Annotated in this window: 38 protein-coding genes and 1 tRNA gene (2 of these 39 cut by a window edge); 14 read left to right on the top strand and 25 right to left on the bottom strand. The window is 38.4% G+C overall.

Features of this window, described 5'->3' with window-relative positions; translation table 11 throughout:
* From RCC89_13050 to RCC89_13035, 4 genes are all read right to left on the bottom strand, one after another.
* Positions 1 to 1,032, bottom strand: the 5' portion of a protein-coding gene (locus RCC89_13050) for a M3 family metallopeptidase (GenBank protein WMJ74084.1). Its footprint begins 1,002 nt before the window's first position; only the first 1,032 of its 2,034 coding nucleotides appear in the window; its start codon is at positions 1,030 to 1,032; the stop codon falls past the left edge of the window.
* Positions 1,033 to 1,199: 167 nt separating this feature from the next.
* The gene (locus RCC89_13045) at positions 1,200 to 1,787 is read right to left on the bottom strand and encodes a porin family protein (GenBank protein WMJ74083.1); all 588 of its coding nucleotides are present in this window, start codon (positions 1,785 to 1,787) and stop codon (positions 1,200 to 1,202) included.
* Between the two features lie 553 nt (positions 1,788 to 2,340).
* Entirely contained in the window at positions 2,341 to 2,802 is a 462-nt protein-coding gene (tnpA, locus tag RCC89_13040; protein ID WMJ74082.1) for an IS200/IS605 family transposase, read from the bottom strand.
* Positions 2,803 to 5,926: 3,124 nt separating this feature from the next.
* On the bottom strand, positions 5,927 to 6,310 hold the full coding sequence (locus RCC89_13035) for a hypothetical protein (protein WMJ74081.1): 384 nt from the start codon (positions 6,308 to 6,310) through the stop codon (positions 5,927 to 5,929).
* A 54-nt stretch (positions 6,311 to 6,364) separates the two neighbouring features.
* Here RCC89_13035 and RCC89_13030 point away from each other — a divergent pair, with 54 nt between their 5' ends.
* Positions 6,365 to 7,651: an aminotransferase class I/II-fold pyridoxal phosphate-dependent enzyme gene (locus RCC89_13030; protein ID WMJ74080.1), complete on the top strand. Its 1,287-nt coding sequence runs from the start codon at positions 6,365 to 6,367 to the stop codon at positions 7,649 to 7,651.
* Positions 7,652 to 7,997: 346 nt separating this feature from the next.
* Here the strand turns inward: RCC89_13030 and RCC89_13025 are convergent, their stop codons facing one another.
* Positions 7,998 to 8,639, bottom strand: coding sequence for a hypothetical protein (locus RCC89_13025; protein ID WMJ74079.1), 642 nt, complete (start codon positions 8,637 to 8,639; stop codon positions 7,998 to 8,000).
* A gap of 469 nt (positions 8,640 to 9,108) precedes the next feature.
* On the opposite strand from RCC89_13025, the gene RCC89_13020 reads away from it, so the two are divergent.
* Positions 9,109 to 9,555 carry a VOC family protein gene (locus RCC89_13020; protein WMJ74078.1) on the top strand — a complete coding sequence of 149 codons (447 nt, stop codon included), beginning with the start codon at positions 9,109 to 9,111 and terminating at the stop codon, positions 9,553 to 9,555.
* A gap of 71 nt (positions 9,556 to 9,626) precedes the next feature.
* Here RCC89_13020 and RCC89_13015 read toward each other — a convergent pair whose 3' ends face one another.
* From RCC89_13015 to RCC89_12990, 6 genes are all read right to left on the bottom strand, one after another.
* Entirely contained in the window at positions 9,627 to 9,911 is a 285-nt protein-coding gene (locus RCC89_13015) for a hypothetical protein (GenBank protein WMJ74077.1), read from the bottom strand.
* 105 nt (positions 9,912 to 10,016) lie between these two features.
* Positions 10,017 to 11,180, bottom strand: a complete 1,164-nt coding sequence (locus RCC89_13010; protein WMJ74076.1) for a hypothetical protein — start codon at positions 11,178 to 11,180, stop codon at positions 10,017 to 10,019.
* Positions 11,181 to 11,202: 22 nt separating this feature from the next.
* Positions 11,203 to 11,667: a pentapeptide repeat-containing protein gene (locus RCC89_13005; protein ID WMJ74075.1), complete on the bottom strand. Its 465-nt coding sequence runs from the start codon at positions 11,665 to 11,667 to the stop codon at positions 11,203 to 11,205.
* Positions 11,668 to 11,954: 287 nt separating this feature from the next.
* Entirely contained in the window at positions 11,955 to 12,554 is a 600-nt protein-coding gene (locus RCC89_13000; protein WMJ74074.1) for a TetR/AcrR family transcriptional regulator, read from the bottom strand.
* Positions 12,555 to 12,940: 386 nt separating this feature from the next.
* Positions 12,941 to 15,688: a cellulase family glycosylhydrolase gene (locus tag RCC89_12995; GenBank protein ID WMJ74073.1), complete on the bottom strand. Its 2,748-nt coding sequence runs from the start codon at positions 15,686 to 15,688 to the stop codon at positions 12,941 to 12,943.
* 476 nt (positions 15,689 to 16,164) lie between these two features.
* Positions 16,165 to 17,301, bottom strand: coding sequence for a DUF917 domain-containing protein (locus RCC89_12990; GenBank protein ID WMJ74072.1), 1,137 nt, complete (start codon positions 17,299 to 17,301; stop codon positions 16,165 to 16,167).
* A 404-nt stretch (positions 17,302 to 17,705) separates the two neighbouring features.
* Between RCC89_12990 and RCC89_12985 the strand changes: the two genes are divergently transcribed.
* From RCC89_12985 to RCC89_12965, 5 genes are all read left to right on the top strand, one after another.
* Positions 17,706 to 18,365, top strand: coding sequence for a hypothetical protein (locus RCC89_12985; protein WMJ74071.1), 660 nt, complete (start codon positions 17,706 to 17,708; stop codon positions 18,363 to 18,365).
* Between the two features lie 69 nt (positions 18,366 to 18,434).
* Positions 18,435 to 21,119, top strand: a complete 2,685-nt coding sequence (locus RCC89_12980; protein ID WMJ74070.1) for a response regulator — start codon at positions 18,435 to 18,437, stop codon at positions 21,117 to 21,119.
* A gap of 316 nt (positions 21,120 to 21,435) precedes the next feature.
* On the top strand, positions 21,436 to 21,912 hold the full coding sequence (locus tag RCC89_12975) for a very short patch repair endonuclease (protein ID WMJ74069.1): 477 nt from the start codon (positions 21,436 to 21,438) through the stop codon (positions 21,910 to 21,912).
* 233 nt (positions 21,913 to 22,145) lie between these two features.
* The gene (locus tag RCC89_12970; protein WMJ74068.1) at positions 22,146 to 22,694 is read left to right on the top strand and encodes a hypothetical protein; all 549 of its coding nucleotides are present in this window, start codon (positions 22,146 to 22,148) and stop codon (positions 22,692 to 22,694) included.
* Positions 22,695 to 22,927: 233 nt separating this feature from the next.
* Positions 22,928 to 24,007: an ATP-binding protein gene (locus RCC89_12965; GenBank protein WMJ74067.1), complete on the top strand. Its 1,080-nt coding sequence runs from the start codon at positions 22,928 to 22,930 to the stop codon at positions 24,005 to 24,007.
* Between the two features lie 55 nt (positions 24,008 to 24,062).
* On the opposite strand, the gene RCC89_12960 is transcribed toward RCC89_12965, so the two are convergent.
* Positions 24,063 to 27,602: a PAS domain S-box protein gene (locus tag RCC89_12960; protein WMJ74066.1), complete on the bottom strand. Its 3,540-nt coding sequence runs from the start codon at positions 27,600 to 27,602 to the stop codon at positions 24,063 to 24,065.
* A gap of 292 nt (positions 27,603 to 27,894) precedes the next feature.
* The gene (locus tag RCC89_12955; protein ID WMJ74065.1) at positions 27,895 to 28,293 is read right to left on the bottom strand and encodes a hypothetical protein; all 399 of its coding nucleotides are present in this window, start codon (positions 28,291 to 28,293) and stop codon (positions 27,895 to 27,897) included.
* Between the two features lie 507 nt (positions 28,294 to 28,800).
* Between RCC89_12955 and RCC89_12950 the strand changes: the two genes are divergently transcribed.
* Positions 28,801 to 31,014, top strand: coding sequence for a glycoside hydrolase family 9 protein (locus RCC89_12950; protein WMJ74064.1), 2,214 nt, complete (start codon positions 28,801 to 28,803; stop codon positions 31,012 to 31,014).
* Between the two features lie 292 nt (positions 31,015 to 31,306).
* Positions 31,307 to 34,030 carry a gliding motility-associated C-terminal domain-containing protein gene (locus tag RCC89_12945; GenBank protein WMJ74063.1) on the top strand — a complete coding sequence of 908 codons (2,724 nt, stop codon included), beginning with the start codon at positions 31,307 to 31,309 and terminating at the stop codon, positions 34,028 to 34,030.
* Between the two features lie 124 nt (positions 34,031 to 34,154).
* Here the strand turns inward: RCC89_12945 and RCC89_12940 are convergent, their stop codons facing one another.
* The 8 genes from RCC89_12940 to RCC89_12905 form a co-directional block, all read right to left on the bottom strand.
* The gene (locus RCC89_12940) at positions 34,155 to 35,216 is read right to left on the bottom strand and encodes a nucleotidyltransferase domain-containing protein (GenBank protein ID WMJ74062.1); all 1,062 of its coding nucleotides are present in this window, start codon (positions 35,214 to 35,216) and stop codon (positions 34,155 to 34,157) included.
* Between the two features lie 573 nt (positions 35,217 to 35,789).
* The gene (locus tag RCC89_12935) at positions 35,790 to 35,966 is read right to left on the bottom strand and encodes a hypothetical protein (protein ID WMJ74061.1); all 177 of its coding nucleotides are present in this window, start codon (positions 35,964 to 35,966) and stop codon (positions 35,790 to 35,792) included.
* A 134-nt stretch (positions 35,967 to 36,100) separates the two neighbouring features.
* Positions 36,101 to 36,862 carry a nucleotidyltransferase domain-containing protein gene (locus tag RCC89_12930; GenBank protein ID WMJ74060.1) on the bottom strand — a complete coding sequence of 254 codons (762 nt, stop codon included), beginning with the start codon at positions 36,860 to 36,862 and terminating at the stop codon, positions 36,101 to 36,103.
* A gap of 81 nt (positions 36,863 to 36,943) precedes the next feature.
* Positions 36,944 to 38,353 (bottom strand): RtcB family protein, encoded by a 1,410-nt coding sequence (locus RCC89_12925; protein WMJ74059.1) that lies wholly within the window; start codon positions 38,351 to 38,353, stop codon positions 36,944 to 36,946.
* Positions 38,354 to 38,426: 73 nt separating this feature from the next.
* Positions 38,427 to 38,558 carry a hypothetical protein gene (locus RCC89_12920; GenBank protein ID WMJ74058.1) on the bottom strand — a complete coding sequence of 44 codons (132 nt, stop codon included), beginning with the start codon at positions 38,556 to 38,558 and terminating at the stop codon, positions 38,427 to 38,429.
* Positions 38,543 to 39,532 (bottom strand): slipin family protein, encoded by a 990-nt coding sequence (locus RCC89_12915; GenBank protein ID WMJ74057.1) that lies wholly within the window; start codon positions 39,530 to 39,532, stop codon positions 38,543 to 38,545. Before RCC89_12915 ends, RCC89_12920 begins: the two co-directional genes overlap by 16 nt.
* A 589-nt stretch (positions 39,533 to 40,121) precedes the next feature.
* A tRNA-Gln gene (locus tag RCC89_12910) sits at positions 40,122 to 40,192 on the bottom strand.
* Between the two features lie 562 nt (positions 40,193 to 40,754).
* Complete coding sequence (locus tag RCC89_12905; protein WMJ74056.1) at positions 40,755 to 42,986, bottom strand: PAS domain-containing sensor histidine kinase; 2,232 nt, start codon at positions 42,984 to 42,986, stop codon at positions 40,755 to 40,757.
* Positions 42,987 to 43,312: 326 nt separating this feature from the next.
* Here RCC89_12905 and RCC89_12900 point away from each other — a divergent pair, with 326 nt between their 5' ends.
* Entirely contained in the window at positions 43,313 to 45,043 is a 1,731-nt protein-coding gene (locus tag RCC89_12900; protein ID WMJ74055.1) for a WYL domain-containing protein, read from the top strand.
* A 475-nt stretch (positions 45,044 to 45,518) separates the two neighbouring features.
* Here the strand turns inward: RCC89_12900 and RCC89_12895 are convergent, their stop codons facing one another.
* Positions 45,519 to 46,484: a bile acid:sodium symporter family protein gene (locus tag RCC89_12895; protein WMJ74054.1), complete on the bottom strand. Its 966-nt coding sequence runs from the start codon at positions 46,482 to 46,484 to the stop codon at positions 45,519 to 45,521.
* A 222-nt stretch (positions 46,485 to 46,706) separates the two neighbouring features.
* On the opposite strand from RCC89_12895, the gene RCC89_12890 reads away from it, so the two are divergent.
* From RCC89_12890 to RCC89_12880, 3 genes are all read left to right on the top strand, one after another.
* On the top strand, positions 46,707 to 48,323 hold the full coding sequence (locus tag RCC89_12890; protein ID WMJ74053.1) for a T9SS type A sorting domain-containing protein: 1,617 nt from the start codon (positions 46,707 to 46,709) through the stop codon (positions 48,321 to 48,323).
* A 168-nt stretch (positions 48,324 to 48,491) separates the two neighbouring features.
* Positions 48,492 to 49,907 (top strand): alpha-glucan family phosphorylase, encoded by a 1,416-nt coding sequence (gene glgP, locus RCC89_12885; protein ID WMJ74052.1) that lies wholly within the window; start codon positions 48,492 to 48,494, stop codon positions 49,905 to 49,907.
* 77 nt (positions 49,908 to 49,984) lie between these two features.
* Entirely contained in the window at positions 49,985 to 50,143 is a 159-nt protein-coding gene (locus tag RCC89_12880; GenBank protein WMJ74051.1) for a hypothetical protein, read from the top strand.
* Positions 50,144 to 50,200: 57 nt separating this feature from the next.
* Here the strand turns inward: RCC89_12880 and RCC89_12875 are convergent, their stop codons facing one another.
* The 3 genes from RCC89_12875 to RCC89_12865 all read right to left on the bottom strand — a co-directional run bounded on the left by RCC89_12875 (position 50,201) and on the right by RCC89_12865 (position 56,610).
* Positions 50,201 to 51,694: a ferredoxin reductase family protein gene (locus RCC89_12875; GenBank protein ID WMJ74050.1), complete on the bottom strand. Its 1,494-nt coding sequence runs from the start codon at positions 51,692 to 51,694 to the stop codon at positions 50,201 to 50,203.
* A gap of 95 nt (positions 51,695 to 51,789) precedes the next feature.
* Entirely contained in the window at positions 51,790 to 52,608 is an 819-nt protein-coding gene (locus RCC89_12870; protein WMJ74049.1) for a protein-glutamate O-methyltransferase CheR, read from the bottom strand.
* 6 nt (positions 52,609 to 52,614) lie between these two features.
* Positions 52,615 to 56,610: a response regulator gene (locus RCC89_12865; GenBank protein WMJ74048.1), complete on the bottom strand. Its 3,996-nt coding sequence runs from the start codon at positions 56,608 to 56,610 to the stop codon at positions 52,615 to 52,617.
* Positions 56,611 to 56,921: 311 nt separating this feature from the next.
* Here RCC89_12865 and RCC89_12860 point away from each other — a divergent pair, with 311 nt between their 5' ends.
* A protein-coding gene (locus RCC89_12860; GenBank protein ID WMJ74047.1) for a hypothetical protein crosses the window boundary here: on the top strand, positions 56,922 to 57,671 show its 5' portion. The gene runs 285 nt beyond the window's last position; the window shows 750 of its 1,035 coding nt (coding positions 1-750); it begins with the start codon at positions 56,922 to 56,924; its stop codon lies off the right edge, out of view.

The following is a 57,671-nucleotide window of genomic DNA, read 5'->3' as shown; positions in this document are numbered from 1 at the left end:
TTCCTTCTTCAGTTTTTCGGAATAGTAGGCCACATCCCACCTTTGCAGTTTTTCTGGTCCATTAAGTGATTGAGCATACACTTCAAGTTCCCTTACCTCTTGTTCCGCTACCGGTTTGGCATATTTTAAGAGGTTGTCCAGAAATTGAAATACTTTTGCTGGCGACTTTGCCATACGTTCCTCAAGTACAAAGTCGGCATGTGAGCTATAGCCTAGTAGGTTGGCTCGTTCATGTCGCAGGCGTATGATTTTAAGAATGATCTCCTGGTTATCGTTTTCGTCTCCTTTAAAAGCTTTTGAACCATAAGCCCTGAACATTTTTTCTCGCAGTTCCCGGTTGTCTGCATAAGTGATAAAAGGTATATAGCTTGGAAACTGTAAAGAGAAAACCCAACTTTCTTCTTTGCCCATTTCCTTGGCTGTTTCCGCTGCCGCCTCTATGACAAAACCAGGAAGGCCAGACAAATCTTTTTCTTCTTTTACTTCTAGCGTAAAATTGTTGGTTTCTTTTAGCACATGCTCTCCAAACATTAGAGAAAGCTGTGAGAGCTCTTTATCTATTTCCCTTAGTCGCTTTTTTTTGTCTTCAGAAAGATTTGCCCCATTACGTACAAAGCTTTTGTATGTTTTTTCTAGTAGGGTTTTCTCTTCTGGAGAAAGCGGTAAAGTGTCTTTTTTGTCATGTACGCTCTTGATTTTTGCAAAAAGCTCCTTGTTGAGCATGATGTCATTAGAATATTCTGAAAGCAGCGGTGAAATTTCCCGGGCTAATGCCTGAATTTCATCATTAGTTTCAGCAGAATTGAGGTTGAAGAAAATAGAAGCAACCCTTCCGGTCAACTCGCCACTTTTTTCTAAAGCTTCAATTGTGTTTTGGAAGTTTGGGCTTTCAGTGTTTGAAACAATGGCTTGAACTTCTTCTTTCCCTTTTTTTATGCCTTCTTTTATGGCAGGCATAAAGTGTTTGTTACTAATTTCCTCAAACGGTGGTGTCCCAAATGGGGTATTAAACTTTTGCAAAAGTGGATTCATGTAAAAAAATGTTTTAAAGAATACGCTCGAAATTATTTTATCCTATACTAAATACCTAACCTATGAGGAAGAAAAATGATTAGCTATCCTCCGAATTTGGGAATAATTTTGTAGAAATAGTATGTGGATTGTCGCAACGGGTGCTGCGACTAGAGATGGTTAGGGCTTTATTTCAGTGCATACCCAATAGAAAGCATGAGCAAGTTGCTTCTAGCACCGTCTCCTCCAATAGCAGATAAGCCTAAATCAAAACGCGCGCCTACATTTAAGCCACTTTCCATTTCGTAAATAACTCCTAGCGGAAAGCTAATTACCTGGTTGTGTATATCATCGATAAAGTTTCTTTCACGGCCATCTCTTCCTTCTCTATGACGTGCGTATACAGGTGCCGAAAAAGCAAAGCCCGCTATACCTTTGAAACCAGGAGCAAAAGAATAAGAAACCATTGCAGGAATTTTTAGGTAGTTAATCCTAACATAATGGTGCGGCCTCGCTCCTCTTGTAATCGTGCCTTCTTGAGAAAAAAGCATTTCCACGATAACACCTAGGTCATCACTAAGTGGGATTTCACCATATGCTCCCAAATGAAAGCCAGGCCTAAATGTATTATCGCCACTTGCGCCGCCACCTTGTAGGTTGGATATATTTAAGCCGCCACGGATACCTGCCTTGATATCAAGATCTTGAGCATCGAGTTTTGTGGTTACAAATGTCAAAAACAGCAATGTGGAAACAAATGCCTTAGTACATTTCATGATGTTTGTAGTTGTTTTCGGTAAATATATGATTTCCTTTAATTACCAGCCCCCAAGATAGGGGTAAGTTTAAAGGGGTTTAAAAAAATTTAATAAATGTATCTATAAAAAATATCATCTGCAATAGTTCCGCTCCTACGGAGCTATTTTCAAAAAATGCCATAAGTTACCGATCTTTCGTCCCTGGCGGGACTTTCGTGGGGTTCCAATCAGAAGGGAAATCCTGCTAAGGGCGAAATGTCGGTAGGGAATTCGACCCAAACACCAAATAGCCCCGTTAGGGACTTAACCAAAGTGCTTCACAAGGAATAAAAGCTGGAATGGTTATCTCTAGGCAATGGACCTAAATTTATTTGAAATATGGTATATATAAATTCCATAGTTCCGCCCCTAACGGGGCTAATACCTATAGGTAATCCATCTCTACCGACCTTTCGTCCCTCACGGGACTTAATAATATATAGACTTAGTGTATGAAAAAGCCATGCTAAAAGTGAAACGCAAGCATGGAATAATATTTTATTCAGTTTTTTGCAGATCCTATAACAAATAATTACAAAATTTTTTGAAAGGTATATTTGGGGTCGTATTGGATATTAAATTTTAAAAGAAAATCGTGGTACTCCTCTATAAAAGATTTTTTCTGATGATGAATTTCTTGGTTTTCAATGTATGAAATAACATTGGGAACCTGTGATTTTGAGTATGAAAAAGCGCCATATCCTGATTGCCATTCAAATTTGCCTCGAACCATACTACTACAATTAACCCACCTCGCAGAACAAGCTTTTACATCTTGTATTAAAGAAGACAATGACTGTGAAGGCCTCATTCCGAAAAATATATGAATGTGGTCAGGCATCCCATTTATAGCTAAAACTTTATGGTTGTTATTCTGAATAATTCCAGAAATATATTGATACAAGTCGCATTTCCAGCTTTTTTGAATTAAACTTGTCCTATTCTTTACAGCAAATATTGTCTGAATATGGATTTGAGTGAAAGTATTAGCCATTATAAGTAAATTTAAAAAAAATATAAATACTTGACTTAAAGCAAAATAAGAAAAAAATATATTCCAAACATTTAAATGGTAAAAATATGCACCTGAAAAACCTTATTCAACCAGTCCCGTCAAATCCCGATTCAGACATCTTATTTGTCGAATTAGGGAACGGGTTCGGAAAGGTTTTTTTTATGTAGGTCGCAAAGAACTACTATGGACTTCCTCGATATGTTGCGCCCCGAGTGGGGCTAATTAGTGCAAGGGCAAGATTTCTACCGATGTTTCGTCCTTATCAGGGCTTATTCCCATTCAAGTCCCCCTAGGGACGAGATATTTGTAGACTAGGGTTAACATAATACCTAAAGCCCCGTAAGGTGCGAGACTAAGTTTAGTGCTTAATTAGCAATAAAAGCTGGAATGGTTATCTAGGCAATGGACCTAAATTTATTGAAATATGGTATATAAAAAATCCAGAATTCCACTCCTACGGAGCTATTTTCAAAAAATGCCATAAGTTACCGATCTTTCGTCCCTGGCGGGAGTTTTGTGGGGTTCCAATCAGAAGGGAAATCCTGCTAAGGGCGAAATGTCGGTAGGGAATTCGATCCAACGCTAAATAGCCCCGTTAGGGGCGGAACCAAAGTGCTTCACAAGGAATAAAAGCTGGAATTGTTATCTAGGCAATGGACCTAAATTTATTGAAATATGGTATATAAAAAATCCAGAATTCCGCTCCTACGGAGCTATTTTCAAAAAATGCCATAAGTTACCGATCTTTCGGCCTTGGCGGGACTTTCGTGGGGGCCAATCAGAAGGAAAGCCCTGTTAAGGGCGAAATATCGGTAGGGAATTTGATCCAACACCAAATAGCCCCGTTAGGGGCGGAACCTTCACAAGGAATAAAAGCTGGAATGGTTATCTAGGCAATGGACCTAAATTTATTTGAAATATGGTATATAAAAAATCCAGAATTCCGCTCCTACGGAGCTATTTTCAAAAAATGCCATAAGTTACCGATCTTTCGGCCTTGGCGGGACTTTCGTGGGGTTCCAATCAGAAGGGAAATCCTGCTAAGGGCGAAATATCGGTAGGGAATTCGATCCAACGCTAAATAGCCCCGTTAGGGGCGGAACCAAAGTGCTTCACAAGGAATAAAAGCTGGAATGGTTATCTAGGCAATGGACCTAAATTTATTGAAATATGGTATATAAAAAATCCAGAATTCCGCTCCTACGGAGCTATTTTCAAAAAATGCCATAAGTTACCGATCTTTCGGCCTTGGCGGGACTTTCGTGGGGTTCCAATCAGAAGGAAAGCCCTGTTAAGGGCGAAATATCGGTAGGGAATTTGATCCAACACCAAATAGCCCCGTTAGGGGCGGAACCTTCACAAGGAATAAAAGCTGGAATGGTTATCTAGGCAATGGACCTAAATTTATTTGAAATATGGTATATAAAAAATCCAGAATTCCGCTCCTACGGAGCTATTTTCAAAAAATGCCATAAGTTACCGATCTTTCGGCCTTGGCGGGACTTTCGTGGGGTTCCAATCAGAAGGAAAGCCCTGTTAAGGGCGAAATATCGGTAGGGAATTTGATCCAACACCAAATAGCCCCGTTAGGGGCGGAACCTTCACAAGGAATAAAAGCTGGAATGGTTATCTAGGCAATGGACCTAAATTTATTTGAAATATGGTATATAAAAAATCCAGAATTCCGCTCCTACGGAGCTATTTTCAAAAAATGCCATAAGTTACCGATCTTTCGGCCTTGGCGGGACTTTCGTGGGGTTCCAATCAGAAGGAAAGCCCTGCTAAGGGCGAAATGTCGGTAGGGAATTCGACCCAAACACCAAATAGCCCCGTTAGGGACTTAACCAAAGTGCTTCACAAGGAATAAAAGCTGGAATGGTTATCTCTAGGCAATGGACCTAAATTTATTTGAAATATGGTATATATAAATTCCATAGTTCCGCCCCTAACGGGGCTAATACCTATAGGTAATCCATCTCTACCGACCTTTCGTCCCTCACGGGACTTAATAATATATAGACTTAGTGTATGAAAAAGCCATGCTAAAAGTGAAACGCAAGCATGGAATAATATTTTATTCAGTTTTTTGCAGATCCTATAACAAATAATTACAAAATTTTTTGAAAGGTATATTTGGGGGCGTATTGGATATTAAATTTTAAAAGAAAATCGTGGTACTCCTCTATAAAAGATTTTTTCTGATGATGAATTTCTTGGTTTTCAATGTATGAAATAACATTGGGAACCTGTGATTTTGAGTATGAAAAAGCATGACAGGTTAATACCAGAGCCCAGAAGGGGCGATATGATTAGAGAATCAAAATTACACTATTATTTAAGCCCCGAAGGTGGCGATATAATTAAAAAACACTCTTCTGCCATCTCTTAACAGATGCCGGAACAGGTCCGGCAAGAGCGATACTTTTTATTTTTCTGAGAAAATCATCAGGAAGTTTTGCACCAGGTAAAATAAAGCAGAAAAGAGAAACTTTTTAGCTCTCTCCCCGCACCTGTTGCGGGGTCTGTTGGTAAGTAGCAGTGTCCGTAGAAAACGTATATTTAAAAACCACTTTTCTGCGAACTCTTCACAGATGCCGGAACGGTCCGGCACGGGCTGTTGTTTTTATTTTTCAGGGAAAGTTACCAAGTTATTTTGCAATCTGTTTGCGGTACGCTGTGGAATTTGCTCTCATCAAAACGTAATCTTGGAGCCAGCGTCTGACAGACCCCTCGTCCTTTTTGTCAGAATCGGGATTCGCCCGATTAAAGGATTTAAGGATAACCTTTCAGTGTCGCAAAAGAGGCAATGTCTAACAGATCCTTCGATCCTCAGGGTGACAGGTTAATACCAGAGCCCAGAAAGGGCGATATGATTATAGAGTCAAAATTACATTTTTATTTAAGCCCCGAAGGTGGCGATATAATTAAAAAACCACTTTTCTGCGAACTCTTCACAGATGCCGGAACGGGTCTGGCAAGGGGCTGTTATTTTTGTTTTTCAGGTAAAGTCACCAAAATAGTTTTGTATACGGTGAAATAACGCCTAAAAATTAACCATTTAGCACTCTCCCCGCACCCGTTGCGGGGTCTTGTTGGTAATAGGTTACTCATTATGTTTATAGCTCAACAACCACTCTTTGGCCTGCTGTCTTGTTCTGAAAAGCTCAGTTGTAATTCCTGGTTTATTAAAGGCCATAAAAAGTTTAGCAGCAAGAAACGCCAAATAATTGCTCATAACTAGACCGGAGTAGGAAACATCGTCCTTTCCTTCTTCCGTAGCCCAATAATCTCTTGCTTCTTTGTCAATGGAACTTGCATACGAAAAATCGACTAAAAGCGGGTATTTCTTACCTTTGGTTAATTTTTTTCTTTCCCTAACAACGGCCTTAGCGACCTCTAAAGTAACTTTATCGACCTCAGGTTTAAAAATTTGTAATAAAATCCCATCCTCAAACCAAAAATCTACGTATGTACTATTATTAGTCATTTTTAAACTTTTTACAAACTTTTATTACATGTTAAACTTTTAAATTCTACTGCTATGAAAACAACCGTCCTAAACCAAATTAATGAAATTGTCACAACCGCACGCCAGCATGGACTTGGTCAAATTGTTACTGAAGACAAATATTACGATGGTAAAAACATTACTGTTGATAATAAGAACTTGCTCAATTTTGGATCTTGCAGTTATTTGGGTCTAGAAACAGACCAGCGGCTAAAGGTTTCAGCCATTGATGCCATAATGAAATATGGTATACAGTTTTCTTCTTCTCGTCACTTTGTTTCATGTTCTCTTTATGATGAATATGAAATATTGTTACAACAGATTTTTGGTGCTCATATAGCTTATACAACCTCTGTTTCCTTAGGGCATCATGGTGTAATTCCCATCATTGTAAGAGAGAATGATGCCATTATTTTGGATCAACAGGTTCATGCAAGCGTACAAGACGCAGCCTTCAAAATGAAAGCTTATGGCATAAAGATAGTGGTAATTCCCCATAATGACATGGCCTTTCTGAAAAAAACCATTGAAGAGTTAGAGGGTAGCTGTAACAATATTTGGTATATGATTGACGGTGTTTACTCTATGTATGGAGACTATCCTCCTGTAGACACCATCAAAGAATACCTTGACTCGTATGACAGCTTTCATCTTTATGCTGATGATGCCCATGGAATGGGCTGGGCAGGTAAGCACGGAAGGGGCTTTTTGTTGAGCCAAATGGATTTGCACCCTAAAATGGTCATGGCTACTTCGCTCAACAAGGCATTTGGAGCTGGTGGTGGTTTGTTTATTTTTCCTGACAAAGAAACCAAAGACATGGTAAGGAATTGCGGAGGTCCTTTTATGTTCTCCGGCCCTCACCAAATTCCGGTTATCGCAGCAGGAATTGCTTCTGCCAAAATCCATCTTTCTTCGGAAATTTATGACAGACAAGAGGAGTTGAAATCTAAAATTGCACATTGCCAAAGCATGTTGGAGAAGTATAACTTACCAATTGTATCAAACCCTACTTCTCCTATATTTTTTATAGGTGCTGGTAAAATGGAGGTAGGATATAAGCTAGTGAAGAAGATTATTGATGCTGGATTCTATGTAAATATCAGTGTCTTCCCTACGGTTCCTAAGCAATGTACGGGATTAAGGTTTACAATTACTACTCATCATTCGTATGAAGATATTGAAAACCTGGCTAAAGTAATTGCTCAAAGCCTGCCAGAAGCCCTTTCGGAAGAAGGCTCAAGTCTTGCTGAAGTTTGTCAGGCTTTTGATAAGGTCCCTACCTTTATAATAAATAAAGAAAAAATGCTGATTGGCTAATCAGTATGACCTGGACAAATAAAAAAAGTCGGCCATTAGGTCGACTTTTTTATTTTTTATAAGAAAGGGTATTGTAAATCCTTTGTTTTTACTAGTGTAGGGCCTGCTGAAAAAGTCACAAGTGTGCAAGATACGCATGGCCTTACATGAAGACGTATTGGAATACTTCGAATTAAGGCCATAAAGTAGATTGGGCGCTTGTGGCTAGCCCAAAGAAGTATTGGGTTAAAGCTTCTCAGTTTATTGTGCACAAAAAAATATGAAACAACCGAAAACGATTGCACCTATACCTTTATAATCTTTATACAAATATAAACAGATCAATATGGGCGTTTTTCAGCGCGCCCTAGTGTACAAAATTGATAACATATACAAATCCCTCTACCTTTTGTCCGTTAATGGCAGTTTCCATATCTACAGTAACAAAATAATGCTTGCCTTTATGGTCAATGAAGCTTTCATGGTTACGTACAAGCGCTCCTTTATCAAAGCTTTCCTTTAGATTGTTGTAGTTAGCTAAAAGCTCACTGATATGCTTCCCTATATAGGAGCGGGAAATTGCTTCTGATAGGTGTGGAATATAGTTATTTAAAAACTTTATCTTGCCTTCATCATCTGTTATAACTATAACAGCATTAGGGACTTTAAGTATTCTAAGTAAAGTGTTTATTACACAAGGGTGTATAATAGTATGTTTCAGCTCCTCATTGACCATATTTAAACCGGTCACAATAAAGTTTTGAAAGTTGTCTCCATTGTTTAGGTATTGAAGCTTTGAAGAAAAGTCAAACTGACCCATAGCTACAAAAAGCTCTATGAACTGGTTGTAGTCCTCATCATGTTTGTGCAGCAAAAAGTCCGCTTGTTCAAGTAATCTTGAAAGATGCTCTTTCTCTTGGTTAAGGTCTCCTTCTTTTTTCAATATACTCTTCATTTCAGAAACTATTTCTGAAACCGGCGTACTTTCATTAGAAAATGAGTTTTCCATAAAAAAAATATTTACCCAGACAATAGATGTATAAATATATAACTAATAACGCTTCTTAACAATTAATTTATATTAAGATTTCATTAAAAAAAATGATCAAACCCCGAAAACTATAAGTAAATGTAATTTTTTTGAGGTTAAAATGCCATACAAATGCTCTGTTTTTTATAACAAACTTATCCACAAGCTCTTTAAATCTCTGTAGGCAATGATTTGTATACATTATTGAAGCGTGCTATGTAAGGTTATTTTGTGGGTTGAAAAATATCTTACAATTTGTTAATGCACTGCCGAGACAGATTAATCTTTTTCAAACAATTTAGTGATGAGCATATTATACAAAGTAAAAAGCAACAAGAAGTATATAGCAGAACCTAGGTATACCTATTTGGGTTATAAAACATTTTTTTTGCTCTGTCCGAGACGGCGATTTCTTAGACATAAAGGTTAACTAAAAAAGATATTTAATATGAAAAATGTAAAACCAGTTCCTGAAGGTTACCATAATATTACCCCTTATTTGGTTGTGGAAAATGCCTTAGCGTATATTAGTTTTCTCAAGGATGCTTTCAATGCACAGGAAAAAATGAAGACTTTGTACCCTGATGGCAAAGTAATGCATGCAGAAGTTCGGATTGGAGATTCAAACATTATGCTCTCTGAGGCCAATCCTGATTTTCCTCCTACGCAAGTGATTATTCACTTTTATACTGAAAATGTGGATGATGTTTACCAAAAGTCGCTTAAAGCCGGAGGTGTTTCCACAATGGAGCCTGCCTTGCAATTCTATGGAGATAGAAGTGCTGGAGTAAAAGACCCTTTTGGGAATACTTGGTGGATATCTACGCATGTTGAAGACGTTAGCCCAGAAGAAATGCAGAGAAGACAAGAAAATTTCGTAAATCAAGAGCAATAGCTTAGGTGTGCTAATTAAAAATAAAGCGGGAACCTATAGTGACTCCCGCTTTTGTTTATTTATTCAGGACATTATCCGTTCTTATTTTGCTTTTCTTGCTTCACCATTTTGTTATAGATACCGAAAAGCAAGAAAGGTGCAGCCCATTGTCCAACGAACAATGATAGAGAGTTTTTCTTTAGCAGTTTAAATGATAGAGAAACAGCCATAGAACTTATAGAAGCCCAAAGATATACATCTGAAGGCAACTTGGCGGTTTGCTTTTCAATCATTCTTGCTACTTTTCCTTCCTCTGGCTTTTCGTGTCCTGTTACTTGTGTTACCCCTTTATCTACTTTTTCCAGAATATCCTCCATAATCATTCTTTTTTTCTACTTCTATTTAGTTAACAAAAAAAATGTGTCGAATGTTAACTTGGGGGGTAACTGTATTACTTATAGTGTATTGGGGTGTTTACAGTATTAAAAAGCCTCTCCTATGAAAAGGTAAAAACCAGATCCTTCATTGGTAAATGCCACATCAAACCGTGTGTATATGTCTCTTTTGGGAAATAGCAGAAATCTTAAACCTCCACCACCGGCAAAGACAAACTTGCTAACTGAAAAATTTTCAAATTCATCAAAAACAGAGGCTGTAGAAGCAAAAAGGGCCGCTCCTATCCTATTGGTAAAATTTAACGGTAAGGGCAAGAACCGGAATTCTACTTGTGTGGCTATTTGGTTATTATCCCTAAACCTTCCCAAATAGTAACCACGCATCAGGTTTTCGCCTCCCATTAAAGAAAGCATGTTGAAAGGTGTGTTACCAAAGTTAAACTGCCCCATGACTTGTGCGGCAAGTACATTGTTTTTGCCCACGGGGCGGTATATGCGGTTGTCTGAAATTAAAGTGCTAAAGTTGTAATTGCTTGCCAAGCCTGGATATCTTAGAAAAGCCAGCTCTGAAAACAATCCGTCTCTTACATTCAGTACATTATGTCTGGTGTCGTAAACTACATTTAGCCCAAGGCCAATGTTCAGCGAACCCTCCCCGCCTAACGGAAACTCAAACTCTTCTTGGTCTATTGAAGTGAACCTCGCAAACCTTAACTGTTGCCAGTCTCCCTGAAGGCCAACAAATAAATCTTTGTACACTTTTCGTAATACCCTTTCCCTTATGTTTACTTGAGTAGCTTCTATTACTGCGGTATGACTTGGCGTGGTATAGGGGCCAATTCCATAATACCGTAAAGGGAAATCCTGCAGCCGGATGCGACCAAGAAAAAACCATTTGTTTTCATGGGTGTAGAGTGCATGGTCGAACCAAAAGCCATATTGGTTTTCTAGCGTAATAAAAGAAAAACCATTGATTTCACTTAGCCTATTGGTAGTGTCTCTATTGGCAAAATATACATAGAGCCCGCTGAACCCAAACTCCCAACTTGTTTCTGGCGCATAGGCTAAAGTGGGATAAGCAATAAATTTAGGTTTGGAAATGTCGGTGGTATCGTTAATTAGACTATTAATATACCGTTTAGCAAAGCTGTCTCTGTTTTGAGCTTTTGCTCCAAAAGGAAGTGCTAGTGAGACGAAAAAAAGCAATAGACCAATGCTTACGGACTTTGAATAACCTAAGCACTTGGTCATGTAATTTGAAAATGAAAAGTATTTATTCAAAACAACATTCCTCCAAATTGCTGCCAAGGAAGCTAACTTCCTTTATAAGTACCCCCTTAAAGTTTGAGAATTTAAGATCTGCATATTGAAACCATGAATGCGTAATTTCAGCAGGGCTTTCTTTATAAGATACATATTTCGGAAACTTTTTAGCATCTACAAATAAGTTTTTTATTCCATTAAACCCACAGTTGTGCATATTGACAAAATCAAAGCAGCAATTGCTTATCCGAGCTCCCCGAAAGATTGATTCGTGCATTTTACAATAAGAGAAGTCTGTATTTTCAAATATAACGCCTGTGAAGTCCATTTCACTCAAATCAAGCTTAGTTAAATCCAAGTTTTCAATAACTATATCTTGGTCTAGGTGTTCTTCTCTCCATTTGTTAAATGTTATCGCACCTGCCAAGGTCACCTCTTTCATTGACACACCTTCCGCTGTTTCCTGTTGTTCCATTTGTCTTGGATTCTAGTTTTATTGATTTTACCTTCCTGCTGTACGGTTATAATTTTTGCTTTTATGCATTTTTTGAAAAGTAACCTTTTCTATTAAAAAAAATAGTAATTATGGGGACGGGCAAGTAAATAAAAAGTAAACTGTACTACAGACAACAAAAAGCCCCGCCCCCAATATGTTAAAGTTATGTGTCCCTTCATTTAATTAGAAGTCTCCGACCTGCAAGCGTGTATTTAGTATTAAACTACATTGTTTAACAAAATTGTTAATATTAATATAAAAAATTTTTACTTCTTTCCCAAAACAAATTTTGTAATTACCTCTTTCCTTTCTGCTATAAATTGTTCGTAAAGGTTGTCATCATATTGAAGCATTTCTTTGAATATGCTCTTTGCAATGAAAGGATAAGTACACATGGAAACAATGTTTACCACAAAATGCTCCGGCTTGATTACTGGAAGTTTGTGTTCTATAATATAATTTTCAATTTCTTTTTTAAAGTTATTTTTATGCTCTTCGTTATCATCATGTGGTTTTAGCATTGTGAGATTATCGGGGTTTTTATTAAACTCACTGATAATAAAAGTGTCCATGTATGGATATTTTGCTAGACGATCCATCATGTGAGAAATCATTTCTTTAATTTTCTCTTCAAAGTCAAGGTTGGACTGGATAATACTCATTGTTTCTTGATAACTATCAGCCAGCGCTTCTTTCAGAACAGAGTTAAAGAGGTTTTCTCGATTGCGGAAGTAGTAATGTATAAGGGCTCTGTTTACCCCGGCTTCATCTGCAATTTCTTGAGTTTTTGCATGCAAACGCCCTTCTGCAAAAAATATCTTTTTTGCGGTTTCTTTAATATGATCTTCTGTAGGCTGCTCTTGCATATACTTTAAAAGAAATTATTACCTAAATAGTTTAACAAAACTGTTAAAAAAATATATTATGCAAAAGCTTTTAACAGATTTTTTCTCGGGAGGTGGTAATAAAATTTAAACTACGAATTTAGATAAACATTATATGTAAGTCAATAGGTTATTGCATATGTTCACCTAAATTACAAAGTCTTCTTAGGTGGCAAAACAATATGATATTAGTCAATTGCTTAATCTTTCATAAGGTACTACGCCTCTGCTAACATAAACTGCTATATCTTAATCCTTTATAAGATTAACTCTGTGTAAATAAAGAGACTCTATATTTATCTAATACTATAAAAAAAGCCGGTCTTGTTAAAACAAAACCGGCTTTTTTCATGCTATGTCTGTAAAGGTTATTTAACTATAAATCTTTGTGTCCCCTCTTCAGAAATGATGATATATATACCAGGCGAAAGATTGCTGGTATTTAGTTCATCCATAGCTTCTGAGGTATCTATTAAAGATCCAAGAGCATCATAAACCTGAGCATTGTGGATTGTTTTACTGAATTTTAAAGTTTGTCCAGCAACCACAGGGTTAGGATAAATGGTTAAAGCGCTTTCTTCCTTAGGCCTTACTGATAGCGGATCTTCTACTTCTACCACAATTTTATCACTTTCAATTTGTTCATCACCACTGATAACTACCACATGATATTCCCCAGCATCCTCTAGTGATACATTGTTTAGATTAAGAGTACTTTCTGTAGCACCTTCTATAGGCTCACCATTGAAGTACCATTGGAATGAAAGTGTTCCATCACCTGAGGCATTGACAGATAGCACGGCATCCTCTCCTACCTCTACTGTCTGATCTTCTGTTTGATGATCGATAGAAAGTTCTGGGGTTTGTACTATAAGTGTCGCTGTTTCACTTTCAACAGATGATGTTCCCATTGTTACAACCACATGGTAATTACCAGTATTCGCAGAAGAAGCTTCTGCAATAGTATAAGACTCTTCCGTAGCATCTTCTATTTCCTCACCGTTGAAATACCATTGGTAAGACAATTCTTCGCTTCCTGAAGCTTGTACGGACAAAACAGCTTCTTCACCTTCATCAACCGTAAGGTCTTGAGGTTGTTGATCTATCGTAGGACCAAAACTGCCGTTTTCTTCACATTCAACTCCAAACCTTATTTCGGTAATGGCAATCTCTGCATTATCAAGAGGTAATGGTAGGTAGTGAGGGTCTCCTGTATTGGCTGCATTGGTAACAGTAATTAAAAACCCTGTTACTTGACTAAAGTCAAATTCCTGAGCAGTACAACCTTCTGCATTATTGCAATGAGGGTTTTCATATACATGGTAACCATCTTCGAAAGTCCCACTTAGTTCAATTGTTCCATTGGAAGCACCAGCCCCAATTACCCCTTCGCTTCTTGCAGGAACTGTAATTTGTATTGAATACTGCCATGGGTTTTGCACTACATTATCATCGATACCTTCTTCTGCCTGGGCGTCCGCATCTATTTGATTGCCGTTTATGTCCTGTGGAGAAAGCGCAAAGACCAAGTCATAATCAGAGTCATTACGAACATGTACTTCATAAGTAAAATCTTCAGAGAAGTCGACGGTATAGGCGTTGCCTGTTTCATCGCCAGCGTCATCACCAAATGAGAAACCAATCGGCTGGTATTGGCCTTCTTCTCTGGTTAAAGAAACACTTATTTCCCCTGCACTGGTGTTTCGTACCATAGGAGCATTATCGTCCGTCCACCAGTACATGCCTCGTGCCGGTTCTCCATCCGTTGATTCAGAATATTCTCGACCAGTAAAATCGTCAAAAATGCCTTTAGCGTCATTTTCCGAACATATACTTCCTGATTGATCAGCGTCCGGATCATCTAAAATAAGGTATGCGATGGCACTTCTCCTTTCTTTTCCTTCTGAGGTTGCAACCACATGATAAGCGCCCGCATCTTCTTGCGATATGCTCGAAATCGTGTAACTAGATTCTGTTGCACCCTCTATAGGCTCATCGTTTAAATACCACTGATAAGTAACAGCTCCTTCGCCAGAAGCTTCAGCCGAAAACGTAACAGACTCTCCTATTTCTCCCGTAGTAGTTTGCGGCTGTGTTGAAAATACAGGAGCCGGAATTCCATCATAATCTGGACAGTTATCTATTAGGTAATTTCTGACAAAAGTCCCAGAGGCAGTCAAGTCGTCATCATATGTCCAGTTTCCTTGGGTTGAGGCGTTACGTTGTAAAGCAGAGGCTCCTTCTTCTTTATCATGCAGGCTCCAGTTGCAGTGGCTGATCATGTTGGCTTCCATCCAGTCATACCACTGGTTTGAAGAAGCTATACTTACTCCCCCATCACCATCAGCATCTACTAAGCCATACTCTGTAACCATTATTGCTATGCCCCTGTTCATAGCTATGTTGGCTTTGTCCCTTAACCACTGTTCATGGGTGCCTGCGTAATAGTGCAAGGTATATGCAATGTTGTCATAACCTTCAATTGGGTCATTAGAAGCATCATCTACATCCTGAGACCAATTAGGAGTTCCGCACACAATAATATTATTGCTGTCATGCTCTCTAATTGCTTCTATTACAGCTTCGCTATATGGTTTGATGGTATGGCTCCAAGAGACATTTAATGGCTCATTGTAAATTTCATAGATGATATTGGGGTAGTCTCCGTAGGTTTGAGCCATTTCTGTAAAAAAATCAATAGCTTCTTGTTGGTGATCTTCAGCATGGTGCGAATGCCAGTCAATGATAACGTACATGTCTAGGTCAATAGCAGCTTCAATAATGTCTATCACCTTTTGCTTCTGTCCATTAGGGTCTTGTAGGTAGCCTCCTGGGTCTTCTACTCCCATGGCTGCACGAACTATGTTCGCACACCATTCGTCGCGAATTTCCTGAACAGCACCTCGGGTCCAGTAATTACCGCCATCACCCGCAGGACTCCAGTTGCTCCAAAAAAGCGACATTCCTTGTAACTGTACAGGGTTATTGTTTTGGTCTACGACATGTCTTCCATCAATTGCTAGCTGACCATAAGTTCCTACAGCAGTTTGAGCAAAACTCAAATAACTTGAGGTCAAAAGAAGCAATAAAACGGCTATCTTTTTTCTTGTACTCATAAGTAAGTTTTTTTTCATTTATTCTTGTTTTTGGTATGAAATTGTATAATTTACAATAAGTATATTGTTAAATTTAATCTATAATTTATGCTATACCAAATAATAAATGAAATTTTCTTAGATAATCAATCAGTTTTAGGATGATTATATCCTGTGCGATATTAAAAATATGCAATTAGCTGATCGGTTATATATGTCTGTATTATATGTGATTGAGAAATGTTATTTGGTGCGTTTTTTATTTTTTATGCAAATTTCAATAGCTCTTTAATTATTTTTCTTCGCCATAAATTCTAGTGCTTTTCCTCGGTAAAATCGAAATCATTGAAGGAACCGATTATAAAACTTTTGACACCAGTGACTCCAACACAGCCCCAGCTTTAGTATCTTTGGGCAGAAAGATTGGAATGGCCTTAAACTTTCGGAGTAGCCATTATTGTTGCCTATGGAGGGAAAATCCATTGAAACTTGGCCCTCTATTTGGCAATACCTTTAAGTAAACTTCCTAATGGCAAATAGTTTTTATCACTGCTTTCGGACATGGTACTGCCAACTAATGTTTTTATAAGTCCGTCAAAACCCTTAACGATTTGGGGTGTTGTCAGTTTTGGATTTGACGCTACTCCTATTAGGTGGATATTATCGTTGAGTTTTATTTCAGAATTTGTCAGAGGATGCAAGCTTTGGGTTAAATAGCAAATGGATTCAGGTGCTTGACATATTATTTGCTTCTCAGAGGAGTCTATAAGAACGAGGTTTTCGTTTTGTGTATATACTTTGAATAACTGGTTGTCGCTTGTTTTTAAGGTTATAAGTTCAAAATCAAAGGCGTTCTTTTGTTGGTGCTGGATATCTGTGACCTTGCCACTTACTAACTTCCTTGCTTGTAATTTATTTACTTCAGGCAATGCTTCTTTCTCCAGCGACTGATCTTTGTTGCGCAATGCTTCTAATAAGTAGCCGGTCATTATGGCATTTTTTAATGTACCTGTAGCTGCGTTGTTAAAGTGCTGTTGTAATGAAGCGCCCCATAAAGCCATGCTGGCAGAAGAATGAAATGCTGGACTTTCTGTTACCGGTCTCAGCATATTGTCAAGAGAAGATGCATCTGTGGTGTTTACTAGCATCCAGTCTGTTTGGTCATTGGCAATACTGGCTGTTACGGAGTTTTCAAACAAGGCAAAAGTACATAAAGACAGTTCTGGGACTGCCCTTCCTGCCCCATCAGCATTCAATACAGGTATATTTTTCTTGGAGGCTAGCACAAAAGGTGCAAGTGAGTTCTCTGGGCCGGTTTCTATAGGTAAGACACTGGAAAATTTTTTTTCTTTATTTTTAAAGTACCATTTTTCAAATACATTATATGCATTAATAATGGCTTGTGACTGGTTTTCTTCAATAGCCGAAATTGCACCAATATCGCATATAACACATGCATGGTCATGAGCGTTAAATATATCTTCGGCTGATAGTAGTTCTACTCCTTCTCCTTTGGTATTTTTTATAACCGTCTTTACAAAATCAAGCCCTGTGGAGATAGCTCCACCACCCCCACTTCCTAAAAATGCTGCACCATATACTAAGTTTTTCAGGTCTTTTTCTTTTAAACGCATATTAAAAATATTTTATATTCTAAATCTAAATCATAAATATACATTATATCAACTATTTAATTCATTCTAGGAAGGAAAAGATAAATTAGTTTAAACTTTTTGCTTGCCTTTGCGATGGTGTTTTTTAGAAATGGCCTTGTTCCCAAGACTTGTAAATCTTAAAAAATCAGATAAATTGCTACTTTTTAATCGTCTAAAAAATAAAAATATTTCACTTTTTTAACCTGAACTATGCGGTAGATTTGGTCATGAGGAGTAAAATCAATAGTCAATCAGTACTTTTGGTCACACAGCATAGCAGCGCTGTGGACACAAGTGTGAGCGGGGCGATTGACTGGAGGTTATTTTGCTGCGTAATTGGAAGCTCTATTGCATATTTTAGGTTTAATTAACTTTCAAAAGCAATGAACAATATTTTTGACCAGAATTGGTATGTAAAACTCTCAGAATTAAATGACAGCTTTCAGACGGGAGATGTGATCTTGGTTCATGGACGCTATCCTTTTAGTGTTGTAATTGAAGCGGTGCAATGGAGTCCTTGGTCCCACTCTGCTATGGTCATAAGGCCAGAAGATGTGGGTATGGAAAAAAAGTATGACGGTTTGCTTTTATGGGAGTCAAATGAATTGACAAATATTCCGGATTTGATAACTGGAAAAGCTAAAACAGGACCAATGCTTGTGCCTTTTGAAGAAAGAATTGTTTCTACGGCAAAAGAGTTTAAGGGTGTTAAGTTTGCGTGTCGGCATTTGTATGCGGATAGGAACCCCGCCATGATGGCAAAACTTAAAGAGTTTATGCCTACAGTAATTAACACTACTTTCCCTAGCACTGGAGAAATGGGGCGCATGTTGCTAGAAGGGCGGATCTCTAATAAGAAGGCTGACAATAATATGTTCTTTTGTAGTATGTTGGTTGCTGCCACTTATATGTCTATGAAATTATTGGGTACTGGTTATCCGCCCAATGCATATGAGCCAAGGGACTTTAGCAATGCAGGCACTGTACCATTGCTTAAACGCGCTTTTTTAGGAAAAGAGATTTTTTTTAAGCCACAGATATAAAAAAAATTGAGGTTAATAACTTTTTTGTGTTTCCTATTTTTCAGTTTACAGCTTTGTTCCAAACCTCTGATGCGTAATGGAGTGTTGGACCTGCGAGATGTGTCCGAACAAAAAGTTGGCTTAAGTGGCGAGTGGCTGTTTTTGTGGGACTCCTTTGCTGATACTTCTTGTCTACAAAACGAGGGGCAGGTGAAAAAACTGCCTTTTACATGGGAGAACTCTAACGGTTATTGTACTTATGGCCTAAAGGTTTTGTTTGATGAACCAGGGGTATATTCTATTTTTATGCCCCCAGTACATTCTGCTTACCGTTTATTTATAAACGATAAGCTTGTGGGCGAGGTAGGGAAAACGGGTACTCGTGAAAATTCAGTTCCTGCAACCCGAGCTGCTGTATATGATTTTGAAGTAAATGAATCAAGTGCATGGATAGTTATTCAAGTATCTAATTTTCATTTTGGTTCAGGTGGTGTTTGGGAAGCTCCAGTACTTGGAAAACCTTCAACAATTAAAAGAAGCTATCAATCAGGATTACTAAAGTCAGCGTTTTTGATAGGAGCGCTGATTGTAATTGGGCTTTATCACTTGGCTATCTTTCTTATTAGAAGAAGAGAACTTACGGCTTTATTTTTTGCCCTAATGTGTTTTCAACATGCCATTAGGGAGTCTTTTAATAGGGAAACGCTGTTTTTTGCCTTTTGGCCAGAGGTGCCATGGGAGATTGCTATTAAACTATTGTATTTCACTTTTCCTTTGGGAGTGATTTTCATTACGCTGTTTACCTATAGCATGTTTCCAGACCTGTTTAATAAATATATCCGAAAACTGGTGACATATTCTATGACAGGATATATATTGCTCATTTGTTTTAGTCAGGCCAGCTTATATACGTCAATTGTTGCTTTTTGCTTTATCGTACTACTAGTATCTACGATACATATTATATTCGTTTTGGCAAAAGCCGCTAAAGAAAAAAGACAGGGAAGTTTATTGCTGATCTCGGGGTTTTCCATTCTCTTGGCCGCTGCATTTAATGACCTTTTGTTTCAGGAAGGGATGGTAAATACCTCTTTCTTACTGCCCGCTGCTTTTTTTGTGTTTGTGCTTATGCAAGCCCTTAACTTAGCTCTAAGATTTTCTCATGCATATAATAAAGCAGAAAAGCTCGCCTTCAATCTTTTGGAAAGTAGGTCTGCCTATGAGAAGGAAATTGAAGAACGAAAAAAGGTAGAAAAGCAAAATGAAGTCGAGGCTTTTCGGAGTCGCTTTTATGCTAATTTTACCCATGAATTTCGAACCCCTCTTACACTTATAAATTTTAATGTTGAACAGTTACAAAAAACCTTAAAGAACAAAGAGCTTCTCTTTACAAATAGCATCAGGAAGCATTCAGATAGTTTGCTTCACTTGGTAAATCAATTGTTAGATCTGGGGAAAATACACTCTGGTAAACTCGTAGAAAATAAATCTGTTACTAATTTAGGTTCTTTTTTAAAAAGTACCACAGACATGTTTTACCTCGCTGCAGAACAGAAAAATATAAGACTCACATATTCGGAGGAAAACTTGCAAGGTGAATATTTGTGCGATGCAGATAAAATTGAAAAAATATGCAACAACCTGCTTTCTAATGCTATTAAATATACAGAAGAAGGAGGTTGTGTTAGTTTGGAAGCAAAGATAGTTGAAACAGGTTCAAAGGCTGTTTTATCTATTCATGTACAAGATTCAGGCATAGGTATTCCCTCTGAAGATCAGGATAAAATTTTTGACAGGTTTTATCAAATTAAGGAGCTCCAAAATGCAAAACATTCCAGTAGTGGTGTTGGGCTGTCACTTGTTAGGGAGCTGGTAACGTTTTTAGATGGAAACATACATGTTGTAAGCAATAAGGGTGAAGGAAGTATTTTTAAGGTGACCTTGCCACTTGAAAAATACGATAAGACTGAGGGTGGAGAAATTATAAGACAATCTGCTAAATTTCCTAGGCCATCATTATTTGAAGAAAATGAAAAGCCATTAGTATTGTTGGTAGATGACCAGGAGGAGTTGCTTCAATTGTTGGCTGAAGAGTTTAGTGAGCACTATAGGGTTACAACGGCTTCTGATGGACTCGAGGCTTGGGACTGTGTTCAGGAGCAAATGCCTGACTTGGTAATTTCTGATGTGATGATGCCTGGAATGGATGGTTTTGAACTATGTCAAAGGATAAAAAACAATACATCGCTTGACCATATCGGTGTTATTCTTTTGACTGCAAGGGCATCCACAGAGAGTGTTTTGAAAGGTTTGTCTCACGCTGCAAATGATTACCTTACAAAGCCCTTTAACTTTCAGGAGCTAAAGCTAAGGACAGATAACTTTTTTAAATACAAAGCGCTTCTTCAGGAATTTTTTCAGAGTGATTTAAAAGATGTAAAAGGTAGTAGTGAAAAACACTATGTTAACCCATTTCTTCAAAAGGTGTACGGTTTTATAGAAGACAACCTTGATAATGGAGAGCTATCGGTAAATGATTTGGCAGATCATATGAGTGTTAGTATAAGAACACTAAATAGGAAGCTTTCCTCTATTATAGGCATGAGTACAAGTGAAGTTGTTAAGAATTATAGACTAAAAAAGGCTGCTGAATTCTTGAAAAAAGGAAGTACAGTAGCTGAAGCTGCTTATAGTACTGGATTTGACAGTCCCTCTTATTTCGGACAGTGTTTCAAGAGCCAATATGGCGTTACCCCTAGTGAATATCCCGTTTAGTAAGAGACGTTTCTTTTTATAGAAAGATAGTCCGCCTGCCGTAGTATTATAGGATCCATAATTTTTAGAAGGGGCAAGAAATTTATTAATTTCAACTAGCTTAAAAAGGTTGTCAATACTATTGAGCATTTGAGGTTGTTACTTTTTTATGGGTTCTAAAATGCTCTTTTTGAACTTCTGACTCACAGAATGGAGTTTTATTATCAACCGATAAGGCCTTGCACATTAGCTAAGACAACTCATTTGATGACCATGGTCTACAAAACATAATATTTGGTTGCAAGGCAGTTGTTTTTTTATTAAGGGATAAGAAAACTTGAGCAATAAACAAAAAAAATATAAAGAACCTTCTATTGTAGTTCCCCGCTTCAATGAAGAAAATGGCTTCTACACAACCCCACAGCGTTCACGGATGATGGGCAAGATAAGGAGCAAAAATACAAAGCCCGAAATGAAACTTCGTAAAGTTTTATGGGACATGGGCTTGCGCTACAGGAAAAATGTTAAAAAGCTGCCAGGTTCTCCTGATATAGTCCTTGGTAAATATAAGCTAGTGATCTTTGTGGATGGAGAGTTTTGGCATGGTCATAATTGGGAAGAAAAGAAAAACACTATTAAAACCAACAGAAGGTTCTGGATTCCAAAAATAGAGCGAAATATGCAACGTGACCGGCAGAATAATGACCTTTTGGTTGAGAAAGGGTGGCATGTAATGCGTTTTTGGGAAAATGATATAAAAAAGAATTTTGGAGCTGTAGTAAATGCTGTTTTACGATATATTGAAAAATATTAGAAGCAAAAAAATCAAGCCCCTGCCGCCGAGGAAAAAAAAGCCACTATGCAAACCTTAGTTTAATAAAATACTTCTCTTTCATCTTAAGGCCACCCCGACTCCTACCTAAAATGATTTTTTTGCAGTGGCTACTAGATAAAAGCATGATAATAATCATAGTAACGATATGCTTACGTCATTCCTGATAAATGTCTTACCACGTAATTTTCAGCTCAATTAAAACAGGTAGAAAAATGGAAAATAAAGATCTAGTAAAAAGCCTATTGCTCCTAGGTTTAGGGACGGTGGGTGTTGGAGTAGCTGCAATGAATAAAGATAAAATTAAGAAATTGATTGGCGATATTTCAAGTATTGTAGAAAAAGCAGACTTAGACAAGACTGCTGAAGAAGCTTTAGCACATTTTAAAGAAGCTTGCTCTAAAGTAAATTTAAAAATAGAGGAATATGCAAGAGCTTTATCTGAAGGATTTAAAGATCAAGACTTGAATTTTAAGGATACATTGGATGATTTGGTAAAATCTTATAAAGCCAATACAGAAAGGTTCGGTGAAAAATTGGAAGAGCTTGCTGTTAAACTGGCGGTAAGTTATGAAAGTAAGAAGCAAGAGCTTTCTGAGAAAATCAAGAAGCTGATTACGGAGTATGAAGCTATTATGGGTAAATATGAAAAAGCTATAGAAGACTTGGCCAAAAACTTGTATGGTAAGTTTCATATAGCTACAACAGATGATTTAAAAGAAATTGAAAGAAGGCTTCGTGCGCTTGAAAATGAAGGGGCATAACCTTATGTTTTACCCCTGTCCCCTTCTGATAAAGCGGGGGATATATTTTTTTTGCCTTCTCTCTAAGTTAACTCAAATAACCCAATTGGTAAATCAAGTGCATTTATTCCTATTATATTTTTTATGGGTTTACTTTAATCTATCACTTAGTGTATTATTGTAGTATCTGGTAACAATTTAATACTAAAATAGTTTAACTAATAAAATCTTTATTGAACGTATCTATATAAGACATGCAAAACAGCTCAGAGAAGATTGATGACCTTGAAAAAATAAACGAAGAGCAGGAAAACTACTTTCAAAGTACGATTATCCCCCAGTTGTTTTTCGACAAAGATTTTATTCTACGGAAATTTTCTCCCGCTGCAATGAAACAGTTTGAGTTAAGTGATGATTCTATTGGTCTACACTTAGATGACTTGACTAATAATTTAAAGTATGACTATTTAAAAGGTGATATTCAGCATACCATGGATTTGCGTAAAGTGGTGGAAAAGGAGTTGCAAACAAGTGACAACAGGTGGTATCGTATGAATGTTTTACCTTTTGTCCAGAAGAAAGGAAACCGGGTGAATGGTGTTATTATTACTTTTATAGATATAAATAACTATGTTCTAAGCTTAAAAGAACTTCAAAGGACTATCCATGAACACGAAATTTTTATTTACTCTGTTTCGCATGACTTAAAATCACCTTTAAACAACATTGCTGGTCTTGTAGAGATGCTATCTGAGTCCTTGGAAGGTAAAAATTCACAAAACTACAGGTCTATAATCGATATGCTTAAATCTTCTGTTTATCAATTGAAAGGCTCTATTAGTGAATTAACAAGAATAAGTCATGCGCAATCTGATAGTCAGTTAGATAAGTCAAAAATAGGGTTTGAAGATATTCTTGATGAGGTAATACTTGCGATTAATAATGAAGTAAAGAGCTCTAAGGCTCAAATTCATAAAAACTTCCAGGTTGATGAGATTTCATTCTCGAGAAAAAACCTGAGAAGTATTATGTATAACCTTCTAAATAATGCTATTAAATTTCGTATTCCAGAAAGGCCTTTGCAAATATCTTTTCATACCCAAAAAGTAGATGACTACATACTCCTTTCTGTTAAAGACAATGGAAGAGGCATTGAAAAAGAGAAACAGTCGGAGATTTTTTCTCAGTTTAAGCGTGTTATTAAAGATGTAGAAGGGACTGGTTTGGGGCTTTACCTTGTCTCGAAAATAGTAGATGGCAATGGAGGGAAAATAGAGGTCAACAGTAAAGAAGGCGAAGGTGCTGAATTTCTTTTGTATTTGAAACATGAATAATTGGAATGTCTTTTAGTCTTTATTTTAAACCGTTTGTAAAAGCTCAATAGTTGTGCTAAGCAACTTTAAAATACACTTTAAAAGTTGTTCCTCTACCCTCTTCGCTTTCAACTTCTATTTTACCGCCAGCATTGTCAATGACTCTTTTTACAATATAGAGACCAATACCTGTACCGTCTACATGGTCATGAAGCCTTTTGAACATACTAAAAACTTTTCCTTGACTCTTTTCTGGAATACCAAGTCCATTGTCTGTGACCGATAAAACAATGTACTTCTCTTTCTTTTTAGTTTTAACCGTTACTTCTGGCGGCCTGTCTGGGTGCCTGTATTTGATTGCATTACTTAATAAGTTGTAAATAACACTTTTTATATTTTTTCGGGAAAACTTTACGACAGGTGCGGAAGATACATCTACTTTAATAGAGGCATTGGATTTTTTCAGTTGATCCTGGATGCTGATTTTTACGTCCTCAATTGTTTCTCCTAAATTTACCTCATTAAAATCTTCTTCAGCCTCTCTTTGAACCCTGGAAATTTCAGATAAATCTAATATGGTTGCCTGAAACTTGTTCACTGACTGGTCCATCATTTCCAATATCGCTTCAGTATCTTCATTTAGTTGTTCATCTTGAGATTCCAAGCTACTGCGCAAAGCATTCAGTAGCCCTTCTATGTTTGACATGGGTGCCTTTAAATCATGAGAGGCAGTATAGATGAAATTGTCAAGGTCATTATTGATCCTGATGAGTTGTGTGTTGTTTTCTTCAAGCTTATTTATAGCTAACTTTTGCTCATGTATATCTATTCCTACACCTACAAAACCAATAAAAGACCCATCGGACAGATGTCTTGGGTTTCCTTTGAACATGTGCCAGCGATACTCGCCATCATGTCTCATAACTCTGATCGCAGGAATGGTATATGAAACCTGGTTTTGGTAAGCAAGTGTATAATACTTACTTACATTCTTCAAATCGTCTGGATGTATAGCTGGTATCCACCCAGTTCCTATTGCATCGCCTTCGTTCTGACCAGTATATTTAAACCATGTTTTATTAAAGAAACTAATGGAAGCATCGGGTGTAGGTTCTACGATAAATACAAACATAGGGGATTGATCGGCTAAACTTCGGAACCGGGCTTCGCTTTCTTTTAAAGCTAGTTCTGCAAGCTTTTGATCGGTTATATTAGTATGCACCCCTACCCATTCTCTAAGACTTCCGTCTGCATTAAACAAAGGGATGGCCCTTATAGAAAAATAACCCCATGAACCGTCTTTTAACTTATGCCTGTGTTCGAAAACAAATATCTCCTTTTTATGGACAGCTTTTTCCCAAGCTTCTATAGTTGCTTGGGCATCATCGGGGTGTACTGCCTTGGCCCATCCATAGCCTTGGTATTCTTCATATGTTTGACCAGTAATATGCTCCCAGCCCGGTTGTACCCCTTCCATTTCCCCCTTGGCATTGTTGGTCCACAATACGCCTTCTATAGCCTCAACGGCTGCCTGAAAGCGGTCTTTGCTTACCTTTAGTGCTTCTTCAGCTTTCTTCTGTTCTGTAACATCTTGGATAACACCGGTTATTCTCACTGGACGGCCTTCATGGTCGAAGAATATTCTGCCTTTAGGACGTATCCACCTCAGCTTTCCATCCTTTATTCCGATAGTACGATATTCATTTTGGTAGTAACCTTTGTCCTGAGGATTCTTTAAACCACCTTCTAGCGCTGCTTTGGCTTTTGCTCTATCCTCTGGGTGAATGGCTTTCATATATAACTCATAGGTTATTTCTGCTTCAGGAGGTAACCCATAAAACTCTTTGGTTTTGGCAGACCAAATGGCTTTGTTTTGTTGAGGAAAAAAATTATAAGTACCGAGTTCTGCACCTTCAATAGCTATTCTCAATTGCTCTTCACGTTCTTTGACAGCCCTTCTTGCCAGTACTTCGCCCGTCACATCAATGGCTATGTGGTGGATACCATATATTTCTCCGTCTTGGTTACGAAGTGGCTTATAAGTAAAGTTAAAATAAAAAGTCTGGAGCCTGTCATCTATCAAAAGTTCAGCAGGCTCTTCGTGGCCTTCATAAGCTACGCCTGTTTTATACACTTCACTTAAATATCCTAAAAAAGGTTGACCTATAAGTTCAGGCACGGCCTCTCTTAAAGGTTTTCCCAAGACTGACTTGTTCTTTCCCCAATAGCCCAATAAAATGTCATTGGCATACTTCACTTCAAGGTTCTCGCCAATGTATAATCCTGTAGCTACCGTTGATTCCTCAATCAGCGTTTTGTACCGTCCTTCACTTTCCTCTATTTTTTTTCTTGCGAGAACTTGTTCTGTAACCTCATGTATAACAAGCATAACACCAATTATCTTATTGTCATTTGAGTAATGAGGCTCCCATACAGTACTGAACCAATGCACTTCTTCCCTTCCGTTTTTGATAAATTTGAGTTTAGATTCCTTGGTAGTAATTTGTTGTCCAGAAGAGCGTACTTCTTCTGCAATAGACTTCATTGTCCATTCAGTTTCAGGCAATGCATCAAAAAAAGGTTGGCCATCAAATTCTGGTCTTTTTTTTCCTATTAGGCTTAAAAATGCATCATTTACTATGTTAACAACAAAATCTTTTCCAAGAATGACTGCTATGGCAACTGGGGCAAGCATAACAAGATTTCGAAAAGCCTTTTCTTTGTCTTCTAATACCTTTTGAGAAAGTATTTGCTGTGTTACATCTTGAATAATACCAGATATTGCAACAGGCTTGTTTTCTTTATACTCCACCCTTCCTATGGAATGCAAATATTTAATTTCATTGGGCTTTTTTACTCTATAAATCAGATCATGCTTTCCATCATTATAGCCTTCAATGGTTTTTTCAATGACTTCCGATACGGTTGGCTGATCGTCAGGATGGATTTGTTTTATTACATCAGAAAGAAGCATGTTTTGTTCCTTTAGGTCCAAAAGGTTCATGATCTGATGAGAGTACGTAGCACGATAGCTCTGCAGGTCAACTTTAAAAACCCCCAACTCTGCTATTTCCATGGCTAAATCCAAAGTTCGGGAGTTTTCCTCAAAGGAAGCTACTTTAGCCATTTGTTCTGTGGTTTCAGAGCAGGTAATAAAAACACCAGAAGTTTGTCCTGTTTCGTCAGCAATAGGGCTGTAACTAAACGACCAGAAAACATTTTCCCATTTCCCGTTTCGGTAAATAGGTATGAGTTGGTTTTCGATGTTAAATGATTCGCTGTTATTGTACACCCTTTCTATCAAAGGTCGGACAGTCTCCCACGAATCTTTCCAAATATTAGAAGCCGGAGTGCCTAGTGCATAGTGGGGATTTTCATTACCAAGAGTAGGTTTGTAGGCATCGTTATAGAAAAAAATTTGTTCTTCGCCCCAAATAAGCACCATCGGGATTTTTGAGCGAAGGGTAATACTAAGTGTCGTGCATAAACTTTGAGGCCATTGATCTATCGGCCCCAGACCTGTAGAACTCCAGTCACGGGTTTTAATAACCTCTCCCATTTCGCCACCGCCTGATAAAAAACTAGTGACTATTTTATTTTTGGCATCTGCTTCCATTAAGTAATTAGAAGTACAATATCATTTGAATAAGAACTCATCCACCTTCCACTCTAACCAAGGTAATAGATCATATGTTTAGGGGCAAGGGATTTTCTAATGAATATAAGTTTTACCTAAATATTAATAAAAAGGTCATTTTTATTTTCTAGTAAAAATTTGATTGTTTTCGCCCATTTCCTATCCATGGCAAATCCTGTTGGCTGGATGAACTTTGGAAAGGGGTGTTTATGAACGAGTATAGGGATTATCAAAAAGTATTATGTTGATTTCCTAATCTAATTAATATTAGTTAAGAAACCCGGTATTTTTTTAACCATACTATCCCTGCTTCTGCATTGGTAAAGGAGCGTACCGGAATAATAGGTGGCATTAATGAAAAGTATATATTATATATAACTTTTTGTACCGGAGAATTAATTAAAAAAGCAACAGCAGTAAGGTCTTTACAACCTTCTTTTCCAGCCATAAACTCCCATGCGTCTCTTTCTACTCTTTCGTAACGCCGGCAGTCAGCAAATAAAGGGTAAATGCCTCCTTGAGTATATGTTAGCCGGTCTTCAAGCATTTGTTTAAAGAGTTTAAGCGTAACATGCGTAGGTTTATAGCTTCCATAAAGAATACCGTCTTCCAGTTTTAAGGAAACCAAATCTGTTTCTTTAGCCGTGGATTCTTTGCTTTGATTTTCCATTATGTCTTTAAGTTGACGTGAAGTTTTGGTGATTTTTTGCACTAAAACAAGTCAAATCAACTTCTATATTACAAAGTATTATAATGAAACACAAGCTCGTAAACTGTTTTATTGTAGATGAGTTTTAGTATACATTTATGTGTTTTTAATCTATGTTTTGTCTAATTGCACATTTTTTTAGCTTTTAGAAGTTACTTTTTTCTTCTTCAGATGTATTTAACCTGAAATATGTATTAGAACTTTCTATTGCCTGGCAAGCAACATCAAATCGGACGCTTCGAATTGGTTTTTAACCATAGAATCACTATGCTTTGCAAACTAAATACGCTGATTTTTTGTTCTTTTGCCCCTCATAACGAAATTTAATGCATAATTCAGGTTTAATTTTAGCGTGCCATGCTGAAAAACTTAAGTTTGTAGCTTTTTTGTACACAGTCTAGGTAGCTTATGTTAATTCTTATTGTTCCTTAATAGCACTTCTAATTTCTTATAATATCTACATAAAACATGAAACATAATTACATGCTATTTCAGAAGTTCTTTTTTGCTTCTAAGGTTTATTATCAAGTTATTCTGCTTTCAATGTTATTTTTCTCTAATGCTGTTGCCCAAAGTGACTTTATTGTCATAGATCAGTTTGGCTACAGAACAACTTCTGAGAAAGTAGCAGTCATACGCGACCCACAAACAGGTTTTGATGAAGGTCAGTCTTTTAATCCAGGAAGCACCTATGCACTCGTAAATGCGGAATCTGGCGAACAAGTATTTACGGCAGAGCCAGAGGAGTGGAACGGGGGTATAGAAGATGAAAGCTCTGGAGACCGTGCATGGTGGTTTGATTTTAGCGAAGTGACCGAACCTGGTACGTACTATGTAGAAGACGTTGATCAAGGAGATCGTTCCTTTGAGTTTGAGATTAGGGACGATGTGTATAATTCTGTTTTAAAACATGCTTTTAGAACTTTTTTCTATCAGCGGGCTGGTTTTGCCAAAGAAGCTCCGTATGCTGAAACTGGCTGGGAAGATGGAGCCAGTCATTTAGGGCCACTTCAGGATGCCAATTGCAGAAGTTATGATGCCCCCGATGATGCTTCTACAGAAAAAGACCTTAGAGGAGGCTGGTATGATGCGGGAGATTATAATAAGTACACCAACTGGACTTCTAACTATATATATGAAATGTTTTTAGCCTATTTGGATAACCCTGAGGCTTGGGGCGATGATTTTGACATTCCAGAGTCAGGAAATGGCATACCTGATATTTTAGATGAAGCTAAGTGGGGAATGGACCATTTGCTGCGGCTACAGAACGACGACGGGAGCATGATAAGTGTAGTAAGCCTTTCACACGCCAGTCCACCCTCGTCAGCCACAGGGCCAAGTCTGTACGGTGGGGTGAACACAAGTGCAACAAACAACTCGGCAAGTACTTTTGCTTTTGGTGCTAAGGTTTTTGGTGCTTTGGGAATGAATGATTATGCTGATCAATTATTGGAAGCAGCTAAAAAAGCATGGGGCTGGGCTGACGAAAACCCTAATGTAATTTGGAGAAACAATGATGAGGCGTACGGTTCACAAGGTATTGCAAGTGGGCAGCAGGAAACAAACGATTATGGTAGGTTTGCCTATAAAATGAGGGCAGCGGTGCATTTATTCGAAATGACAGGTGAAGAATCCTATAAATCATTTTTTGATGAAAACTATCAGGATATTCACCTTATACCTTGGAATTATGCCTTTCCTTTTGAAGTGCGTGAACAAGAGGTTTTGCTTTATTATACCACCTTGGAAGATGCTACTACTTCTGTAGTCAGGGAAATAAAAGACAAATATGCGGATGCCTTGAACACTAACGAGTTTAATTTTCCTGCATATCATAATATAAATACTATTGACCCATATATGGCACCTTTAGAAAATTATGTTTGGGGAAGCAACGGTACTAAATCTAACCAAGGTACAATTTTTTATGATTTAATTACTTATGATATAGAGCCTTCTCAACATGAAGATGCCCGCCGTGCTGCTGAACGGTTCATTCATTATATACATGGTGTTAACCCTTTGAACATGGTGTATTTGTCCAATATGTATGGAAAAGGTGGCGATAAGTGTGTGAATCAATTCTACCACACCTGGTTCCACGACGGTACGGAGCTTTGGGATGAAGTCGGAGTGTCTACTTATGGCCCTGCACCTGGGTTTTTGGTAGGGGGGCCAAACCCTGAATATGATTGGGATGATTGCTGCCCTGATGGTTGTGGCAGTATGGAAAACAATGCTGTATGTACTTCTATTTCCTTGAGCCCTCCGAAAGACCAACCTGACCAAAAGTCTTATCTTGACTTTAATACCACGTGGCCATTAAATTCTTGGGAGGTGACAGAAAATAGCTGTGGTTATCAGACCGCTTATATTCGTTTGCTTTCAAAGTTTGTGCAACGGACAAACCCTCCTACTTTGTCTGTTGACGCTGAAAAGTTGGAGCCGAAGTTTACCATGTTTCCGAATCCAGCTACTTCAAAACTTAGCATTAAAATACCTGACGATTTTGGGGCTAAATTGTTATCTATATCCAGCGTACAGGGAGCAAGAATAATGGACCAAGAAGTTACCAAAAATAAGTTGAGTCTTGATATCCATAATTTTTCTGCCGGTATATATTTAGTGAGAATTGATGGAGACAAAGGAACTATGACCCAGAAGCTAGTAGTCCATTAAAATACTTGCTCTGAGTTTAAGCAGCCCCCGGTTTTATAGTTTATAAAGTCGGGGGCTGTTTATTTAAAATCTTATTTTAAATAAAATATTAGCTATAGATGCACGTTCCCAAGACAGAAGACTTTAAAAAGTCCTGCTAATGCAATTTTTTATTGGACTATTTTTCCTTTTTATATATTTTATTTCAACTCCTTTTGTTTCTGCTCAAAATGAAACGGCAAACTGGATTATTCCATTTTACAGTCAAACAACGACTCTATTAACTTTTAATGGAAGTATGCCCACAAAACAGATGCATAACACTAATTATTACTATAGATGGGGATTTGCTCCATATTTCAACACTTCTTCAATGTCAGATGAGGAAGGGAACCTTTTGTTTTATACAACCAATAGGATATATACCCGCAAACACCGCTTGATGCCTGGACTTCAGGAAACTGACAGTATGACTTATGTATATCAAAGCTTGACCATACCTGTTCCTGGTAGCCGAAGACTTTTCTATGTTTTTTCACTTTATGGAAGGTCTTCTAGTACTAGGAATAAACTTGATTACACAGTGGTAGATATGTCAAGAAATGAAGGATATGGAGAAGCAATAGAAAAAAGAACAATTTTACAGGGTTATCCCACACCTGGGTTCACCATTATCAGACATTCAGATAGCGAGTGTTTCTGGTTTTTATACTACGATAGCGAAGATGAGGTTTTTAAGGCTCGAAAAGTAACAAGTAGTGGTATAGATGAGCATGTTGTTAATAGTAACTTTCCATTTACCCCTCCTGGCCATTGGGATATTGAAGCTCGGATTAATTACAAAGTATCACCTGACCAGAAAAAAATAGCAGTATTAGTTTCTCCTGAGCCGAGTTTTGCACAATTAATTTATCTATTTGATTTTAATGCAGAAACAGGAGGTATGGAAAATGGAAGAATGTTGTCAGGTATAGATGAAAGAGCCCAGGCAGTTTATGATGCAGAGTTTTCTCCAGACTCAAAACTACTGTATTACAGTACAGATAGTAGCCTTTATCAAGCAAAAATAAGCTCTTCCGACAACTCAGGAATGCAGGCAACGCAAGTAAAAACTTGCTCTTCGTCAATATCTTTAGGTTTGCAGCTCGCACAGAATGGGAAAATATATATTAATGAGCATTCAGGTTCAGGCACTAAGCTTGGAGTGATTCATGCCCCGAACCAGGAGGGCGTTTTATGCAATATAGTTTTTGAGGAAATAAATGCGCAGTTTGGTATTTTCAGTTTCCCAAAATTTGTTTCGGCTTATCTTCAGCCGGCATTTTCTTTTCAAAATACTTGTTTGGGAGAGGAAACCACTTTTAAACTTATAGATACTACCGTGGTAAGTGCCGATTGGGATTTTGGTGATCAAGGGTCAGAGACGGTAAATAGCTTGAATCCTACTTATGCTTTTACCACTGCTGGCGACCATTATGTCCGGTGCACCCTTCAATATGCAAATGGTGAAAGCAAAACCTATGGAAGCAACGTACGCATAAGAGGTCCTTTGGCAAGTAACATAAACGACACAACACTATGTGCAGGAGATACCTTTCGTTTTCAGCCTTGTGCTCCCGAAGTGTACCATAGTTCAAGTGGTTCAGTTGACTATCATGAAATTATCGCCAATGACACCGTTATATATGAAACTTCTAATGGATGCTACGAAGGTTATAAGGCTATAGCTGTCAATTTTCAAAAAAGGCATACCGTTGAATTGGGGGGAGACACCATCATATGTTTTGACCAGCTTCCTTATCCCGTAGAGCTTCCAGTTCTTCCTGAAGCAAGTTACGTTTGGAGCAACGGAGATACAATTAACCAGACATCTTTTTTAGAAGGTGGACATCACCATGCGAATGTTACCCTTGGAGCTTGTTCTGTCAGTGATTCCATAGTTCTAGAGGTGACACCAGCTCTGCCAGTGGCGACTTTAGGGGCAGACACCTCTTTGTGTATTGGCGATACGCTTATGCTTGATGTTTTCCAAGAAGGCGCAAGATTTCTCTGGCAAGACGGGTCTACTGAACCTTTTTACAATACTAGTACCTCTGAGCAAGTAAAAGTGGACATTTTTTTGGGTGGTTGTAATGCCAGTGATTCTCTTACTGTCACCTTTTATGATGCCCCTGAAGTGGATCTTGGTGCAGATACTGCCATTTGCCATGGCGACACTTTGTGGTTGGATGTTTATAATACAGAAGCAGGTTATCTTTGGCAGGACCTTTCTGATGCACACAAGCTTCCAGCAACTGAAACTGGGTTATATAGTGTTCATGTAAACAGGGGGTATTGTACACGTTCAGATAGTACATTTGTTACTATAGTTGACCCTCCATATCAGCCGGAGCAAAGGCGGTTTGTCATTTGCGAAGGTGCGTTCCATGAAGTGGATCTTTCTCAAGAGAATGTATCCTTCCTTTGGAGTGACGGTAGTACTGAGGCTTGGTTTACAACAGATAAGGCAGAAAGCTTCTATGTGTTCAGGGAAAATATGTGTGGTACAGCACTTGATACCTTTGAAGTGTTTCTGGAATTAATGCCGGAACTGCAAATATTAGGTGCGCAGGAAGCTTGTACTGGTGATACCGTTTTTCTTAAAACAGAAGGAAATATTGACGTGGTATGGGACGATGGAAGTAGTGATAGTATAAGAGCTATTGTGCATTCTGGAAAATATTTTGCAGAAGGCTCTAATGCTTGTGGAGGTCTACGTGCTACTCATGAAGTCACGATTAATGATTGTTGTGAGGCAGGTGTTATTCCGAACCTGATTACTCCCAATGGCGACCAAAGGAATGATTACTTTTATTTTGAATGTGCCAAACAAGGTGGATGGGAAATTAATATTTATAATAGGCATGGAAAATTAGTTTTTTCAGATAGTAATTATGATAATAACTGGAATGGGAAAGGGCTTAGCGATGGTGTTTATTATTATGAGTTAAAAAGAGGAAATATTTCGTATAAGGGATGGGTTCACTTAATTAGATGAATATGTTTTAATGCTTTTGTAATCAGTTTGTTGTGTAAGGTTGTTGCATGATTGAATTGCCACATTGATGTTACCCTAGGATAAATGCAATTGTTCAAAAGCATTTGTTTTTTTAATAGAAAATCTATGTTTTTGAACAATAAAGCTTTTCTCTCATTTCCACCAGCAGGTTGTTAACCAATCCGGCATCAGGAGTATCGGGCAGTGTTGATTTTTCATAAATATCCTGGAGGTGCATCCTTTTTTCTTCAGCTTTTTCCACTAGCTCTTCATATGAAAAGTCTCCCTTCTTTATGCTTAGAAGAAAGTCCCGGTCAGGTCGTCTGACAATTACCTTACCCTTCTCCCCTATTTCTTCTGCCATAGTCAGAAGGCGAAATACATGCATCATATTCTTTGCATCGTAATTTTTGCCATGGGCAAGGTTTCCCTGATAACGGGTTTCATTGCGCTTGTTCACCCAGTCCCAATATTCCTTATAACTGCGACAGTGTTGGGAATAGCCGTCTTTGTTAAAGTACAGTAAGGCCACCGGTTTAGCGTCCTTAGGTACCGAACTTAAAGAGATTTCATTGGCGGTGTTTTTCTGGACAATCCCTTTATACTTGCCCGATTCGTCATAGAACAAGGCATACATGTCACGCATATGTGGCAGTGATGTCAGGCCACAAAAAGCTTGTTCCATATTCTTTGCTGCAAGAAATTCCTTTAGAGGCAAGGATGCTGCCCTGTCATTAACATAACAAAAGTCCAGAACCGTCTTCCGCTCTTTTTCCATCGGGTTAACGATCTTTTTGTTCAGGCCACGTGCTTTTCTTATCTGGCTAAGCGCATAGTTTCCGAAAGTCTGTTCGCAGAGCTTTGATAGAAACATTTCCGTGCGGATATGATCCATTATAGGGTTCCGTTGAAGTATACAGTCATCCGGCGTATTGAGCAATTCGATAATGTTTGGGTTGTTTTTCAATAAGAGTTCAATAAATCTTCCCAACTCATAATAAACTATATCATTAGTCTCATTACTGATCTGCGGTATATATTCCAGTCCAAAATATTTTTCCCGGGGCAAGTAAAAAACACCCCTGACGTCTGTATCAGACTCCGGTGTTGCCAGTCCGAAAGCCCTGCTGCCGCTGATACACTCTAGAAGAATTAGGTTTTGATTTTTTATATCCTGTATGTTCAATGTTATCTTGATTAATATTGCTTTGGATAAATCACATTATCATGTTTTCTTATTGTTATCAGCCTTGATATTATTAAAAACTCTCCTATTAATTGTAAGCCTAATATTGATAATACGCTAACTTGTATAAATTCCACTAGACCCAGAAATTGCGGGGAAAAAATGTTACTTTTTAAAAAAGTATCCCCAATTCCCCTTATAAAAAACACGTAGAACGAAACACAAGCTAAATATCCTGTGAAAACTATGTTGATAGAGTTGATTGTCAAGAGAAATAAAAGACAATTCCTTTTATAATTGGTCTTTCTATAATCTGATATACCTAAAAATAAGTTTGTCCACAGAAAAACAAACAGGAAAGGAATAAAAAGGGGAAGTTCAAAATACGTATCATGTATTTGAACTTCCAGAGGAGAAAAGCCCTTTCCGGAAATATTAACCAGACTAAGCAATGATACTGTTATTGAAATAACTAGCCGATTAAGCAATTTATAACTTTTAAAGAAATTTAGAATCTGACACTTTGATTACCGGGAATTCTCAAATAGAAATAAAGTTGGCTGGCCACCCTTACTAGTTCTTTATTTGTTCTATTTGCTCTTTTGTCAAACCAGTTAGATCCATTACTTCATCAATAGAATATCCTTTGGCAATAGCTTTTTTTGCTATCTCCATTGCTTTTTCATCTTTGGCCGTATCCAAAGAATTTCTCAAATCCCGGTAATATTTTAAACTATCTTCATAAGACATAACTATAAATATAACAAAATCATGAACAATCTGCCTGGAATATTATTTGTTTTTAATAATAAATGTGGTACAATTCAAAATTTCACAACCTGCTGACCTATAGTAGATACTTTATATTTTCAACAATTCAACGGTTACCGCCAAACTTCCAGGACATACCTGAAAAACATATCAAAACTTTCCACATCTACTTTGGACGATTTCATGGACGCAGCATTTGCTTCTGCTTCCCGGATAAGGGAATTAAGCAGCGCGTCCAGCTTAGGGTTCCGGGCAACTACCTCGCTCTCATTCTTGCCGGCTTTCAGCGCTATCAGACGAATGATTTCTGCTTTTAGCTGATCATCTGCCAAGACCAGCATTTCTGTGAAATCCACTGGGGGCATCGTGTGTTTATCAAGCATCCACTTACAGGCAAAAGCTGTCCTTAAAGCGTAAAAATAGTTTTTAATTTTTACCTGACCTCCAGCCTTATCCACCAGACCCTTGTATTTTACAGCCATGCTCAGGTAGTGGTGCATGACTGCCACAGGAGAAAAGCAGGCTTTTGCCAGTTCCCGCAGGCCCTGGACAATTTCCGGAATTTCTGTATAAACTACAGGAGAGTTCAGCCATTCCAGTAAAGGTGGATTGGATTTTTTCAGGAGCTTCAATGCTTTCCGTATGTCCCAGCCGCTGAAGTCCAGCAGTTCTTTTTCCGGTAGTTCAATGGTGTCTTTCTTATCCTGAATAGTGAGGTACCATTCCGGCCGGTGGACGTAAATAAACCGGACGTCATAGTCGCTGTCTGGAGAAGGAAAGCCCCATGCCCGCGAACCTGACTCCACCGCCAGCAATACCTTCACCTCATACTGCGTCTCTATTTCCTGAAGTCTCTGGACTATTGTTGATTCCATTTTTCAATAATTTTATACAGGTTTTGTACCTGCAACTCATGTTACAGGTACAAGTGTTCTTTATTTAACATTACCATCTGCTCAATCCACTTCTCTGAACTTTTCATCTCCGCACATCCTGACTATTTTCGGAAGAAAAGAACCCACTACCTCAACCAAATCTTTCTGGGCTTCCATTACCATGTTAATGTCCTTATATGCCATTGGCGCCTCGTCAAGCCCGGAACCGATCAGTTCCACCCCGGCGTCCAGCAGGTGTTGCCTCACGGCACTGGCATCCAGTATTTTCTTTGCCTGTGTTCTGGACATCGTCCTTCCGGCACCATGTGAGGCTGAATTCAGAGAGGCTACCTCCCCTTTTCCGCGGACGATAAACCCGGGTGCGGTCATTGAACCGGGGATAATTCCCAGAACTCCTTTTCCTGCCGGTGTAGCCCCTTTACGGTGGACGATAACTTCATTTCCGGCAGCGTCTTTTTCCTTCCAGGCGAAGTTGTGGTGGTTTTCTATTACCGCAACAGGGTTTGCCCGCAGCCCTACAGCCATACGCTCATGTATCTGGTGATGGCAGGCAGAAGCATAGTCACCGGCAAGGTTCATCGCCTGCCAGTATTCCTGTCCGGCTTCGGTATCCAGTCCAAGCCATGCCAGATGCTTTGCTTCCTGCGGAAGCTTACAGGTTTCCATCGCCAGTTTGGTGTAGTGGCTTGCTATAGTGGCGCCAAATCCCCTCGACCCTGAATGGGAAAGCACTGCCAGGTATTTGCCCGGAGGCAGCCCGAATTCATTCTGCGGATCAAGAATTTCAGTAATCCCGAATTCCACAAAATGGTTTCCACCTCCGGAAGATCCCAATTGCGAAAACGCTTTATTTTTCAGGCCTTTCAACAGTGGAATCTCCGAAAAAAGCGGGTTTTCAATGACCGCATGCTCGCGTGGCTTTTTAAAAGTTGCCCGTCCGAACTTGGTATTGTTGATCAGCATTTTTTTCAGCTCCTTCTTCTGCTCGTCAATAAAACCAGCAGGAATATCATAGATGCTCATGCACATTCTGCAGCCGATATCCACGCCGACACCATAAGGTATGACCGCATTGTTGGTGGCCAGTACCCCGCCTATGGGCAGGCCATAGCCCTGGTGGGCATCCGGCATAAGTGCACCGGAGACCGTTACGGGCAGCTTCATGGCGGTTTCCATCTGACGAACCGCTCCTTCTTCAATACCTTCCGGCCCGTATACCACATAGTCATCCGGATTTGGGTTCAGTTCAACCAGGGCATCTTTGGCTGGCTTTATCAGTTCAAAAGCCACAGGGGAAAGTTTCGGGTCTTCAAGAAAGTCCCCCGGGTTTTCCAGTACATTCTTAAACAGGATACTCAGCGCATCTGTATTCAGATCTGCATACTCTTTCTCTATTACTTCAAGTGCTATGCCTATTACTTTACCTGGAGGATACCCCATTTCCAGTAAGTGATTTCCTTTCAATTGCATGATGTTTTTTTTTTCTAAGGTTAAACCTGGAATATGTAAAGGCTTCTTAATACCCCTGTAACATATTCCCGGTTCAGTTTATTTTTTTAGGAGAAAATATGTCTTTCAACTGGTCAAAAACCATATTGCCTCCCGACAGGGAAATACTGTTTATTTTATCGGCAATCTTCTCAACATATTCCATTTCCTTCAGCCTGAACAACATTCATTGTCTTCCATGAGCTTTGCTGTGTTCAGCAAACTCCTTGTAGAAGCTGTTTCCTCCCTGCGCATAATTACATTGGCCTGGGCTTTTTTCTCTGCCACCAAAACCTGGTTCATAATCTCCTTTATTTCGCCGGGAAGTATGATGTCCCTTATTCCCGCTCCTTTGATTTCCACGCCCAGGTCTTCAGACTTTTGCTTAAGACTACTCAGGACATACGCTGAAATCTCCTCTTTTTTATCAAGTAGCTCATCCAAAGAATAAGTACCAACAAATTCCCTCAGTGCCAGTTGCAGCAATACATACAACTGCTTTTCGAAGTCTCTGTTTTCAACCAGTGCTTTAATGATATCCTTTACCTTATACTGTGTATAAAAACTGATGCGCAAGGCTGCTTTGTCCCTGGTAAGGATTTCCTGTCCTGATACTTCCAGTTGTAGCTGTCGCATGTCTGTCTTTTGTACAGATACCATCACCGGGCTTTTCCAGAAATGGTATACACCTGTATCAAGAATGCGCTGAAAGTTTCCATCAACAAAAAGAACACCTTTTTCAAAAGCTTCAATGGTATAAACCCTGATATATGGCAGCAGCTCTTTCCGCTGAAACAGGTTTACATTAATATCCGGAGAAATTTCCGCCCGGTTTAAATCGGCTTTATCAAATGAAAATTCGGCAACACCTTTCCAGAAGGCGTACCTTCCCGGTGTGAGCACATTTTTAAAGTTACCATTTTCATATTGCAGGGCAATCTCATGGTCTTTAACATCCACCACCGTTAGCATAGTTGCCAGATCCTCATCACGTAGCAGGATACTCAGATCCACTGGTGGATAAAAAGGAACAGACAAACTGTAAAGCATTACGCTTTCAAATGGCTTTAACCAGAAAGAGCCTTCCTGAAGCACCCTTATATAATCACCGTTTCTGAACACAAGTCCAATTTGTCCTTTGTTTATTCTGATCCTTTTCATTGTTATAAAAATTTTAAAAAAAACGTACTTTTTAAGTTAAGCAGCGCCTGACAAACCATCTCCTGAAGACGGAAGGTTGATTAAGCTGGTTTTTCTGTATCAGTTTCCGGAAAGATTGCCCTTTAGTTCCGCCAGGCATACCCGGGGAGCATCAGAACCGTCAGACTAGAAAGTGAAACAAAGCCACCATGCGGTATCCTCAGCCTTACAAAGCCTTTAAGAGACTGTTTTTGCCAGGGGACAAAAACCGGTTAAGTCAGGCCACTGCTTATGTAATGCGACTGTTTTTAGAAGCAGTCAGCTTCAGAGATGGATTTTCAGTCCATACTTGTTACTCTACCAACTGAGTTATCCCATACAGATTGGGAGGAGGAATCGAACCTCCGACACACAAGGGTGAAAAACAGCTTTCTGTCAGCAGCATACCTCCAAAGCCACAGGCCGGGGCACTGCGGGGCTATAGAAAACCCTCGCCAGGTCATGTACAGAAGCTTTTTCCGCGCTTCCCTCCGGTTTATGGAAGGTGAAGATTTTAAAACCCGAAATTTGCAACAGGAAATTCTTTTACTGCCTCATTCGGATATTTTTGTTACTGGGGGAAGACTCGAACTTCCACTGCCAGAGCCAAAATCTGGTGTCCTGCCATTAGACGACCCGGTATTTTAAACTCCCCCGCCATTTGCAGGGGAGGCATCTGAAGTAGCCTTTCAGGGGCTGCCGTTCAATTGATGATTCAAAGTTGCAGACCTCCTGCGCAGTCTTTTTGCGCAGATGGAAAAAAGGTTATTTTTTTTAATTAATTTTTGAACTATGATTTTAATGATTAGGAGATGGGCTATGATAAGAGGGTTGGCTTTGCTCGGGCTGTAGCTGGAACAACTAAACCTGATCTTCTTTAAAAACCACTTTTTTGCCAGATTTCAACAGATGCTGGAATGGTTATTATTATTACAATCTTATTACAATAATAATAACCAGCCATCCTAACGAAGGAAGGGTCTGTCAGATTCTGGTACTGAAAAAGTAAAAAGGGCGAAGTGTTTTCTTTAGCCATGCATTAGCTGATTAGGTTTGGTGTGGATGGTGGTAGTGGAATTACGTTAGCCACTGGCTACAAATGGCAGTGCCTTTTTGCTTGGCAGTACGGTGTACCATGAGCAGGAAGAATTTGATAAGCAAAAAAGCAAGGCAGAAGTTTTCAGTAAGTTTTCAAATAGAAAGATTACTGATGCAGTGGCATGGGAAAATACAACCTGAATAATGTACCTTCTCCGGGTGTGCTGCTAACTTCAATTTTCCCACCGGCATTTTGTAAAACTCTTTTCACAATATATAAGCCCACGCCTGTTCCTTCTACATGACTATGTAACCTTCTGAACATACCAAATATTTTATCTGTATTCTTTTCATCAAAGCCCAACCCATTATCTCTTACAGAAAGCAAAAGATAGTTGTCATTAGTAAGCTCTGTCTTTACTTTTACTATAGGATCTCTTTCGGAATGTCTGTATTTAATAGCGTTGCTTAATAAATTGTAGATAATGGTACGGAAATTCTTTCTGGAAAACGTAATATATTCTTCATTAAGCTCGGTTTTTATTGATGTATTGCTTCGGGATATCTCATCACGGTGGTCGGCAATAAAATCATCAACAATATCAGATATTCTGATGGTTTGAATATTTGGGTCAATATTCTTTTGCACTTGACTTATCTCTGTCAGCTCATTTATAGTGTTCCGCAGCCGGTGCACTGACGCATCCGCCATTTTTATCATAGCTCCGATTTCCTGTTCACAAGTTTCATCCAGAACTCCTTCTATAGCCGAAATAAGCCCTTCCATATTAGAGATAGGTGATCTCAGGTCATGCGAGGCGGTATATATAAAATTATCAAGATCATTATTGGTTCTTATAAGCTCCTTGTTTTTTATGTTCAGCTCTTCATTCTGTATTTTCTGATCATGAATATCTGTACATGTACCTACCCAGTTAAGAATTGTTCCGTCAGTAGATTTAGCAGGCCAGGCTCTGACCAGGTGCCACCGGAAAGTCCTGTCTTTGGCCCTTCTGAATCTGACTTCATTTTTAAAACCCTTTCCCGTCCTGATAGACTGTCCCCACTTTTCCAACGATTCTGAAAGGTCGTTTGGGTGAACAACTTGGTGCCAGCCTTGCTCCAGCCCTTCACCTTTTATAAGACCAGTATACTCCGCCCATTTTTTATTATAATAATTAACCTCTCCGTTAGGAAGCGCTGTCCAGACCATCAGCGGAAGACCTTCTGTCATCGCTTTATATCTCGCTTCACTTTCTGACAAAGCTTTTTCTGCTTTTACTCTGTCAGAGATGTCTGTAGAAATACCGGCAGCCCCTGTTATTTCACCTTCAGTATTTCTAATCGGAGTATAAAAACTTTGAAGATGCAGGTGGCTTACGTTCATGGAAACATTAAACTCTTCCCCTTGTAATGCTCTCCTGATATTATTTAAAACATCGGGAAAATCTTTATAAAGCTCATAAACAGAATGTCCTGTTTGTTCACCGGGTTTCTGCCCCAGGCCTTCTAATGCTTTCCCCTCCGAAACTGTAAGTATGCCGTTTTTGTTTACCGCCCAAAAAAGAACAGGGACATTGTTAAGAATAGTCAGCATCCTTTTTTTGACTAGATCTGCTTTTTGCTGCGCTTTTTTTTCTTTCGATATATCTATGCTTACAGAAATATACCCAAGCACTTCACCATTCTCGTCCAGATCCGGGATAAGTGTAGATTTCAGATAAAGAACATTGCCTTTTAAATCTATAATTTCATGTTCATAAAATTCTCCGGAACCCGAAAGTGATTTTATAAACAACTCCATACTGTTTTTTTGCCCGAAAATGGCTACAATTTCATCAAAACGCTTTCCAAGGTTTTTTTCAATCTCAGGGCCAAACCAGTCATAATGCGCCTTGTTAATAAATCTGAAATAGAAATTTTTATCTATATAGGCAACAAGCACAGGAATAGAGTCTGCAATCAGCCGGAACAATTCCTGCTGCCGGCTAAATTCCTCAGTTCTGATGTGAGCCCGCTCAGTCTTAAGATGTACCAGTTCCGCCTCTAATTGATCTTGTTTCTGCTCCTTTTCTTTGAGTTTTGTTATATCCGAACAGCATACGATGAATTCACCATTTTTTATTGCTGCATTTATTTGTAGCCAGACAACATTTCCATTTTCAGATATTTCATATTCAAAACTTAGTGGTTCCTCTTTTTCTATAGCTTCTTTAAGTGTCCTGAACAAATCCATGTTTAACTTTTTCAGGCTTCCATGATACTCAGCATTTTTTTTATCACCTGAAAAAGATACGTAGTTTGCCCACAAAAAATCTTGTATCAAATTTTTGTTATTACGAATAATATGAAATGTACTTATTCCTTCAGGGAAATTAGCGGTCTTGCTCTTAGGCATATTTAGTTTAAACTGGTTATTTCGGGAACAACAACATTCTACCAATCTATTTGTTATAAAAAATGATTTTTAGTAGCATTTATAGGTAAGCAGCTATAGAATGGATTCACCAATAGATGCACGACTTTCACCATAAAGAAAAATCCCCCCGCAGTCGCTCGTCTGTGACGAGTGACCACATATCGTAGTGACAAGGCATGCCTTGTCATACCATTCGATATCACCTACCCTATTAAGCACTACCAATATCTTTTCTATAAGATATCCTGCGCAAACTCTTTGCGCAGGTAGTTTTTATTATGTTACTTTAAGGAAAGTTTAATCCAATGCCGGTAAACCGCAATGCTCTCATACGCTACACCACCATTGACAACTGCCTGCGGAACAGGTACAGAAAATGGACGCTTGACGACCTGATCGAAGCTTGCTCGGAGGCACTTTATGAATATGAAGGCATAGATAAGGGTATCAGCCGGCGCACCATACAGATGGACATCCAGGTGATGCGCAGTGATAAGCTTGGCTATAATGCCCCTATCGTTGTCACGGACAAAAAATACTACTCGTATGAAGACCGGGAATATTCTATCACCAATATCCCCCTTACAACGCAGGACCTGAACAAGCTGACGGAAGTTACGGAAATCCTGAAACAGTTCCGTGGCTTCAGCCATTTCCGCGAACTGAGCGGTATGGTGCAGCGGCTGGAAGACAAGGTGCATGCTGCTAGAACCAACAATAAACCGGTCATTGATTTTGAGAAAAACGAGCACCTCAAAGGGCTTGACTTTATTGATGAGGTGTATAAAGCCATCGTTAACAAAAAATGTCTGGAAATTACTTACCAGTCTTTCAAAGCCAGAAACGCAAGCACAATTCTTTTTCACCCTTACCTGCTGAAGGAGTTCCGTAACCGCTGGTTTGTTCTGGGCATGCACAAAAAAAGTAAGCCCCTGATAAACCTGGCACTTGACAGGATACTGGAAATACATCCTTCTGACCATGCATATTTGGAATGTACCGGAAAAGATCTCCGGAATTATTATAAAGATGTGGTTGGTGTTTCTGTCAACGAATATGGAAATCCGGAAAATGTGGTTCTTTTCTTTGACAATAGCAATGCACCTTATGTCCTCACCAAGCCTATCCATCACAGCCAGCAATTGCTGGAAAAACTTCCTCATGGAATAATTGTATCTTTGCAGGTACAGATAAATTTTGAGTTAGAGCGGGAAATTCTCGGGTTTGGTGACAGTTTGCGTGTAATAAGTCCTGAGAAACTGAAAAGGCGAATTAAAAGTAAACTGATCCACGCTATAGATTTATACAATTCAGATTTGGAAACAAAAGGAATAAGAAACAGCCTGAAACAGGTGCAATATAAAGGGACAGCCGTATTGCAAAATGTGTATACCCGTAGGGAAACTAGCAGAATGAAAACCCTTATCGGGGAGTATTTGAAAAGCAACATACAAGATTCTCCACCGGTTTATGCTATCAGGCAATTGCTGACCAAAATTCCGGAGCTGTTGCCTCACATTCTTAATCCTAACCTTCAAAAGATATTGTCTGAAACAGGCGAGCGGTTCTTTATATCCAAGGCTATCTATTTTGACAAGCCGCCACAGTCCAACTGGTATGTAACCTGGCACCAAGACAACACAATTAATGTAAAGGAAAAAAAAGAAGTCTGCGGCTTTTACGGGTGGACTAAAAAAGGCAATGTGATAAGCGTGTGTCCGCCGGAGGACATCCTGAAGAAAACCCTGACCATCCGGATTCACTTAGATGAGACCAATGAAAACAATGGAGGCCTGAAGGTAATTCCAGGATCTCACAACAAAAGGCTTAGCGATTCAGAAATAAATGTGATTACTCAAAGCACCCTGCCGATGAATGTTGAGCTGGATACCGGAGGCATTCACCTGATGCGGCCACTCTTGTTGCATTCATCTGCCAAAGTCACCAATCAGAAACAACGTAGGGTTATTCACATCGAATTTAGTACCGTGAATCTGCCGGAGGGATTGGAGTGGGCGGAGAAACAGGAGGTGTAAACAGGTCTTTTAAAAACCACTTTTCTGCCAATTATTAACAGATGCCGGAACGGGTCCGGCAAGGGTGGTTATTTTTGTTTTTTTAAGGGAAGTCACCAGGTGAATTTTGCATAAGGTAAAATAAAGCAGAAAAGAAAACATTTTAGCTCTCTCCCCGCACCTGTTGCGGGGTCTGTTTGTAAGTAGCATTATCCGTAAAAACACGTCATTTAAAAACTACTTTTCTGCCAACTATCAGGTGCCGGAACGGGTCCGGCAAGGGCGGTTATTTTTGTTTTTTTAGGGGAAGTCACCAGGTGAATTTTGCATAGGGTAAAATAAAGCAGAAAAGAAAACTTTATAACTCTCTCCCCGCACCTGTTGCGGGGGGCTGTTTGTAAGTAGCATTATCCGTAAAAACACGTCATTTAAAAACTACTTTTCTGCAACTTTCAACAGATGCCGGAACGGGTCCGGCAATGGTTGTTAATTTACATTATGCCCCCACCCTTTCCTTTTTATCAGTAAATTTTACTTGCTCCTGTACCGGAAATTTTCTTGCTATCCATGCGAAAGCACTTCCTAAAATACAATGGGTAAGGCTGGAGAGTGCTGAGGGTATAGCGGTTGCGGGATCGGGGAAGTTTTTTTTCGCCAAAAGCGCTCCTAATCCTGAATTTTGCATGCCTACTTCTATGGCGATAGCTCTGGCAACATCTTCTTTTTTGAGAAATATTTTTGACACAAGGTATCCGGCCGTAAAACCTGAAAAGTGTAGAAGAATAACTGCCATAAACAAACCTGGGGCTGAATCGAGTATAATTTCCTTGCCCCCTCCTATGATACTGGACACTATCAGGGTGATAAAAATTACTGCTACTGGTGGGGCAAAAGCAACAGCTTTTTTGGTAAAGTCTGGCAGAAACCGGTTCATTAAAGCCCCGGCAGTCACTGGCAGGAGGACTACCTGTAAGGTGTTCAGAAAAAGGCCGGCGGCATCCACATCTACTTTGCTCCCGGCAAGAACAGCGGTAAGAACTGGTGTAAGCACAATGGCCATAAGGGTTGAAAAGGCGGTCAAACAAACACTGAGTGCTACATTCCCCCTGCTCAGGTAGGTAATTACATTGGAAGCTGTACCTCCCGGACAACAGGAAACCAATATTAACCCTGTGGCAAGAAATGGCGGAAGGTTAAAAGTCTGCGCAAGAAACCATCCAAGAAATGGCATAACTGCAAATTGTAACGCCAGTCCTGTAATCACCCAAAGTGGCATCCTGAATATCTGAAGGAAGTCAGTAGTTTTTAAAGTAAGTCCCATCCCCAGCATGATAATGCCCAGTCCAATGGTAATATAGTCATTGGTAAACCAAGCAAAAAGCTCCGGATTATACAGAGAGGCCGCTGATGCTACTATTATAATAATAGGAAAAGCATTGGTAATCCCATTAAGGAATTTCATAATAAACGTAATCTGATAATATAGGTACTAGTAAAAAACCTTTGACGGAAGTTACCTAAAAAAATTGTACTACCAGAGGTAAGAGATAAATAAATTCTTTGCAAGCCCTAAACCTTTATTTATTTCAAAGCAATTTTGTCAAGTAGTATCGTGTTTTGCAAAATGTTTTGTTTATTTTGCGATAGTGTTTATTCGTGTGTTACAAAGTTAATTTTATAGATTGTGAAGAAAATTTTTACTACTGTTTTTATAAGTGTTTTTTCAAGTTTGGTTGTTTTTGGGCAGGAGAATTCTTGGGTTAGGGCATTGTTAAAACACGAAACGGCAGAAATGCTTACTGCCACTTTGTTAGGAGACTCTCTTGTACTGGTTTCTCATAAAGACAACGCAAATACAGTGGATTTCTCTAAATTGGCTGCTTATGATATGGATGGAAACCATAGGTGGACAACCAATTTCTCTTCAGCCGTTTCTGTTCATGGAGATTTGATATATTCTACTGGATCATCAATTTACACTTGCGGGACTGCATGCAGTGAACATTATCTTGAACTAAGTAAGTTAAACCCTGCTGGGGAAGTTTTAGATAAGATAGATGTTTTTGAAGACCATTGTGACACCACGCTTTCTTTCAAACATCAGACAGTGTCTCCTTCGGGCCAGGTCTTTTTACTAGGAGACTTGTTTATGGCTAAAGTAAACGAAAGCTTTGAGGTGGACTGGGTGAAAAAGGGTTTAGACCAGGTATTTACTTCTGCGAATTTTATTGACGATGATAAAATTCTTTTTTCAGTTCAGGATGGACTGGTGCTTATGGACAGTTCTGCTGAACATGTTATTCGTCAGTATGACTTTGAAACTTCAGAAGTTCTTCAAGTTGAATTAAAAAGTGACAGTATTTATGTCTTGACATCAGAGGGTGTGTTTCTGTTTGACACTTCTTTTAATATATTGGCCAGCTATAATGAGCCGGTGGAAACCTTTACTACTTCTGGAGACTATGTATGGTTTAGGCAAAAGGAAGCTTCGGAAGACAAATTTATTCGTTTAAATAATGACTTTTCCTCCCCTGAAGTTTTTGACAACTTTAAGGTTATGTCTGATTCCACAAGTTTACTTGCTTCTGCAGAGCAATTATTTATGATAGGAAACTCTCTGAATCAACTTTTTATACATGCTCAAAGTATTCATAAAGATAATACTTTACCTGAATTTCCTGATATAGCCTTGAATAATGTTACCTTAGGCGAAACTAGAGTAATGAGTTATTTACCGTATGGGGAGCCAGGCCGTCCACATAGGCTTAGATCGGAATTAATTATAGAAGTAGAAAATACAGGGTCTATAGAGGTAAATGCTTTTGGTGTCATGTATAGGGTTGGAGGTATGGGGTATGGTTGCCAAAGGTATTCAGGGAAGGACTTTGAGGATATAAGCCTTAAACCAGGAGAAGTTAAAGAGTTTACTTTCAGCCATTCTTATTCCATGTCGAACTTTTCCCGAAACATGTGCTTTACGTTAAATTTGCCAAATAAAGACCTTTTTGAAGTCAATTTGAATGACAATACATTGTGCGAACATCTTCCTCTTTCTACCTTAAAAGAGGAAACCATGTCCATTAAAGTTTACCCTAACCCTGTACAGGATGTGCTAACAATTACTATGTTAGACCATATACATGGTTTGGAAATTTTATCTCATCATGGGAAATCTGTGCAAAATATAGAGGTGGAAGGTAAAGAAGCTCGTATTGATGTTTCACATTTATCGGCAGGTTTATATTTGCTTAAAGTTTTTTCTGAAAATGGTATGGAAGTAAGGAGGTTTACCAAGCTTTAACCGAATATACAAGTTTAATGTCTATTAGAGGTTTACGGAGTAGCAAATGGTTGTTAAAAATTGATGACTATGCTCATAAGCTACCTTTTCAATAATCATAAAAAAATACTTTGGCGAGAGTTAAGTTTGCGCTGACATTATAAGTGAAAATTAAAGTAAAGCATCAAAGTGAACATTAACTTTAACTATAGAAAGCCAGAGGCCAAAGGTAAAAAAGTGGCTTACTTTTCCATGGAGTTTGCTATTGACCAATGCCTTAAAATATACTCAGGAGGCTTAGGTTTTTTAGCGGGATCACATTTGCGTAGTGCTGGCGAGCTGAACCAAAATTTAATCGGTATTGGCATTTTGTATAAGCATGGGTATTACGATCAAAATAGAGACAGTAACCAACAGATGCGTGTTGATTTTATCAAAAAAGACTACTCCTTTTTGATGGATACTGGCATAGTATTTCCGGTAAGTGTTCATGACCATACTGTAATGGTTAAAGCATTTTATCTCGCTCCTGATATTTTTGGCACAGCCCCATTGTTTTTACTTTCTACAGATATACCTGAGAACGATTATTTGTCGAGAACTATAACGCATCGGTTGTACGATCCCAATGAGGCTACTAAAATTGCACAGTCTATTGTCTTGGGCATAGGGGGTGCCAAATTACTGGATATCCTTCATGATAATACCGATATTTATCACATGAACGAGGGTCATCCTTTGCCCCTTTTGTTTTATTTATATTCCAAGTGTCACAATCTTGAAGAAGTCAAAAGAAAGGTAGTCTTTACCACCCATACTCCTGAAGCAGCGGGTAATGAGGAGCATGATATAAATTTGCTCAATGAGATGAACTTCTTTTATTCTGTGCCCTTTCATGAAGTAAAGGAAATCACAAAAGTTGCCTATGGAAACTTAAATTACACTTTAACCGGTTTGAGGTTTGCTAAGATTGCCAATGCTGTTAGTAAAATACATGAAAAGGTGGCTAATGAAATGTGGAAAGGTAATGAAGGCACCTGCTCTATTATTTCTATAACCAATGCTCAAAGCAAAAGCTATTGGGCTGATAAAAAACTTGAAGAGGCTTTTGAAAAAGGCTCAGAAGCAGAAATCCTCAATCGCAAAAGGGAAATGAAAAAAGCCCTTTTTGAAGTAGTTGCCGATCAGACAGGTAAGTTATTTCATCCCGATGTTTTAACGGTGGTTTGGGCACGTAGGTTTGCAGGTTATAAACGTGCCAATTTGATCATGAGGAATTTTGAAAACTTTCTAAATTTAATTACCTCAAGTCAATATCCTGTTCAGTTTATTTGGGCAGGAAAACCATATCCTGAAGACAGTTCAGGCATTCACCTTTTCAATGAGATTGCAAACCAAATACATCCTTTTGAAAACTGTGCGGTATTAACAGGCTACGAGCTGAAGCTGTCAGCCCTTTTAAAACGGGGTGCGGATGTTTGGCTCAATACCCCACGCTATTCTAGAGAGGCTTCAGGCACCAGCGGCATGAGTGCTGCTATGAATGGCACTGTAAATCTTTCCATTGCAGATGGATGGTTCCCTGAGTTTGTCAAACATGGATAAATGGTTTTGTTGTTCCTGGAAATCAATTTCACACTCAAGAGCAGCAGGATACAGAAGATAACCAGGCACTGATCAGTGTGCTAGAAAGGGAGCTTATTCCAATTTACTATGCTAATAAAAGCAAATGGGTAAGTATAATGAAAGCTGGCGCCAAAGATGTTGCTCCTGAATTCGATTCTTCAAGAATGGCTAAAGAGTATTATGATAAGCTATATAATTACCTAGACCAAAACTGACGTAAAGCTCCTGCACTATTTATTGACCTTTGCCAAAAGCAGTTGTTTTGACAAAGGTCAATGACGCTCCACCTCTTCTGGGCTTTCTACTGGATTTTCCAGCATTTCTTCTCCCCGTAATACGCCAAAGAAGATGGAAACCACCAAGAAGATAGAAACTATTAGATATATGGCTTTATTTAAACTGTTATATCTGCCCGTTTCAGGAACGAAATCAGCTGCAAGTTCAAATATTTCAGTATGTAACTGATTTGCATCTACTCCTTTTTGTTTGAGTATGTTTATTATGGATGTTATCATGGGAGCAGGCCCACAGATATAATAGTCTTTAGTTAAATAGTCATTTTTGAGATATTGGTCTAACACATACTTGTCAATTATTCCTTGTTCTCCTTCCCAATCTTTATCCGCCTTTTGGAGTAAAAAAACTACTTTGAGAAAGTCGTTATTAGCTTCAATTGCTTTAAGCTCTTCTCTAAAAGCAATGTCTGCTTCTTGAATATTGGAATAAAGTAATGTAACATTTCCTTTAAAGCCACTGTCTCTCATATGCCTGATCATGCTCATAATAGGTGTAATCCCTATTCCGCCAGCTAAAAAAACAATATCTTTTTTGTTATTATAGACATAAGAAAACTGTCCAAAAGGGCCATTGATGATGGCCTTATCGCCTGTTTTGATATGCTTTATAGTTTCTGTAAAATCTCCAAGGCTTTTAATTGATGAAGACACAAAATCTTGTGTCGGGCTGGATGATATGGTAAAGTGGTGTTCTTCATCAGATATGTTCTCACCAAAAAAACGGATAAAATGGAATTGGCCAGGTAAATAATCATACTTAGTATTAGCCTGGGGTTTCATTTTGACTGTATGAACGCCCTCCGCCTCTTGTATAATGTCTTCAACTGTAAAAACCCGCTCATTTTTGTAACGAAACCATCTATGCCATATAAATAGTGGCACTCCAATGACTGGTATAGCTATCCATATTGCTTGCATGATAGGGTTGTCAACATCTGAGCCTGTAAACCATGAATGTATGAGGATGAATAGTAAAACTGTCAATGCAAGTGTATCATGGATAACCCTCCAAGTCTCCCAACTAAGGTTGATTTTTTTGCGGAACACACTTAAAAGTACATGAGCGAGTAATAGGATAATGGCTACAAATCCTATCCATAAATTCCATGGGTTTTCAGGATCAATAGGCAAGAGCCAATTTTCGGCATGAATACTCATTAAAATTGGATGTGCCAGTATAAGTAGAAGGATAAAGCCTCCCATTTTGCTGTGAAAGATAAATAGCCGATCCAGTCCGAAAACTTTATCTAATATTTTGAAACGCAGAGGAATGATGAGCTGAAAAATATATAAACTTATAGCTATAAGTGCTAAGCTTCTGGCAAATTCATTGTAGAAGCTGTGTGGGCTTCTTGGAAGCGTAAAGGTCGCAATGACCAAAGGGGTAACCCCTATTATTACGTAAATGGACAGGAATAATAGGGATAAGATTTGTCGTTTTTCTGAAGAATATACTTGATTGTCACCCATAGTTAAATCTTCTGTATTATGAGAAAACAACAAGGAGGGTCTATTGTTATATTATGAAAACAAGAAAGAATTGACTCAAAGTAAGCACCTGTAGTTTATTTGGTGATATTCTTTCTGTATATCTTGTTTTCTTTGTCGATCACTTCAAAGGATTTTTGAACAGGTGACAAGTATAATGTCTCTTTCAATCCCAAACCAAGATAACCCAAGTCCACCAAGCTATCGCTAAACAGTTTAAAAACACGGTCTTGTAATACCTTATTAAAGTAAATTAATACATTTCTGCATATAATTAATTGGAATTCATTGAAGGAAGAATCTGTGGCGAGGTTGTGTGGGTAAAAAATTACATTTTCTAATAGCTCAGAATCGAATTTTATGCTCCCGTAATTACTAATATAGTATTTTGAAAAAGATTCCTTACCTCCACTTTCGTAGTAGTTTTTGGTAGTATCCTTTATCATTGAAACAGGGTAAATGCCCTCCTTGGCTGTTTGAAGTACTTTAGGATTAATATCTGTTGCATATATTTTTGTTTTATGCAGCAAGTTTTCTTCCTTAAGCATTATAGCTAGTGAAAAAAGCTCTTCTCCTGTAGAACATCCCGCATCCCATATTTTGATATAAGGATATGTGGAAAGTAAAGGGAAAACATTTTTGCGCAATGACAGGAAGAAAGATGGATCACGAAACATTTCAGTAACATTGACTGTGATTTCCTGAAGAAAATACGTGAACTCTTTCTCATCATAAAGTATGTCTTGCGCTAACTCGTCTATGTCTTTATAATTTTTCCTTAGGTAAAACCTGCTGACCCTTCTGGAAAAGGAAGAACGGGTATACCCTGAAAAATCATAGCCGTATTTTTGATGAACCTTTTGTATTAGGTCCTCTAATTTTTCATCAAAAGTCATTGGTGTTTAACCTTCGTAAAGCCATACCCTCATTAATGTAAGGAGCTTCTCATTATCTACCGGTTTAGTTATATAATCAGAAGCCCCAGCTTCAATACATTGCTCTCTGTCGCCTTTCATGGCTTTGGCAGTCAAGGCAATTATAGGTAAATCTTTGTATTGAGGATTCTTTCTTATCCTTTTTGTAGCTTCAATGCCGTCCATCTCTGGCATCATAATGTCCATCAGTACAATATCTATTTTGTTTTCAAGTTTGTCCAATGCTTCTTTACCATCGCTGGCCACAACTATTTCCATTCCATGAGCTTCAAGTAAGCTGTACAAGGAGTACACATTTCTGATGTCATCATCTACAATAAGGACTTTTTTGTTTGCCATAACCTCCTCAGGTACGTGCAGTTTCATTTTATAGTCACTGCCCATAGGAAGTTTTTGGTTTACTTTGTGCAAAAACAATTGTACCTCATCCAATAAGCGAAGGTATGAATACTCATTTTTGATAATAATTGTATTGGCAAACTTCTTAATCTTCACCTCGTCTTCCTCGTTTAAATCTTTGCCTGAGTAAACAATGATAGGTAACTTGTGGAAATGTTCTTCTGAACGGATTTTTTTCATCCAGTTAAACCCATTCATTCCAGGCAAGTTTAAGTCCAGGATAATTCCTTCTATCGGCTTGTTTTTTAATATTATTTCCGCTTCTTCGGCTGAATGTGCCGCAATTGATTGTATGTTTCTTGATGAAAGGAGTTCTCCTATGGCATTGTTTTCTATCACATTATCTTCTACAATAAGAATAGTATTGATAGATTGCTTAGAACCGTTTTGAACCTTATTTAAGGCCTTATCTAGCATTTCTAGGGTAACAGGTTTAGATAAATAGTCTTCGTTATGATACTGTTTTTTCTGCACTTCTTTATCATAAGCAGACATGACATGTATGTTGACATGCTTGAGCTTTTTGTTTGCTCTTATTGCTTTAAGAACTTCCCAACCAGAAGTGTCCGGTAAGTTTATGTCTAGCAGTATTGCATCCGGAAGGTGCTTCTGGGCTATGTCTAGCCCTTCTTTTCCTGTATAGGCTTGATATACCTTGAATTGTTTTGCTTTAGAAAAATCGGCCAAAATCCTATTGAAGCCTTTATCGTCTTCAATAATTAGCATTGATGTTTCTTTTTTATCTGTTGACGGAAGCTCCTCTATTACTTGGACAATAGACTCCTCTGTTTTGGAGATAGGTTCCTGTTCTACTGAAGGGAGACTTGTGTGTTTTTCCTTTATTTTTTGAGGCAAGAGTAAAGTAAAAGTACTTCCCTGTCCTTCTTCACTGTTAATTTGTATTTCACCTCCAAGTAACTGCGCTAGCTCTTTGCAGATGGTGAGGCCGAGACCTGTTCCTCCATATTTTCTTGTGGTAGAAGCGTCTGCTTGTTTAAATGCTTCGAAGATTGTTTCCTGTTTTGCTATTGGTATACCTATTCCTGTATCAGAAACAGAAAAAGCTAGCACTTCAGAGCTTTGTTTCAAGTCTTCAGAATGGTAGGCCGTATTGGCTTTAGCTTTATACACTGAGAATGTAATATCACCACCTTTCTGGGTAAACTTTATGGCATTGCTTAACAAATTACGCAGTATTTGTTCTAGGCGAAACTTATCGGTAAATATGGTGTTCGGCAAGTCTTTGCTATATTGAACAATGTAATTTATTCCTTTCTCTTTTGCCAGTTCTTTAAATGACTCTTCTACCCTTATGTCTTTAATGTCAACTTCTGCTTGTTCAAGCTTTACCTGACCAGCCTCTATCTTTGAAAGGTCTAGGATTTCATTGATTAATTTTAAGAGATCCGTGCCGGAGTTATGAATAATCTGAGCATGTTCCAGTTGCTTGCTGTTGAGGTTTTGTGCCTTGTTGTCCGACAGCAACCTTGATAAAATCAAAATACTGTTGAGTGGAGTCCTTAGCTCGTGCGACATATTTGCTAAGAACTGACTCTTGTATTTGCTTATAGACTCTACCTGTTTTACTTTAAGCTCAATAGCTTCTCTTGCATCTTCAAGTGCCTGATTTTTTGTATTTACAGCTTCAAACTGTTCTTCAAGTTGTTGGGCTTTCTCTTCAAGCTCTGAATTTTTTTCTTGTAGTTCCTCTTGGCTTACCCTTAGTTCCTCTTCTGATGTTTTAAGTTCTGCGTTTAATTGCCTTAACTCTTCTTGTTGTGACTCTAGCTCCTCTGCTTGGTTTTGTGTTTCATATAAGAGTTCCTGGGTTTTCAGATGGGCCTGAAGTGTTTGTAAAACAATAGCTATCCTTTCAGAAACGGAATTAAAGAATTCGATCTTTGTTTCATCGTACAATTCTCTGGAGCCTAGTTCCACAATTCCCTTCACTTTATTAGAGAAAACAAGTGGTAAAAGAAGTATATTGGCAGGGGAAATTTCAGATATTCCTGTTTCAACCTTTAGGTGCTCACCAGATACTTCATTTAATATCCTTAAAGAGCCTTCTTCTGCGGCTTGTCCTGTCAACCCAACCCCAGTTTTAAAAGACGTAATTTGATGGATTTCGCATTTGGTTCCGTAGGATGCAGTTGGTACAAAATTACCAGCTTCATTTTTTAAGTATAAAACCCCTACTTGAGAATTTGTATAAGAGCATAGATAGGCAATGACTTTTTGCGTTAAAGAGTGCATGTCGTCAGAGCCAGAAAGGTTGTCGTTGAGTCCAGAAACGCCACCAACTATATAAGTTCTTTTCTGGCTTTCCTCTTTGTATTTTTTGAGGTTTACCTGCATTTCTTTGATTGCATTGCTCAACAAATCTTTCTTTCCGGCTACCTCTACTTTGGTGTCATACTTACCCTGTCCGATGGCATGCGCAACATTGGACAGCGCAATGTTTTTGTTGACTACTTTTCTAAATGAGTCTGCCAATGTGCCAATTTCATCACTTGATCTGTAATTTAATTGTATATCTGTAGATCCTACAGCAACTTTTTCAGCCGCATCTCTCAAAGACGACAAAGAACCTGACACTGTTCTTATGATATATAATGACAGAAATAGGCCTGTTGCTATAATGAATAGAACCACCCCTATTAATGTGGCTAGTTGGGTTTCTTTAGATGAACTTAGATTATTAACATCTTTTAAAACTGCGTTCATTAAGAGTTTTTCTTGATCTCTTATACCTTCCACAACAGAGGTGAAACTGTTAAACACATCTAGTGCATCACCTGAAAGCAAGGTAACTTTGGGCTTTTGTGCATATGCTTTCATAAAAACCTGAACTTCGGGAAAACCTTTGTTTTCTAAGTGGCTGTGGAGTGTGTTCAGGCTTTGTTCAGAAATGAACTTTGAGTAGGTGTTTAAAGAGTTGTCAAAGGCTGCCATTTGTGTGGCTAGTCTAGCATAACTTTCATAAGAAAACTCTTGATCTAGATAAGCAGTCAATATAGAACTCCTTGCCTTGCCCAGATAAACTTTAGAGGAAACCAAATTGGTAAAGCTGACCAGTTTCCACCTTACTGAAACATTGCTAATCCCTAAGGCATTGTCGTTAATTTTTTCTAAAAAAGTGAACAGTAGTTGGTTGGAGTAATTTTGATAACTAGCAATATCAAGTTTGCCTTTATCATAGTCATTTCTATATTTTTGCAAATCATTGACCATAGAAAGTTCTGTAAAAGGAGCATCTTTATAGAAGTCTTTTAGTTTTTTTGCCGCATTATCCGTTTTTATCCTTTGGTTTATAGCTTCATCAAGTAGTGAGCTATCTCCTTTTCCAGTTCCTAATATGCGGGCGCGTTCTTTTTGAAACTCGTGGATATACTCTGAAAGGACTTCTGATTCCTGAAGCCTATACACAACTTCTTTAAGTTCGTTGTTTTGCTTTACTTCATCTGTTACCTTAAGAAGAACAAAATATAGTAGAGGGATAAGTAATATAAGCAGGATTATTAGTAGCTTATTTCTGATTTTTAAGTTGTTAATAGTTCTTATCATCTTAAATAGAAAAATGGCTTACTGTTTGTCAACTTAGATGTAATACAAAACTACTTTATTTTATATTACTGACAAGTGAATTCACAACACTTTTTATACCCATTAATTTGTTTATTGTTTAAAACTATGATGATACCTTTATTAAACAAGTATAGGTTATTGAAATTCATACAATAACTTTCGGTGTTTTATATGTAATTATTCTTTTAAAAAGTCCTATATTTTGCCTAGAGTTTTTATCAGTTTAATGGAATGCCAATAACAAATATTGCCAGTTACCTCTTAGAAGGTAAGGCTCAAATTCACTTCTAATGGATTTAAAAGAAAAGCATATACCCACAAAAGGTAAAGTTGAGTTTCTTAAAGATATCAAGAACTTTCCAGAAGAAGAGAAAGGGTCTGATATTACTGTGAATGAAACACATATGTCTTGGGTTTTTCTTACTGAAAAACATGTATATAAGATGAAAAAGCCAGTTAAGTACAGTTTTCTGGACTTTTCTACCCTTGAGAAAAGGAAGTATAACTGTGAGGTGGAAGTACGACTCAACCGCCGGCTGGCACCTGATGTTTATGAAGGGGTTATTCCAATGACCCTCAACAGCCAAGGTCAACTTCAACTTTCAGGACATGGAGTTACTGTAGAGTGGTTGGTAAAAATGAAAAGGTTGCCTCAGAAATCTATGTTGGAATATAAAATCCAAAACAATACGTTACAAAAGTGTGAAGTTTTTCCTGTGGCACAACTTTTAGCTAGTTTTTATCTAAAGCAGGAAAAAGAACATTTGACACCGGAAAAGTTTTTGAATAACCTAATTGGGGATATTGATAATAATCTTAAAGAGCTAGAAAACCCACTTTTTCAGGTAAAACCTAGTCTTCTGATACATTTAAAAAACACCCTTACCGCTTATATAGATAACAATAGCCAAGTGTTGCATAAAAGGGTCGGGAAAGTTGTAGAAGCCCATGGAGACTTGCGGCCTGAACATATTTATGTAAATCAAAGCCCAAAAGTAATTGACTGTTTAGAATTTAACAGAGATTTGCGGATCTTGGAT

It is taken from the genome of Cytophagaceae bacterium ABcell3 (genome assembly GCA_030913385.1).
Lineage (GTDB): Bacteria > Bacteroidota > Bacteroidia > Cytophagales > Cytophagaceae > ABcell3.
The sequence above is the reverse complement of the archived record's forward strand: the minus strand, read 5'-3'. Positions and strand labels throughout refer to the sequence as shown.

What these genes read in the sequence shown, in the direction of transcription:
- RCC89_13045 (WMJ74083.1), bottom strand. Translation starts at nt 1,787, where the DNA reads ATGAAATGTACTAAGGCATTTGTTTCCACATTGCTGTTTTTGACATTT.
- tnpA (WMJ74082.1), bottom strand. Translation starts at nt 2,802, where the DNA reads ATGGCTAATACTTTCACTCAAATCCATATTCAGACAATATTTGCTGTA.
- RCC89_13035 (WMJ74081.1), bottom strand. Translation starts at nt 6,310, where the DNA reads ATGACTAATAATAGTACATACGTAGATTTTTGGTTTGAGGATGGGATT.
- RCC89_13030 (WMJ74080.1), top strand. Translation starts at nt 6,365, where the DNA reads ATGAAAACAACCGTCCTAAACCAAATTAATGAAATTGTCACAACCGCA.
- RCC89_13025 (WMJ74079.1), bottom strand. Translation starts at nt 8,639, where the DNA reads ATGGAAAACTCATTTTCTAATGAAAGTACGCCGGTTTCAGAAATAGTT.
- RCC89_13020 (WMJ74078.1), top strand. Translation starts at nt 9,109, where the DNA reads ATGAAAAATGTAAAACCAGTTCCTGAAGGTTACCATAATATTACCCCT.
- RCC89_13015 (WMJ74077.1), bottom strand. Translation starts at nt 9,911, where the DNA reads ATGGAGGATATTCTGGAAAAAGTAGATAAAGGGGTAACACAAGTAACA.
- RCC89_13010 (WMJ74076.1), bottom strand. Translation starts at nt 11,180, where the DNA reads ATGACCAAGTGCTTAGGTTATTCAAAGTCCGTAAGCATTGGTCTATTG.
- RCC89_13005 (WMJ74075.1), bottom strand. Translation starts at nt 11,667, where the DNA reads ATGGAACAACAGGAAACAGCGGAAGGTGTGTCAATGAAAGAGGTGACC.
- RCC89_13000 (WMJ74074.1), bottom strand. Translation starts at nt 12,554, where the DNA reads ATGCAAGAGCAGCCTACAGAAGATCATATTAAAGAAACCGCAAAAAAG.
- RCC89_12995 (WMJ74073.1), bottom strand. Translation starts at nt 15,688, where the DNA reads ATGAGTACAAGAAAAAAGATAGCCGTTTTATTGCTTCTTTTGACCTCA.
- RCC89_12990 (WMJ74072.1), bottom strand. Translation starts at nt 17,301, where the DNA reads ATGCGTTTAAAAGAAAAAGACCTGAAAAACTTAGTATATGGTGCAGCA.
- RCC89_12985 (WMJ74071.1), top strand. Translation starts at nt 17,706, where the DNA reads ATGAACAATATTTTTGACCAGAATTGGTATGTAAAACTCTCAGAATTA.
- RCC89_12980 (WMJ74070.1), top strand. Translation starts at nt 18,435, where the DNA reads ATGCGTAATGGAGTGTTGGACCTGCGAGATGTGTCCGAACAAAAAGTT.
- RCC89_12970 (WMJ74068.1), top strand. Translation starts at nt 22,146, where the DNA reads ATGGAAAATAAAGATCTAGTAAAAAGCCTATTGCTCCTAGGTTTAGGG.
- RCC89_12965 (WMJ74067.1), top strand. Translation starts at nt 22,928, where the DNA reads ATGCAAAACAGCTCAGAGAAGATTGATGACCTTGAAAAAATAAACGAA.
- RCC89_12960 (WMJ74066.1), bottom strand. Translation starts at nt 27,602, where the DNA reads ATGGAAGCAGATGCCAAAAATAAAATAGTCACTAGTTTTTTATCAGGC.
- RCC89_12955 (WMJ74065.1), bottom strand. Translation starts at nt 28,293, where the DNA reads ATGGAAAATCAAAGCAAAGAATCCACGGCTAAAGAAACAGATTTGGTT.
- RCC89_12950 (WMJ74064.1), top strand. Translation starts at nt 28,801, where the DNA reads ATGAAACATAATTACATGCTATTTCAGAAGTTCTTTTTTGCTTCTAAG.
- RCC89_12945 (WMJ74063.1), top strand. Translation starts at nt 31,307, where the DNA reads ATGCATAACACTAATTATTACTATAGATGGGGATTTGCTCCATATTTC.
- RCC89_12935 (WMJ74061.1), bottom strand. Translation starts at nt 35,966, where the DNA reads ATGTCTTATGAAGATAGTTTAAAATATTACCGGGATTTGAGAAATTCT.
- RCC89_12930 (WMJ74060.1), bottom strand. Translation starts at nt 36,862, where the DNA reads ATGGAATCAACAATAGTCCAGAGACTTCAGGAAATAGAGACGCAGTAT.
- RCC89_12925 (WMJ74059.1), bottom strand. Translation starts at nt 38,353, where the DNA reads ATGCAATTGAAAGGAAATCACTTACTGGAAATGGGGTATCCTCCAGGT.
- RCC89_12920 (WMJ74058.1), bottom strand. Translation starts at nt 38,558, where the DNA reads ATGTTGTTCAGGCTGAAGGAAATGGAATATGTTGAGAAGATTGCCGAT.
- RCC89_12915 (WMJ74057.1), bottom strand. Translation starts at nt 39,532, where the DNA reads ATGAAAAGGATCAGAATAAACAAAGGACAAATTGGACTTGTGTTCAGA.
- RCC89_12905 (WMJ74056.1), bottom strand. Translation starts at nt 42,986, where the DNA reads ATGCCTAAGAGCAAGACCGCTAATTTCCCTGAAGGAATAAGTACATTT.
- RCC89_12900 (WMJ74055.1), top strand. Translation starts at nt 43,313, where the DNA reads ATGCCGGTAAACCGCAATGCTCTCATACGCTACACCACCATTGACAAC.
- RCC89_12895 (WMJ74054.1), bottom strand. Translation starts at nt 46,484, where the DNA reads ATGAAATTCCTTAATGGGATTACCAATGCTTTTCCTATTATTATAATA.
- RCC89_12875 (WMJ74050.1), bottom strand. Translation starts at nt 51,694, where the DNA reads ATGGGTGACAATCAAGTATATTCTTCAGAAAAACGACAAATCTTATCC.
- RCC89_12870 (WMJ74049.1), bottom strand. Translation starts at nt 52,608, where the DNA reads ATGACTTTTGATGAAAAATTAGAGGACCTAATACAAAAGGTTCATCAA.
- RCC89_12865 (WMJ74048.1), bottom strand. Translation starts at nt 56,610, where the DNA reads ATGATAAGAACTATTAACAACTTAAAAATCAGAAATAAGCTACTAATA.